Below are 57,671 nucleotides of genomic sequence, written 5' to 3' on the forward strand. Positions count from 1 at the left end.
CAGAGCGCCGGCCACACCTAGCGTGTAATAGAAACGATTATCCTGCCCCATGAAGAAAAGAATCTCGGTGTTCTGGTCGTGCAACGCCGCGTTTGCGTCCAGACCGGCGCGGGCGCATTGCTCGCGAATTCCGGTGTCGAAGCACCAGAGGCCCTCAAACCATGTAAGCAGCGTTTGGCCGATCAGAGAGTCAGGCTGTTTTACTTCCACGCCGTGCCTGAAATGGCGGGTCATCGGCAAGCCGCGCACCTCCCGGAGTAGCCAAGCGCGCGCCTTGGCCCGTATCGGCTCGGGCCATACGCTTTCTCCAATGGCTTCGTGCAGTGAGTGAGCGAGACGTGGCATGTCGAACACGGCCTGCGTGATGGGTCTTAGCACAAGATTGCAGCCGCAGGTGACGTGCCGGGCGTCACGGATTGTGTCGTGCTGAAGAGCCAGCCCGCAGTTCTCACACAGGTTGCTGTCGCAAGGCGATGAGCAAGCCGGGCAACGGCCAGTTGCGAGCGAGTCCGCAGCGAACTCATCGCAATGTTCGCAATACAGTTGGACGCCCTGCCGTACGTCGACGTAGCCGGCCGCCTGCAGCTCGCGGAATATCGCTAGAGCATTTCCCTTGTGAATCGCGCTGGACGTGCGCACGAACACATCGGGCGTAATTTGCACCGCGCGCAAACACTCTAAGATCTTGTGAACGTATCCTTCTGCGACCTCGCTAAAGGATCGGCCGAGCTTTCGTGCCGTTTCGAGCGTATATGTGCCGTGCTCGTCTGAGCCCGTGATGTAGTAGGCCCGATGGCCGGCCATGCGTTGAAAGCGGACGAAAATATCAGCGGGCAAATACACGCCGCCGATGTGACCCAGATGTAGCTTGCCGTTAGGGCAAGGCGGCGCGGGACAGATAAAATAAGTGCGCACGTCAATCCCACCAGATCGAGATAAACTTGAGAGCGCTATCTTGGCTGATATTGCGGATAGTATGCCTCTGATGTGGCGCCATGTAACACAAGCTCGTTTCGCTAACATTACGGACCTGACCGTCGACTTCGAATTCTCCACGACCAGAGATCAGCAGCCACAGTTCGTGCTCCTGATGATCGTGCGGGTCGACCGCATCGCCTGGAGCGAGCTCCGCGACTGATGCGCCAAATGCTGGGCTGAGACCCTCCGGGAGATGCTCCAAGAGGCGCCAGACCAGAGCGCCGTATTCGGTTCGCATCAGAGAATGATCGGGCCGCGTCGTGTACATGTTGGTCTTCCTCAGACGTGGCTATCAGTTGCGATAGAATATGCCATTGGGACGCTTTAGGTTCTCAAGATCTGCCACAGCTTCTTCTGGTGGGTTGTACGCACGCTTCATGCGGTTGTATTCGGTGCGTGTTGGCCCCTCAGTGGATGCGCGCTGGAACACCAAGTGAATCGCACGACGCGACCGATCGCTCTTGTTTGGCAAGGAGTAATGGGGCGCATAATCGTCAAAAATGAAAACATCCCCAGCTTTCAATCGCACCGGCTCCCATGCGAAGGCCTCGGCGATCTCCGGGTGAATCACGCCACCCGCATCCATCGGAAACATTCCTTCCTTATGGCGAGCTGGCGTGAAGAAGAGCCCACCGTTGCCCGGGCCGGAGTCGTCCACGGCGATGGATGCAATTGCGTGCACCATGCGTTCGGGTATCTTGTGCGGGACATGATAGATGTCCTGATGAGGGCGGTACCCGCCGCTGTCCGGATACTTGAAGATCAGAAGTTCCTTCAACATCCGTGTCTTCTCATTCAAGAGTGTCTCGACCGCTATACGAATGCGGCCATCGGCCAGGAGCGCGTCCCGTAGAGGGGCATGGTAGTCTAAGAAGTTCTCGGCCTTGGAAATAATTTTTCTGCTGTCACTCGTCTTCTCGAACCACAACATCCACTTGTCGGAGCTTACATCCCAACGTGCAACTTCCTCAACGTAACGAGAAATCTTGTCGCGCTTGGCTGGATCGAAGAACTTCTCCAATCGAAGGTATCCATCCTTATTCCATTTCGATTGTTGCGCCTCGGTCAGCATGTGTGAGCTCCTTCCTAAAATGAGACGGATCAGATGTGCTTTGGCCGAGGCGGGTTGCTAGCACCGCATTAAGAGCGGTCGCGCTCAATAGGCTAAGCAACATCACGTCAGGGCCGAATCCACGGACCAACTGCCCTCCGACCATAGGAAAGCCGAAGAGCCCGAGAAAGTATGCGAGGGTAAATATCTGCGATGTAGTGGGCACGGAGACGCCGTGCTCACCGGCGAGATTGACGGCTATCGTATTCAAGGTTGAATAACTTAACCCATAGCCGGCGGCAAAGAGGACAGAGGCCGCAATATAGAGTGATGTGCTGCCACCGTTGAAAAGGAACAGCACCAGAGACGCAGCGGTCAGTAGGATGAGCGTGAGTGCCAGTCGGCGTAACGGCAGGCTGCCCATGAGGTGAGCGACAGAGAAGCGTAGTATCACGCTCGTAGCAGTGAAAAAGAGAAAGAACAGATCGGAATTCAGGTGACGTGAGGCGGAATACGCGCTCTGATATGTGGACAGCCCCGCGAACACGCAGCCTGAAATCGCAATCATGGCGATGGGGAGTGCTGTGCACTTCTGAAGGAGTGTCGTAGTCGCGGCCAGAGTAATTGCGATATCTGGCATAGCCAGTGCCGATAGCCTCGACGTCGCGCGTCTTGTAAGGTCTACGCAGGCGGCGGCGATCACGCACGCAATCGCAAGCACCGCATAAATCGTGGCCAGCGAACCAGTGTATTTTGCGAGCAAGTGACCAAGTGGAGCTGCCAGGCCGAGCCCAGCCATTTGTGATCCGGATAAGACCGTCAAATACTGAATACGTGCTGAGGGCCGTAGATGGCGGATGATCTGCAGCGGTGCCAAAATGAAGAACACTGACCAGGCAGCGCCCACCAGCAAGCCTCCACCGTACGCAGCTCGCGTATCGAGGGCAGCGCCGGCAAAGGCAAGCATGGCTAACGCCATAAACAAGGATGCGACAGTCAACGTGGGCAATAGGCCTATCCGCTTTGCCAGCCACCCTGCCAAGCAACAGGAAACGAGAGTGGTAGCCATGCCGCTGGAAATGATAAGACCAGCGGCTTGACCATCCGTTTCGAGCGCATGCATGTAGTCCGGCAATAGAAAGCTAGTGCCGTAAGCTGCTGCAATGACAATGGAGGCAATCAAAAATGGTACAAAGGCGCGGTAGTCGAGCGTGCCTGAAAGCTGATCGGCGGGGTTGGCCGTTCCATCCGCAATCCGGCCCCGCAGCGGTGAGGTCGAGCCGCCGTTCATGTGCCACCCGATACCTGTCGGGTCGATCGCATCGCCACCACACCGGCGTCTCGTTCAGACGCGTCCGAAGTTGCGTAAACCTGAATCATCTGCCTACCGGATGTATTCAAATAAAACGGTCGGCCGAGGAGGCTATTGATAATTTGGCTGTTACGGTACGCGACCAAAGATAGATTGGCGCTCTGCAATCCGTGCTGCACGCGGCTTTGATTTTGTAGATATATTGGTCCTGGCACGGGCCGACCGAAGCGGACTGCATAGTCCGGGCCAAGTACTGGCAGGCCATCTTCCATACATGCTCCCTCGAGCAGGGCCTCCAAGAAGGGCGGCGTACGCGGCTGGAAACCAGTAGCAAGCACTATACGATCGACTAGAATGCAGCTATTTCGCTGCGTTGCGATCTCATCTAGATCTACTCGCCAACCCATTTTGTGGGAGGTGATGCCTTTCACGACTACGCTGGGCAACACACGAAAACGGTCGGTCAGCGTGCCATCCACGCTGCGTTCGTACAGCATTTCATATAAGCGGTTGCACAAGTCGACGGAAATGCCATCGCTCGTAAGCATCTCGCCCTCGACTATATCGCGGCGTTGCTGAAGCGGTAGAGCGTGAAAGCGACGGCTATACGCGGGCGTATAAGCTTCATTCACGAAGCTGTTGTCGTCGATGGCAAAAAAGTTCGAACGCGACGTTGACCACGTGATCTGGGTGGATACAGAACGAGTAAGAATGTCCTCGGTAATCTCAGCGCCACTCTGACCGCCTCCCACAACGAGCACATGCTCGGCTGCTTGCGGTAGCGGCCGCTCGAGATAGTCAGCTGCATGGTAGAGAGTTCCACATAGCAAAGATCTGGCACAGGCGGGGATTTTGGGCTCTACGCCAACACCAACAACAACAGCGCGCGCTAAGTATGTGGTTGTATTCGTGCTGATGCGGTAGCCGTCCCTAAAGGGAATAACATCATTGACGACCTCGGAAAAGCGCAGCGTCTTGAGTCGCCCTGCGACCCACCGGTAGTACTCAATAAACTCCTGCCGCGATGTTGAAGCATTGCGCTTGTTGACAAAGCTGTAGAGCCGACCATGCAGCGCCAAATAGTTGAGGAATGAATATGGACTAGTAGGATCGACCAGGGTCACGCAATCCTTAAGCGGCGACACCTGTAGGCGGCTGTTCGGCAGCGCAAGGCCCGGATGCCAGACAAGTGCGTCTCGCTTCTCCAGGAAAAGTGCGCGGAGCGGAGTAGGTTCAATAAGCGCTGCAAGACTAAGGTTAAATGGGCCGATCCCAATTCCGATGACATCCAGCATTTCCACAGAAGCCTCCTTGAACTCGTGTAAGTTCTTGTCGTTGGCGCTCGCGTAAATTCTGTCCGGGTCTGGGTACGTCGATTGATTACTGAAGCACGTTTGTGTGACTTGGGATGGGGCAGCGGCTTGGCCTGTAGCGCGGCAGTGGTCCGTCTGCTCAATAGCAACCGCCGTGCCACCCACAAAATCTCGACTGCGCCTTGTTGGACGAGAAGAACATGCCCACCTACGGCATTTCGTGCGGAATCGCCCCGGCAGCTCTTGTCGGATTTACGACATTGCGGCGGCAATCGGACATACACATGCGGAATTCGGAGCGCGCGGATCCATGGCTGAAAACCAACACCGTGAGTGCTCGTCTACGCCGACGTCGTCTTGATGAACCTTCAGTATGCACCTGCGTTGCTCCAAAAAGGCGAGACGCCGGCGGCCGCCCCGCAAGAGATGCTTCGCATTTTTGAGACCATTACCTCCGAGCATGATGTCGGGTTGTTCCGCCGTTTCGAAATTATGCGCTACCGGCATGTCAAGCGCGGTATCCCGATTCGGACGTGACAGTTGTCGAGGATCGAGTGTTGGGCCCATATGCCTTCTCGATCTGGTCCAGCGACTGAGCGATCAGGAAACTCTTGATGCCGTAGCCGGCCATGAACGCCAGCGCGGACTGGAAGAAATCGAGCCGCCGAGCGCCGGGAATTCGTCAAGCATCAGGAGAAAGCGGCGTCGGCCGGCCTTGGCCTGCAGATCTTCCGTCAAGCGGCGGCCGAGCTGATTGAGAATCAGACGGATGAGTGGCTTGGTGCGGTTGATGTCCGAGGGCGGCACGACAAGGTAAAGCGTGGTTGGCCGATCCCCGCCGACGATGTCGATAATCCGCCAGTCGCGGCGCCGTGTCACCTCCGTCACGACGGGGTCTCGGTGGAGGCCCAGGAACGACATCGCGATACTCAGGACGCCCAGCGTTCGTTACCGCATTTGTTCAGCAGCTGGCGGGCAGCGGAAGCGACGACGGGATGGACGCCGCCTTCGCTGAGATGCGCCGTTCGCATCATCGCGGCGAACGTCGTCTCGATCGGCCGCTTCGGATCGGACAGGAAGGCTGCGACGCCGGCGTGGGTTTTGTTTCCTCGGGATAGAGGACGTGGAGGATGGCACCAACCAGGAGGGCGTGGCTGGTCTTCTCCCAGTAGTTCGGCTCCTCCAGGCTACCCTCCTGGTCGACCAGGATGTCGGCGATGTTCTGGACGTCGCGCACCTCCCACTCGCCGCGGCGGACCTCGAGCAACGGGTTATAGGCCGACGATTTTGCATTGGTCGGATCGAAGAGAAGGACGCGACCGCGCTGGCTACGGAAGCCAGCGGTGAGCTGTCAGTTCTCGTCCTTGACGAACGATCGCCGAGCCCGGCCAGGTCGGGAGCGAAGGGATAACGAGGCCGACACCCTTGCCCGATCTCGTGGGAACGAAGAACAGGACATACTCCCGCCCATCATGGCGAAGATATCTAACGATGCACGCGATTGCGGATCCCCAGCGCGAGCTTTTCTACGTCAAATTTCTGCGATGAAGTAGGGCAGCATGATGGGCAGCGCTTCCGCGCGCCGGTAACGCCCTATGTTCGATCGGGATATCTCCTCCAGGTCGTGACGAGCTCTTCGTCGGGCGGCATCGGCGACGCCGGTGATGATATCGGCGAGCAGATCCGGATCTTGCGGAGCGAAGTGCGTGCCCCCTTCCGCGACAAGCAACGCGAGCCAGCCCCATTGCATCTTTAAGCAAGCCACGCAGGACAAGGTGCGCCCGGAAGGCGACGGCCTCGCGGACCCCGACGGCTTTACCTGCCTCTGCGCCAGTTTCTTCATCTGGGCGAGCGGCTTCACGCGGGATGGCGATGTCATCGGCGTGCACATGTTAACCTTTGCGAATGACGGCGCCTCGCGCATGTCGGCGCGCGAACTTCAAAGGCAGACAGACATGGACCTTCGCAAGTTCGACGGCTTCCTTGCCCGGATGGGCATGCCCTCGCCGATCCGTGCGCAGACCTGGGCGACGCCGCCCGAGGAGATGTTCGGCCTGACCCCCGCGGAGATCGCCACCATGACGCGGGAGACCGCCTTCGCTCGCATGCGGGAAGCGAATTGTCGATCCGGCGCGGCCCGTTGGCGCGCTGGGAGCCGCTCTCCCCTTCCAACGATGCCTCACGATCGCCATGCGATCAGCCAACGCTGATGACGATGATGCGCCTCGGCGCGGCGCGCTATCTTGGGAAACTCGACAGTTAGATCGGTTCCCTCGGCACATGACTGGTCGCCGTCGATGCGGCAGCAGCGGACTGAAGGACGGCTTACGCCCTACTGTCCGAGGGGTTTGGACGCTCACAATCAATATCGCGAGTAAGCTAGGTCACATTGTCCGCGTACGGAAAGAACACTACCGATCCGGCGACACTCTGTGAGTTGGGTCTTCATCGATATTTCTGCTCGGTCTCTCTTGGATAGCGCCGGATAACATTTTGGCGTTCCTGACTACGTCTGCGAAAAATCTTCGTAGATATCGAGTTCTTCATTGATTTTGCCCCGAGCTTGCGGCCGGCCTCGTCGAGGTAGAGCTGATTGATCAGGCCGCCGTTGTGGATCAGAAACTCACGCGAAGCCTTCATTTCAACGTCGGTCGCGACAAGATCGGGCTTGAGCTGGATCGAAAGCACTTCCGCCGTCTTCGCCAGATACTCGGATGGATTACCGAACATCAGATCCTGGCACCGCAGGGCGATATAGGCTTCTTCTCCAAATAGCGGTACAGCGCCAAGGCGTCTTCTTCGACGACGCCAATGTGGCCGCGGAGAAGCACTTGCTCGAAAACCATTTCCACAACCAGCTCAGGGCCAGGCTACTTGGCTGCGAGGCGATCACCCAGCTCGTGCGCAGACCGCCATTGCCCCGCGCGAATACCTCAACAGCAAGGGCGAGCTTTCCCGCAAGATGCAGGATGACGCACCGTCGCGTGGAATCTCACGACTGGTGTCTATTACAAAGCGGGCGAGAAGCCGTGGTCTCTTGCCGACATCCGGGATGGCGTCTGCTACACAGGCCTCGTCTTCAAGCGTACAAACAACCCGGTCGAAGCGAAGGAGGCGTGCTGTGGCGCGCAGATGTTCCCTCATACCGGCGAAGGCATCGAACGCCGCGGCTGCGAAGACCGCCCCCGTCAATGGCCCGAACCTCGGCCGGCGTTCTCCGGACGCTGCCGTTCTATCGACGTTTTGCGGCGAGGAACGGGCAGCTCTTAGGGGACCTCTTATCGCTTCGGTGTCAGTGACCGTGCATTCGAACAGATTCCTATTCATCGGGCAGCGGACGCAAGAGCAAACGCTCAGCGAAATACAACGCTTTCGCCGCGGTCAACTACCACTGCTAGCAATTGATCGAACTAGGGATTTGTTCAATATTCGATGAAGCGGATGCTGCGGTAACCTTTTCGAAGTCGCGTGAGTTCAAACGGGAGCCACTCGCTACCCATAGATGATGACGGATCCAGCTAGCGGTCGCCGCTCGCGCTGGTCTGCCTGGTCGAGCGGATAGTGTGGCCTAGGGGCTACGCAAGATGGGACCATGACTGCAATGATCTTGTCGGACAATGTCATTCCTCGCGCCGATGTCATTAAACGCGCAGTGCGCATCGGCGCAGAAATCCGAAATGTCAAACTGTCAGGCGATTTACCGGAGCAGACGATTGCCTCGATCAATGGGCTGCTTTTGGAGCACAAGGTCATCTTCTTTCGCGGCCAGCTCCACCTCGATGATGCGGAGCAGGAGAGCTTTGCCATTCGTTTCGGAGAGTTGACACCTCATCCAACGCTCGGTGCGATCAAGGGAACAGCGTCGATCATCGAGCTTGATTCCACCCGTGCAGGTAGCCGGGCGGATCTCTGGCACACTGATGGAACCTTCGTCGATGCCTACCCTAAGATCGCCGTGCTGCGAGGCATTGTGATGCCACCTTTCGGTGGCGATACGGTCTGGTCAAACACCGCCTCGGCCTACCTCGACCTAGCGCCGCCGCTCCAAGGGCTTGCAGACAGGCTATGGGCCGTTCACAGTAATGCCTTTGACTACGCAATACTTGCCCGCGTCAGCGAGCTCGACAAGAAGCACTTGGACGAAGTCTTCACTAAAACAATCTATCGGACTGAGCATCCCGTTGTGCGCGTGCACCCGGAGACTGGCGAACGCACGCTCGTGCTCGGCGCTCTGGTGCAAAACTTCGTTGGCCTGCCGAAATACGATGGCCAGAAGCTGTTCGATTTGTTTCAGTCTCATATCACTGCGCTCGAAAACACTGTGCGTTGGAGTTGGAGGGATGGTGATGTAGCGATCTGGGACAATCGCGCTACACAACATTATGCAGTGAATGACTACGGCGACCAACATCGCCTCGTTCATCGCGCAACCGTCGCCGGTGAGGTGCCAGTCAGCATCGATGGTCGGAGTAGCGTAACGCGCATAACGGGCGACCACCAAGCTGTCTAGATAAGCGACAACATTGACTACGACACGCACAATGGAAACTCTGCGGTTGTGCGCTCAATCGCTCTCTGCAATATTCGGCAGCTAGGTTCCCGTCGCAGTCAAAATATGAACCCGATGCGGCGCCTCTCAACTTGAAAAGCAACAACTGTTCTTCACAGGCCGCAAGAGGTTCAGCAGCTGCTCGTAGCGGTACAATAATCATTAGAGCGGCCGGGGAGTGTTCTCGTCGGCAGATGCTGAGTCTCGATCGGCGCCACATGGCCGGGGGCCTTTCCAGGAATGCTCCGCTCGTACGTTTTTGAGCAATCCCATACGATCTGTCCTTTCTTGGGGTAATGGCCGCGACATTATAGCTGGTTAGCACCGCGCTTTATCGTGCCTTACAACGCTAAGGAAGTTGGGATGCAATATGGATCTGCCTGCACCAGCATGCGTGAGGGATCTACCATCTCGCCATCCGCAACAGTTTACTCTTACACCGATCGGTTCCTCCTCATGAACGCGGCTGGCGCACTTTCCCGCGCATCCTCAAAGCCGCAGCCCAAGGTCTCAGCGCCCAGTGACCACCCATCGTCTCGGAAGAGTTCTGGCGCAGACGCGCCTGCTTCCCTCGGCTCGGTCGGAGGAACGTCTAGCTGGTTATTGCCCGTTACGACCGTATCTGAGAGAGGCGGCTCAATTTATCGAAGATGAGGTCATCCACCTCTACAAGCACCACAGTGGCCGCCTCGCGTCTTATGGCGGTCCGCAAATGGCGTGCAGTGTTAAGCGTGAATTGCGGTTCCTCGATCAATAAGACTGACTTGTTGACCACAACGTCGGACCCGGTAGTGCTCTTGTCGGGAGGTGCCTCCTCGCTCGCCTCGCCGGCGGTGGGCCGCCACGTCCGATAACCATGATAGCGCCGAAAATCATGGTAATAGCCGGGGTCGTAGCGATAGCCATATCCCCTGAACGCGCTCACATGTTTCTGTGGTGCTTTGTGGATATGCGGCTTCGCCGGCTGCGAAGCAGGACCCTGGTGGGCGCAACCGGCCGCAAGCGCGCAGAAGAGGACAACGAGTATCGCCTGAACCTGCCGGAAAGCGGGGCCGAGCCGATGCAGCCCGTTGGAAGCGCAGGCCGGTAAGGAAAGCATGACCATCGATCGGCACCTGCGTCGCAAGGATCTGGGAAACGTTGACAGTGGCGCCGAGCCATCCGCGGTATCTGTCGACGGCAGGTCCGCTCGTGAGCTTGTAGGTGAAGCGAGCCTGCGCGCCGGTATCGTTGACCGCACAAGCGATATTGCTGGCGCCGTTTCCGGTCTCGACGTGCCACGTGCACCCTGCAATGCGATAGCCGGGCTCTGCAGGGAACGTCTCGGCATAGTCTGCAGTATGCTCTGCAAAGACGACGGGGTGGTCGTCCTTGGTTTTATCCACCGTATAGGAGCGCTCGATCTGCTTCGGTTCGTCAAGCTGTGATACCGGCACGTTCACGATAAGGCGGCGGTCTTCGGGCAGTATCGTGTGGATCGCTCCGGCAAGAATTTCGGGGATCTTCACCCCAGCGTTGGCTTGGGTCTGCACATGCGTGGAGTTCAGCTTGCTCCAGTTCTCAAAGAAGATCGTCGTGTCAACCCATTTCGTCCAGCAGACAGAGGGTTGTGGTAGGGCTGCGATCATGCTGTAGAGCGGGCTTGCGGTGATCACGGTCGCTGGAATGATGAAGTTGACACCGGAAACCTGCGCCTCGTTCCACTTGACGATGCCGCCACGCCGAACTCGTTGAATGCAGGTCCGCCGCTGTTGCCGACATTCATGATTGTGTCGGTCTGCCGTCGGCCGTTCGGGCTCGTCTGGCTGCTGATCAGACCGCTCGAAATGCTCAGATCCAGATCGAGAGGATAACCTAGCAAATAGAGCTGTGTCCCCATCGGGGCCTGCTGGTTGTCGTTGATCACAGGCATCGGGCAACGAGAGGCGCCACGGCTATTGCCGGCGGACTGCGACAGCTCCAGAAGAGCCAGGTCCCTGGCATCGTCGCGATGAACCGCAGTGACCTTGATGGGATTCGCATTGCGCGACCCGAGGCGGGCATTGACGTCGAAGCTCTTGTAGTTCTCCTCGCGTCCGATCACATGGCTGTTGGTCAGCACGAGGCTGTCGCCGATGAGCAGCCCGGAGCCGCCGCCGACTTCCTGCTTGTCGTTGTACATCACGCCAACGTACTGGACGTGAACCGTCCTGACATTGTAGCGCGCAGCAATCTGCACCGCCGCGCGATCGGCCAGCGCGGGCGCGCCCGTGGATAGTAAGAGACCGAGTGTCGGGAGGGATAGAATTTCCTGACGGCGGCGATATCGAGTGGGCTGAGTTGTCCTTTCCGTTCCATGCTGGATTACAATAGTTCATTATTGAATCGAGATCGTATTGGGTGACCTTATAATCGCCGACCGAGCCGGAAGCTTTTTCGTTACGGCACGCCTCCGGCGCATCGTCGCGGTTCTGTTCATGCGTAAAACCGAGGGCATGTCCGAATTCGTGGACAGCGACAACGCGAATGCAGAACTCGCGCCGATCTCGGAGCCTTTGCTCCAATGATTGAAGCTGAAATTGAGAGTCATGCCTGACGGCTTGCGGTCGAGATACTCCACCCTCCTGTACACTGGCACCAAAACCAACCTTTGGACCCCCAGTATGGGTTGCTGGCAGTGCGTGGACGCGGGCAGACCGGGATCAGACGCACAGCCGACAAGCTTCAGGCGGAATTGGTTGAGGCGGAGATCCCCCAAGCGCTTCCGTCAATGCTGGCCAGATCCTGGCTCAGGGATCAGCGGCGCGCCGCCAACGGAAATTGGCCCTTCTGGCTTAGAGGGCTGGACCGCTCTTTTCGCCAGCTTCGAAGCTGATTGGGCTGCAGGCGGAGAAGAGACTGCGATCCGAGCAACAACGGGCGAGCGATGTAATCGCAGAACTCAATCGCAATATCGGTGCGCAGCAAGCCGATTTGAAGCGGATGACGGACCAAATCGAACCTCCAGCAGAGCTTCCCTAACCTCAGGTGACAAGCCATGCATCGGCGCGGGCCCAAGCACTTGCGACCTCGCCAAAATTGTCTCCATGTTAGTCCAAACATAGGCTGCCGCGGCACACAAACCAAAGAAGACCAAGAGGACGAGAATCCAAGACGAGCGCCGGGAGGATTTGTGCAAAATGCGCGGTAACTCCGAGGCGTTCGCCTCAGCAACCACATCCATCATTCTCAGCTGCCATTCCCAAATTTTGATGCCTCTCGTTCACGCAATAATGGGCATCAGTCAAGAGCTGCGGGCGAGGTACGATACTGAGCGCAAGCTCGCCGGAAGTCCCGCTATCGCTGTCGGCAATCGCCTTTCGCGTTTTTAGATCGGACTTTCGACCGAGCAGCTTACCGACCGATCATGGCTCGGGTCCGGCTGCTTAGGCCGACAGGCTAGCGGATGCAGGGCCGTGAAGCTGAAGCGGCGTCGAGATCCAGCATGAACTCGCCCATATGCGCCGCAATCCTTTGCTAAACGGGGGATAAGAGCAGGCAACGTCACCTCAGATTGTACCAGGCTCGACATCCGAATTACGATTTTGGCGAACACCTTTGGGGCATCCATTCGCGTTCGTATGGACGCGGCGACACTAGATCGAACACTCGTCCTCGAAACCTGTCTCTTTGAGAGGCGCAAACTCCGTTTTGCCAAGCTTTGGGCTGTCCATGATCAGGCCGGTTCGACGCTTGACAGCCCGACAGCCTTGCAGGAACGAGCGAGGAATAGAATCAAAGGGCCTCCCCAGCTCGACAAGGACGGTCTACATTTGCGTCCCAATCTGCCGGATCCGCATCAGCATTTGTTTTGAGGTTCTTGTTTTAAAGTGGAGCGCGGGGTCCGGCAGGTGCCGCTAAGATTTGCGGCTTTGGTGCTACCGCGTTTGGTTGGAGAAAGTGAGTTTTCAGGTCTCGATACTTAGGATTCTCGCCGGCCAACCGGAGGGCCGGGCGAGCCTTGCCGTCCTCAAGGATTACCTGGCGGTGTTCTACACCAGCGGTCCGGAGTGGACGGATCGTACGAAGCGATTGGCGGCGCAGACGCCGGATCTCAATATTTTCGGACAAGGGCTGGTTACGCGGGAACCCGGACAATGGATCATAACGGACAAAGGGCGGGCCTTTCTTGCTCTTCTGGAACAGAAGAGCGTACCTGACTCTCAGGAGCGAACGCTCGAAGGCATGGTTGAGAAACCCCTTGCAAGTAGGCTTCCCGCGCTTGCGCCGGGCCGACAAGACCACAGTGCCAGTCGCCGGCACCTCCGCCGGAAGCCGCTGAGGGCGCGCGATGGGCGTTCCAGCTAGCCCCTCCCTAAGCTCACGCCCGGCGACGATGTTGCTCCATATCGTGCCGGAGCAACATTGCATACCCCGCGCACCGGCTTGATGCCCTTCGCAAACCATACTTAGATCGCTGTTGTTTGAGATGGAGACATTGTAGTGGCAACCGGTATTGTGAAGTGGTTCAGCGCGACAAAGGGTTATGGATTTATCAAGCCCGATGATGGCGAAGCCGACGTATTCGTGCACATCAGGTCAGTCGAGAAGGCCGGATACACCTCCCTTGCTGAGGGGGCCCGGATCAGCTTCGAGCGCAAGACCGGCAGCTCCGGCAAAGTGTCCGCAGACAATCTGCGTATAGGATAGCCTTCTTTCGCGACGAGGGGAGACATGGTTCTCTAAGGACCAAGCCACCACGATTCGAGACGGATGGTAATCGACGCAAGCAATTGAGATATCGTCACTAAATCAACGTAGAAATATTTCTGTGCTAGCATTTGTGCTAAATCAGCGACTTAGACCTGCCTGAATGTGATAGATGTCACACTTTGAGGCAGCATTCTTGACGAGGCCCCAGCCGGGACGGATGGTCTGCTATCGCCTCGCTACCGAGCTCATCTGCCGGAGCTATACCCTCTCCCATACCCTTAAAGGCAAATCCTAGCCCCGGAGAGCCTGCACTGCTTGCCATAGCTCGGTAACGGCCGGATCTTCTAAACCCACATCGTGCAGGCCTTCAAAATTCCTCCTCACATAATCCAGTGCACTGCCACTAGTGCCTCGGGCCTTGAGGATCATCTCTGCCTTCTTGGCAGTGCTTATCGTCGAACCGAGCGGGTTTACTCCCTCATAGATGTATACCTTGGCGTCTACCGAGCGCCCGTCGGCCAACAGCACCTGCAGATCTGTCGGATCACACGCTTCTCTTTTTCGCAGAGCACGTAAGAGGACCGGTATTTGGTCATTGTCCGGAAACTCAAAAGTGGCTCCCTCACAGCTGGCCCCATCAAACGGCTCCAGATTCAGCGTGATGCCAGGGTTCTCTTTGGCCCCCCAGTTAACCACTGACTTCTTATTGAAGGTTCGACGATAGCCACGAAGCGTTGCGCGCTGAGACCCCACGCAGCCGAACTCGGACTGCCATCCATCAAAGGTGAGAGACCCGAAGCCAAAGACCCAGACCACGATCACGCCTCCATCTGGGCCAAGGTTTGCTCGAACAGCATACTCACCAGTCTAGTCCCGATAGGGCGTGCAAAGGTCGGAGGCTAGCTGATCAGACACGCCTGTAACCCGCTTCTGGATAAACTCCGGAGTGAAATCCTGAAACCTATCGCTATTCGCTCGCAGCTTAATGATCGCCTCAGGGTCAATCTTCAGAAGTTCCTCCACATAGCCCAACACCTTCACATAAGAAGGGGCGTTCACGTGCCTTGGCCCAACCAGGTTTGCAAACAGGGTGGCAATTCCCTCCTCAATGTTAAGGGCGGCGCCACCCCCGTTCGGGGTAAGGAGGTGCACTATTTCCTGAGACAGTTCGAAACGCGCTTGCTCTTCATTCGACTGACAAGTGTCGCTCAGATGAATCACCACGCATCTGCTTTCCTGCGAGTACTGCGGAAACCAAACACCAGGGCGAGGGCCTCCCACCTCAATTCCAAGGATCGTCCAGCTCCGATCACGCGTGCCGAATTGCCTCTCTGCCTGATTCAACCAATCCCCCAGTAAAGTTGTGAGGGTGTATGTCCAGCGCTTAGACTCCTCCTGCCAAGTCCTAACGAATCCAACCGTCGGCGACGTAAGCATCTATTCAGCCTCCCTTTTAGGGAACCCTACGCTAAAGCTCCGCAGCGGCCAACAGAGATACCCCTCAATCTGCGCACGCACTTGGGACGAAAGGCCGGACTTTACCCACTCGCTCAAACCGAAGCCCCACTCGTAACTCCCGATGCCTTCCTCTTCGCTTTCGCCCTTAGGATGGGAACAGGCGACACGATGGTTATCGTTTTCGATGCCCTAGTCATTGCGACATAGAGATCATTTATTTCCAATCTTTCAGGCGCAACGATGACTGCATGATCAAACTGAAGGCCTTTAACAAGGAGGGTGCTTCCGACAGATCGACTGGCCAAACGACGTCCGGCGTGCCTTGCCGTATTTTGCACCTGCCATGCTGCGCTATCCAAATCAGGCTGCTCACCATCAATCACAAGCTTTATCGAGCGTCGTGCAGATGACATGAGCTCCCTTCTGAAAGGAACATTTGCCGTCTTGCACAGTGCTTCCAACAATCTGATAACGGGATCCAGGCCATCCGAGTTTATTACCTCAAGTGCAGCGGCCTCTGCCACCGATAAAGGTTTGGCGCCCCTCCAGCCGGTCGACAATCTATCAACACGATCCATGAATGGCTTCTTGCCCACCCCCGTCATACAATCGACCGCAAATTGCATGATGGATTCGAGTCGGGCTTTACCAGTTTCGGTCTTGAGCTGCAGAATAAACTCAGCAAGCCGCTTACAGCCCACCGGCTCAATCGAGCTACACTTTATCTTACTAGCTAATGCGGCCCGGACGATCTCGCTTGCTTTGTCACTGATGACAATGAGTGTCTCGTCCTTACCCAGCTTTGGTTTCAAACCAGCATAAACATTTGCTTTCCGGAGATCTGCCTTGCTCCGGGAGTTAGGCTTTACCAACTCAATGTATCCATTGGGAGCTGTAGATAAGTCGATAGTGCCGCCTGTCTTCAACGGATCTCTAATGGCCATTAGCCAACGACCGAGCTCAATATTCCCTACTCGTTTCCATCGCCACGGCTCAGCCAGTTCTTCAATTCTTGGAAAGGCGCTGACAACATCAACATCCCAATCGACGGCTGGGTCATGTCTGAAACCGAAAATTGACTGCAGGTAGTCCCCAAATACACAAGTCGGCAGATACCGAGAGACCACTTTGACCAAAGAGTGCTGGCTAATCGTACAATCCTGGTACTCATCGATCAGAACGCCAGCATATGAAGCCTTTAAAATGCTACTGATCGCACCTCTCTCGATAAGTCTCTGCGCCGCGGCGTAGACCTTCGACCATTCTTCTTCTTTGGGCTCAAAAGCTGATAAGCCAGATCTCTGTGGGAACGCTAAAGACAGACGAAGCGACCAACCAGCAATCGTGTCGAGGTCATAGTTCTGTGAATTCACCTTTTTTTCAGCGAGACGTTTCCGAAGAGCGTCAACACCAGCGAGTGTATGGGTGAGCACAAGATAACGGCCCGCAGCGGCGGCTAAAACGTCAGTAATGCATTCTGTCTTCCCGCATCCGGCAGGAGCGACAACGCTTCCTGCTCGGCAGCTCAATATTTTCTGGATCAGAACCTCGCCAGTCACTGATCGGCCCAAGTACGAATTTTCCCAATGATTTGGGGAAATCGCCTGTCATCGTGTTTAGGTTGGGCCCTACCAACTGCTCCCCGACCCACTCACTGGCAGCAATATCCTTGAATACACCTCTTTCGCGCGGATCAGGCTTGCCATCCTTGTCCAGCTTATCACGGACTTTAGCCAGCCCGCCTAGAACCTCTCGGACTTTTGCATCGTCTAATAGTTGCTCGAGCTCTCCAACGCTCTTGATCTTTCGCTCCGGTAACCTCCGATTAAATCGGTCGATGAACGATTGCTCTTCGGCCTCAAAGCTGATCATTGATTTCAGCAGCTTCTTTACTGCTGGCGTTGGCAAATCCCTGAATAAATGATCCTCGGTGGCATGCTTGTCCTTCCATCGAAAGATCGAGACGCCGGCAGTCTTCAGCTCCGCAAGAATGGTCTTGTCATCTGGCTCCCGGTCAGTATCGAGCAGAAGCCCCACCCTGTAGCCAAGCGAACGAAAATATCCTGCTACCATGGGCGCCCGATCGACGCCCCCCCCTGAAACAGCGACAATACCGAGCGTCGCAAACGGAGACTTTCCCGTGTCGGACCAGTAGTGGTCGAGACCGCGCATAAGACCTACTTCAGTCTTTCCTTCGCAAACGAGCACAGTTGGCACCAGAAAAGCTTCCGGTGTGGTCCTAGATACCGCCTGGCAATCCAGGCTCTTGAATTGCGGTTCGGCTGATAGAGCCGTTACATCCCCTGTTATCTTGTCTCTCCTAACCACATGAAGCTGGCTAACAGCTAAGTCGCAGAGAACAACAGGAGAGTGCGTGGTAAGAAAAACCTGAGCCTTTATGCTTCCATCTTTCTTTGGCGCCTTCAGTTGGCGAAGCACGCGCGCAATGCGATGCGGCTCTAGGCCGTGTTCCACTTCATCAATAAGCGCTATAGAAGCATTTACTCGTGCCTGATCTTGGAGCGCGGCAACGAAGAGCCGCGACGAACCCAATCCGAGTTGCCGTAAGGGAAGATTTTTTTCGTGTAGGGATATCCCCCGGCCAGAAAGCCCGACAGCTTGAATATCCAGCATCGCTTGCAGGTCGTCTGTTACAGCTACGCCCAATGCCTGAGCCGCACACTTGGCTTGCTTGATCACCTCGGCGAAGAGCGCTTTTGATTCCTTGGAGAACTCCGCACGCGCGATACGTCCAGCTTCAGCTAAGAGCGCACGAGACCCCTTTGCGTCCTCAGTTATCTTGTTGAGAACGGAAAGCCGTCCCCAACCTAAATGGTGGTCCGCGTAGGGTCCCAATCGAGAAGGCATAACTTCTTGGCGATCGTTGTAGCTCAACGATGGAAGTCTTTTACCTTCCTTTTCTAAGCGCCGATTGAAGATGCCCCATTCAGCCTCAAGGGTTTGGTCAACAGTCAATCGCACCGAAAGGGCGGGCTGAAAGCCCCTTGCCTCGTCAGGCTCATCCTCAAGCGTTTGTGTCTCGCCATGCCAACCGCGAGTATAGTTTCCGTAGCGGTCGTTCCGCAGAAATTCGGAGGGAATATCCGCCAATGTGACGGTTATTGATATCGGGTTTTTCTTTGGATCCACGTCATAAAAGTCAGCATCATCGAACATCACACCGTTCCTGGATGCGAAGACCAGTTCGATGGCATCCAAGATTGTCGTCTTGCCAGAATCCCCGCTTCCGATAAGGCAATTGATTCCTGGCCTTGGCTGCCAGTCCAATCGCTTTATGCCCCGGAAATTGTCAATCTCGACTCGTACGATTCGCAAATCAGTTGTCTCCCCGTGTGAAACAACCTTAACACGGGGAGCCATCTCGGCCTAGGTGAACCCGAAGAAATGGATTTCTTCCGATCGCCTGACCTTGCTTTCCGGTATGCGCTCACGGCCATCGGAATCAATCAGACCACCCTTGACCTCGATTTCCCCACTCTCAGGGGCGCAGCGCCATCGGGGTCCTTTACACCACATTCCCATGATCCCCCTCCCCTCGTTTTCGATCCACCTTTGCACAACAAGCTCTGGCTGGCTGGAAATGAGAACTTCCTCCCCTACCCATACCTTTGATGATGGTGCGTCCAAGGAAATCCCAACATCCGCCAAACCCATTTCACTTGCGAACTTACTCCTACGTTCAAACCCAGGAGGGTTGGCCTCGGCGAATCGCATCAAATTCGGTCTAAGTAGGCGGATGACCTGTTTAGTCGCTTCGAAGCCGAGCTCGGGCTCCTGCCAATACCGGCCTCTCAGGCCATCAGATGAATTGTAGAACAGATCAAAGGTCTGCGGGTATACCGAGACACGGAAGCATACCTGTCGAGCGGAGCGCTCCGGATGATTTCTCGGGTTCGCCGTATGGTATGGCTCCAACCAAGTTCTCAAGACTGTGGCTTCAGACGCTATAGATCTTGCAATTGCTTCAAAGGCAAGATCACCATCTAAATACTCCCGACGTTCAGCTGAGAAGTTCGAAGTATCCCACCCTCGCGAATGCCGATTATTGATCGCCTCGTTCATGCAACGTGAGCCCCATCTGGAAAGCGAAGAAACAGATCAAGCTTATCTATGTCGTGCACACTGGCGACATGATGAAGGAACGTGACATTGGCTGCATGCGAAGCTGAGATGAGGTCCGACAAGAGTTTTGCGTTCTCCAGGCTCGTCCCGGCCAGAGCCTCTCGATCCGCAGCGACGTCCTCATGACCCGTGTTCGTAAAGTAGGTGTGCATCTTTCCTAAGACGCCCACAATAACGTCTGAGATCTGAAGCCCTAGCTCGGCTTTGGAATCCGCAAATCGGAAGTTCGCAACCGGTTTCCCCTGGCTGGTCAGAGGTGTTTCCAGCAGGCGGTCGTGGATGACCTTCTCCATGTCGAAGATGTGGGTCGAATTCTTGAAGATCGCGATACGTCCCTGGTAAAAGGTACTGAACTCATCGATGAGCAGGTTCGGGTAATAACCTTCAATGAACTCCAGACTCTCCAGCGCCCGTCCGGCCTGCAGTACACCTTTCAACATCATTGCATTGAAATGCGGGAGGACATCACTGTTACGTTCGAGAATCTCAATGAGCCTGTCGAGGAAGGGTCTCCGCCCCTCGGGTGATAACCCCGGATAGCCGAAATCGTGAAATAGCTGGATGGTTGCGGCCAGTTCGCAGCGCAGCACTGCGACGAGGTCGCTTTTCAGCAAGACGTGGTATTGCAAGAGCATCGGATTGCCAAGTTCAGGCACGATCGAATCGATGATATCTGCAACTGACCAGTAGAATGGATCCAGCTCGTGATAGTGGATCATCAACCCGTTATCGATAAGCCATCGAAGGAATGTGGTCAGCTTTCGGGAGCGAAGAACGTCAAGAAAGTTACCCTTGGCGACATGCTCCAGTTTGATTTCCGGAGCCGTCTTCTGGATACGCATCGCTTCTCGAAGCGATTGAATCTCAATCGGTCGCGGTGCTCCTTCATGCACAATGCCGCCGAGGACGAATACCTTCAGCTCAGCAACGTTCAAACGTCCATCGTCAATATACAACTTGCGGATATTGTTGGTCTCATCGTGATAAAACGTATAGACGCCGTCGGCCTTGGTCAAACCATGTAGCTGGATTTCAGCATCCCGAAGTTCGTCAATATCCATCCATTCCCACTCTTAGGCCGCAGCTCGCGAGGATGCGCGACGAACGGGCTTATGACGGATAACGACGTCCACACGATAATTAAGCCGATCTAGGCATCGAACAATCCTGTCGATCGAGAACTTCCCTACGCGGCCGGTCACTAGGGCAGATACATCAGGCTGTTTAAGGCCTAGCAGTTCGGCAGCCTTTGTCTGAGTCAACTTGCGACGTTTGATGATCGCACGAAGCTCACGAATAAGTTTGGCTTTGAGGAGTTCTTCCTCAGGATTGGCAAAGCCAAGGTCAGCGAAAATATTATCGCTGCCTGCGGTTGCTTTAATTGCCTTACTCATTTCTTGCCTCCTTTTCCGTAGTTCTCTTGGTAATGAGCCTCGGCTGCCTTCAACCGGGCCTGAATTACCAAGATGTCGTGCTTCGGAGTCTCAATCCCCTTCTTCGACTTCTTTTGGAAGGCATGAAGGACATAGATAACGCCAGCGAAGCGTACGGTGTAGACGGCACGGAACGTATCGCCATCTTCATCGTCGATGACCTCCAGTACACTCCGGCCACCAAAGCCCTTTAAGGCCTTGGCACGAGGATGCTCGTCGCCGTTTTGTGCATCATTGATCGCAAACCCCATGACGCGGCGAACCTCGTCCGGGAAAGCTCGTAGATCGTCCTTTGACGATCCGATCCAAACTACGGGCTTCTGTGTGGTCATTCGCCCTTCTCTTATAGCACTACTGCTATAATTTTGCAAGGGTTTCCTGACGGGCCTATAAATGGCGAATTTCCGCCACTGCCCGTCGACGACCTCTCCGATCCTGTCCATCAACGTCGCTAGGCGTACTTTTGATGGCCTCGATCTTGGGTTGAAGCTATGGTGATCGCCACTGGGGAGGGGGCAATATCCTCATAAATCGAACCGGAACGAATGGTCTAGCTGTGGCGACTGATTGATCGGGGCGCTTTGGGCGCGTCAAAGTGATCAGCGAGGACCGGTCCTCTTTGCTGAAGCCAGCCAGCCAGCAAGCAATATTTTGAGGCTGGAGCTCCTGAGATCAGATGCCACCCAAGCTGCCTGCATTGGCAACACGCTCCCGGAAGGCGCCGCGCGTCAGTCAGGATCTACTCAGGCGCTTTACATGGTAGATCAGATCAATCGACGTATGTCTTGCGATCTTCGGTCCTACCACGCGAATGCGCTTGGCATTACTGGTCCGCAAATGATGATCTTGATGGCTCTGACGGAGCTGGAAGAAGATGGTGTTCCCGTCAATGCTGTCGCGAAGCTGATGAGAGTCGAGTCGGGTTTCATCACCAAGCAATCGAGGGAGCTTGAGGTAAGCAGTTCGTGCGCCGGAAATCCGACATGAATGATGCCAGGTACGTCCTTTTGTCGCTCACGGGCATCGCTCGCAAGATCCTTACGAGCAGCAGAAAGAGGTTGAGCAGTTCGTCTTTGATTATGTCAGCATTCAGGAGTTCGCCAAACTGGCCGCCTGTTTGAATGGACTCAGGTCTCGGTTGGAGAAGGCTCGGCTGCACGCCGCGCTGAACTCTGAGACAGATTGAGACAGTACTGGGAAGAGCGCGGGCCTTCTGCTATCTTCCGAGAGATCTGAGCCAGAAGATCCGTTTCGAATAGTGTCGCCCCGCCCCAGGAGCGGATATCGCCGTCCAGATGCAAGGATGGCACCGGGCGCAGTCGAACGAACGGACCAATCAGCCGATTCAGCGGCTGGGGTCGAGCGAACCGCGACACGAGTCTGAACGGTCCGTCCGTCATCCAACGCTGCTTGGCTGACCTGACGACGTTCGCCTCAGCGCAATTGCCTTCCCTGTCGCTCGAAGGCGTACATCGGATTGATACCGCAATAAGCGTAGGTGCCGGATGCGGTAGCCATGCACTGACTGTAGGTCGAGAACTGGCAGTTGCCCGGATATCCCCAGGCTCGGCCCTGCAGGCAATAAACGTCTTGGCGAGCCGGTGGGGTGTACGAATGAACCCGTGAAGCAGCGGTCAAATCTGATCCAAAGCTGACGAGGATAGGAAGTGCTAGGATTCCGGTAGCGAGAAGGTAAGGCATGAGATCTCTTGCCTCCTTAATTCGCTGAAGGATAGAGCATCCGTATTAGAGGTTTGATCTTAGTCAATTGCCGGTGTCGGGTCCAGTTGGACCATCGTCAGCGAGACAATCACCCGTGGCAGAGCCTCGACGGGGGCTCTTGAGCAGACGTTGGATATCAGGGTGGGCTTAAGAGGGCCGGAGCCGATTATCCGCACCCGTCCTTGGTCTTGGACACACTCGCTCGCGATCCGAAGCCGCCTTTCAAAGATACTCCGCAGTGAAACGCATCTTTCAAGCGCGACTTGTCGCCTTCGCGCAGCAGAACACTCGTATGGCACTCAATCCATGATCGCTTCGTTCGCTCCGACGCGCGTTGCGGGGCCCCCCTCGACCGGAGGACAACACATTGCGTCACCTCAACTGCTGCGCGCGCACTGCGTCACAATGACACGACTTCTCCTCTTCATGGCCGCTTGTTACAATGACATCCATAGATTGCGCCGGATCAATTCGCGAGGCTCCCCTTCGTATATTCTGGTTCAGGAGTGTCGGACCATGTTCGTGAGCATCACCACAGACCATAGATCCCTAATCAATTCGCTCAGTGAGCTCGGCATATCGAGCGGCTCGAATCCGATCGTCAGCTTGAGTGAATTCACTTACAAGAAAGGTAAAACCATCTACATCGAGAGTGAGCCAGCCGAGTACGTCTACCAGGTCAGGAAAGGCGCGGTACGGACCTGCAAATTACTCTCCGATGGGCGGCGCCAGATTGGCGCATTTCATTTGCCGGGTGATATTTTTGGACTCGAGAACGGCGGAGTCCACCGATTTACGGCGGAAGCGATCATCCAAACCGCTGTTCGCCTGATCAGGCGGCAACACCTTGAGACGGTCGCCGAGAATGACGCGGTTGTCTGGCGCACCTTGCTCAGCTTGACGACGAATAACTTGCAACACGCCGAAGACCATATGCTGCTGCTCGGACGTAAAACTGCTCTGGAGCGCGTTGCCGCGTTCCTGCACGAGATGGATGAACGACTCACGGCTGCTGACGTGATCTCGCTCCCAATGTCTCGGCGCGACATCGCCGATTACCTTGGTTTGACCGTCGAAACCGTTTCGCGTGCAGTGTCGCAATTGCACACTGATGGTGTCCTCGATTTCATCGGCAATACCCAACGCGAGATCGTGATTCTGGACCGGCAGCGGCTCGCGAGCCTTGACCTGCAAAGCTAACATGCGGACGGCGTGAAAAGCTTCGGTCGCGGTTAGGATCGCCCGCAGCAACTACCGCACTTTCAGGAAAATTGATCTCACCTCCGAGGCGCAACCAATCAGCTATCGAGTGCTATTCCCCGAACGCTGCGATGTACCTTCGGGCGGTGCCGGTAAACACCGCCGGATCATACAGGCCCTTGAGCCAACGCCGGTGACGACGGCAAACCATTGCAATAGACTCGACCGCCGTTTCGATCTCGAATGGAATGCATTCGGGTTTCACGCGCGCCGCAACGTCTCAAAGGCGAAATCACCCAGAAGGTCGGCACGCCTGTTCATTTGTACAGCATAAACGCCGGTACGTTTTCGTGTCCGAAGCTCATTCGAAACAACACGACGAACGTCTAAGCATGCGCTTTTGGCCGGACGGGCCGTGCCCAATTAATCCTCCATCAAGGCCACTTCCGGGAAAATACGGGGGCTTGCCTTCGATTTACAATTTGCAACTTGCCCGATCGCTCCGGCTTCGCTTGAATGTCCTCATGCGGGGCTGGACTGTGATCGTGCTTCTGGGCCTTACAGCCATAGGAGCTTATTCCGTCGGCCGTCAGGACGGGCGACCCTCTACTTCTGCGCCTGCAATGGTAGCGCAGCTAACCGGCCCCCCAGCAAGTCCGCTCGCGCTAACGGCGGTGCCGGGCAGCCCTTCGCAGCCGCAAGCTTCCAAGACTGCTCCGCCCGGCCCGCGTGGCGCCACCGCAATACCCAAGACACCGCAAGATCCCGCCCCACAGCAAACCGACACAAAACGCAAGATCGAAGTTGCGCTGACCGCCGCGGCCATCGCCGCGATCCTGATTAAGGCCAGCCGGGATCAATATCACGCAACTGGCAGACCCTGCGCCTGCCCGGATGACACGATGCGCAATGGCCGGGCATGCGGCAGCAGAAGCGCCTATTCGCGGCCGGGCGGCGCGGCACCGCTGTGCTACTGGGTGATGTTACGACAGCAATGATAGACGAGTATCGAAAAAAATAACTCGATAGTTGTTGTGGGGCGGGGCTGGTTCAGTTCAGCGATTTCTTCACTGGGGGGTTGCGCTCCTCGCCTTAGCCGTTGCGGCGACGACACTAGCAGGATGCATCACAACATCCATACAAAAGGTATGCAGGCCGGGACCTTCCCTCCGAACCGGTCAATCGGATAGCCGCTTACGTCGCGGGCCCCCGCTCTAGTTTCTAGCATTCAGGCGACTATCTCAGAGGAAGGAAGAAAGCCGGCGTCGTTGCTGAAGATGGGTTGGTGTTGTTTCCACCAATGCGGACGTACACCATGCAGAAATTCGTCAGGGGCTTGCGACCAACAACATTGATGGCGTGCTAGTCCTGAACGTCGGTGACACTGCGGTCCAGCAGCAGTATGCTGGACCGATCTTGAGTGGCCCGTATTCAGGTCCCTCCACCACGAACGGGACTATCAACACATTCGGGCACGTGTCGTCGTCAGCGTCGCTGAATGGAACATCGTCGGGTACGATTACCCGCAACATCTACTCCCGGTCTGTCTTGTGGGATGGATATTTGGGGCTAGTCTAGAAACGAAACTTCGAACCTGAGCCTTCGGAGAAATTCTTTGAGCCTATTCAAGAGTGCCGATTAGGGCCGTTGAAATAGCATGAGCGAGAACTTGGCGGTTTTCTGGGTTGCTCACCATTGTCGCGTGGTTGCCTGGAACAGGTACCGCATGAATGGCCCCCGCATCGACGACCAGGTCCCAGCCAAGCTTTGGCAGGTTTGCATCGCGACCAGATTGCTTGTCAGGCGGTACCCAACGACTAAGAGGCTCACTGGCATAAAACTGGTATATTTCAATTGGGAGCGACGGAATGCGATACGATTGTAGCGCCCGTTGAAATGCCGCGGCCCTTTGATACATCGAGACGTCACTGTGAAGATCGTGATCTGGAGCTAACGCTCCTGTTTGCTGCGCCTTTTCGAGCAACTCAGAGATGGAACATTGTTCCGTGTCGCGTTCTAAAACCTCGCGATATTCATCGCGCAAGGTTCCACAACGATCCAAAACAAACTCTCGCGCCAAATTCTTCAGTGATGCGTTCGAAGAAGCCCCAGGTAGACTGACATCGATGAAGGCCATGAACGACACAACTTCATCACTACTCAGTAATCGCTCGGCAATTGCATAAGCCAGGATTGCACCTGATGAGTATCCAGCAAAGCGGTATGGGCCACGTGGCTGGATCTGTTTAATCGCAACAATCACCTCCGCGGCCATCGCCTCAAAAGTCGGTGGACGAACGTCATCGAAAGGTGGCCATGGCAGAGCGTAGACTGAGCAGTCTGCATCCATTTCCGCCGCCAAACCGAGGACATACGAACAATCTCCAAAGCCTGACGGGACAAAGAAGAGCGGTGGTTGCGATCCGTTCGGTCGAACGGAAATCACCGCCGAGTTACTGGGCTGCACTTGCAAACAAATCTGCGATGCGAGTTCCTTCAGAACAGGTGCGCGGAAGAGGTCGGTGGCGCTAAAACTCAACCCAAGATTTGATGCTCGACCGAGCATCTGCACGGCCAAGAGCGAGTAGCCGCCCAGTTCGAAGAAGTGGTCGTTGCGCCCGATGCGCTCGACACCAAGGAGCTCGGCCCAGATCTGCGCCAGCGCCGTCTCGACCTCACCTTGCGGTAACTGGTAGGCCGCCAGCGCATAGGCCTGATCGGACGGCGCCGGCAGTGCGTTCCGATCGAGCTTGCCGTTCACCGTCAGCGGAAGCGCGGCCAGCCGCACGAACGCACTCGGCACCATGTAGTCCGGCAGTCGCGCACTTAAGTGCGCGCGCAAGGCGCCCGCAAGCGCGCCTCCACCGCCCTCATCCGAGCCGGCCTCGGGCGCGCAGACCACATAGGCGATCAGATGCTTGTGGCCGCCGCCGTTCTGGCGCGCCAGCACCACCGCCTCGCGCACCCAGGCGTGCTCGCAAAGCCGCGCGACGATCTCACCCGGCTCGATGCGGTAGCCGCGAATCTTCACCTGATCGTCGTTGCGGCCCAGGAACTCAAGATTGCCGTCCGGCAGATAACGGGCAAGGTCGCCGGTCCGGTACAGCCGATCGCCCTCGACAAAGGGACTGGCGATGAACCGCTCGGCGGTCAGCTCAGGGCGGTTGAGGTAGCCCCGCGCCACCCCCGCCCCGCCAATGTAAAGCTCGCCCACCGCACCGAACGGCACGGGCGCGCCATGGCCATCCAGCAGGTACACCCGCGTGTTGGCAATTGGGCGCCCGATCGGGACCACCGACCCATTGAAATCAGCCGGGCAAGTCCAGATCGTCGCGCAGACTGTTGCCTCGGTCGGGCCATAAGCATTGACCATTGATGCTGGGGCCAGACTTCGGATGAGTTCAGGCTTAGGCAGCTCTCCGGCAAGAATGAGAACTTGCGCAGCCAAACGTTCCGGATCCTTGCTCGTCTGAAGCAACGCTGGGGGTAGTGTCGCGTGGGTGATGGCTTCGCTTCGGAGATAATCCGATAGCTTGTTCCTCGCTTGACGGATCTCTTCCGCAGGCAAGTGCAAAGCCGCTCCGGAGCCAAACGCCATAAGAAGCTCCCAAGCGCTTGCATCAAAAGCGATGGAGGCGAACTGCACGACTCGGCTGTTGGAAGAAGCGCCAAAGAGGCCGACCTGAGCCGACAGCAGATTGACCAACCCCCGATGCTGGACCATGACCCCCTTTGGGGTTCCGGTTGAGCCTGAGGTGTAGATCACATAAGCGAGATGGCCGGATGTGAGGCCAAGCGTGTGCCGGTCTGGGTTCGAAGCCGGCCGTTCGGCCCAGGCGGGCGTGGCCGTCTCCAGATCAATGACCGTCACCTCGGTCAGCACTTCGGGGCCGAGTGCTGCGCGACCGACGACGTCGCATAGCAGCAGCCGCGGCGCGGCATCGTTGACAACCTGACGCAGCCGCTCGCTGGGATAGGCTGGGTCCAGCGGCAGATAGGCACCGCCCGCCTTCAGGATCGCCAAGATGCCAACCATCATCATCAGGCTGCGTTCGAGGCAGATTGCCACCGGCTGGTCCGGCTTGACCCCAAGCTCGATCAGAAGATGCGCCAGCCGGTTGGCCCGCGCGTTGAGCTCGCCATAGCTCAGCCGCTCGTTTTCGCAGACCAGCGCCACCGCCTCCGGCGCCTTTTGCACCTGCGCCTCGAACAGCTCATGGACGCACTGCTCTGTTGGATAGGCCTCTTCCGTCCGGTTCAGATCCTCCAGCAGATAGGTGCGCTCCTCAGCCGGCAAGATGTCGAGCTCGCGTACCGGCGTATCCGGGGCATGCTCCAGCGCCTCTGCCAGCTGCTCGAGCGACCGCTGCATGTAGCCGCAGATCCGATCCGCCGAGATTGGCTCCGCCACCTGCACAGTGAGGCCCAGCGCCTCGCCAAAATCCTCAACCGACAGGGTCAGCGGATAGTTAGTGCGTTCCTCCCCGCCCAGCCATTCCATACCCGACAAGACATCATCCGTCCCGGAGCCGGGCACAGCCGGCGCCTTGTTGTGACGATAGTTCAACAGCGTGCTGAACAGCGGCGCCGACGCCGCAATAGCGCTGCAGCGCTGCGCCAGCGCCAGCGAGGCATGCTCATGTGTCAGCAGCTCGGCCAGCCGGGCGTGCGTGGTCCGCACGCTCGCCTCGACGGCGGTCCCATCAAGATCAAGCCGCAGCGGCAGGGTGTTGATGAACAGTCCCATGGCGCGGTCGGCGCCGGCGCTGCCCTGCAGGCGGCCCAGCAGCACCGTGCCGAACACCACCTGCTCGCGGCCGCTGCTGCGCGCCACCACCTGCCCCCACGCCAGATGGCACAGGCTCGCCAGACTCACGCCCAGCCGCCGCGCCTGTTCCGCCAGCCGCGCATGGAGCGCTGGCGGCAGCATCCGATACGCCTCACGAACCCCGCCGCCGTCGCCGCGCACCTCGCTCAAGTTGAAGGGCGTGGTCGGCTCGTCGATGCCGGCCAGCAGCTCCCGGAAGAACGCTTCATCCGCCTTGGCATCACCGCGTAGATGCGCCTGCGCCACCAGATTGCGGAATGGCTGCGGCGCCGTCAGCTCATGCTCGCGCCCCTCCAGCTTGGCCCGGACTTCAGCATGCATCACGTCCCGGGTTGCGTGATCCCCGATCAGATGATGCTGCAGCTCCAGCAACAGCCAGCGCGCGCTGCCGGGCTCGCGCGCAATCACAAACCGCAGCAGTGGCGCCCGGCCGAGCTCGATGCGGTGCCGGCGCGGATCAAACCGGTTCCTGAGCTGCTCAGCGCCAGCGCCATCAGCGCCATCCAGCTGGACCTCGATCACCTCCAGTCGCGCCTTCCGCCACACCACCTGGACCGGCCGCGACAACCCCTCCCAGACAAACGAGGTACGCAGGATGTCATGCCGATCTACCACCCGCTGGATCGCGGCAAGATAGCGCGCGAGCAGCCCACGCTCGGCAAACGCCATCTGCGACATCAGGAGGTATGGATCGCCCTTTGCCGCTAGCAAATGATGGAACAGGATGCCGTCCTGCAGCGGCGACAGACCGTAAATGTCCTGGATGTTGCAAACCCCGCCGGGTACCGTGGCGATGATCCGGTCGATCTCGTCCTGCGCGAGCTCGATCAGCGGCAACATCTCCGGCGTTATCGCCACGCTCCGCTCGGTGATCAGGTTGGCCGGGACTGCCACCTCGTGATGGCGGCCCAGGCGTGCGGCCAGATCCGCGAGCACTGGCTTGACGAACAAGGTGCGCACCTCGATGCGCAGTGACCGCCGCCGCAGATGCTCCATCATCTGCACCGCCAAGAGCGAGTGCCCTCCCAGTTCGAAGAAGTTGTCGTGCCGTCCGACCCGCTCCAGCCCCAGCAGCTCGGCCCAGATCTGCGCCAGCACCGTCTCCATCTCGCCCTGAGGCGGCGCGTAGGTCCGCCGCGCATATGCCTCGTCGCCCGGGGCCGGTAGCGCTTTTCGATCGAGCTTGCCGTTCAGCGTCAGCGGAAGCGCCGCCAGCCGCACGAACGCACTCGGGACCATGTAGTCCGGCAGCCCCGCACTCACATGCGCCCGCAAACCGCCGGCAAGATCAGATTCCTCAGCTCCGGCGGCAACGACATACGCAACGAGCCGCTGCTCGCCGCCACCATCCTCGCGCGCCACCACCACCGCCTCGCGCACGGAGGCATGCTCGCAAAGCCGCGCCGCAATCTCGCCCGGTTCGATGCGGAAGCCGCGAATCTTTACCTGGTCGTCGTTGCGCCCTAAAAACTCCAGATTGCCGTCCGGCAGGTAGCGCGCCAGGTCGCCGGTCCGGTACAGCCGGTCGCCCTCGACAAAGGGACTGGGGATGAACCGCTCCGCGGTCAGCTCAGGGCGGTTCAGGTAGCCCCGCGCCACCCCCGCCCCGCCAATGCAGAGCTCGCCCACCGCACCGAACGGCACAGGCGCGCCATGACCATCCAGCAAGTAGACCCGCGTGTTGGCAATAGGGCGGCCAATCGGGACGATGGCCTCATCAAACTCAGCCGGGCAGCTCCAGGATGTCACGTCGATCGCGGCTTCAGTCGGACCGTAAAGATTGTGCAGGGCCGTCCAGGGCAATACGCGCCGAACCCTATACACACTGGCGGCAGGGAGCGCCTCGCCGCTGCATAAAACCTGCCGCAGCGATGTGCAGCGGTCAACACTCTTCGCATCCAAAAAGCTGACCAGCATGGATGGCACGAAGTGAACCGTCGTGATGCGCTGGCTGACGATCAAGTCGACCAACGTATCGGGATCTCTGTGCGCACCGGGCGGCGCCAGTACCAGCGTTGCCCCTTCAAGCAAAGTCCAAAAGAACTCCCAGGCCGAGACATCGAAGCTAAATGGCGTCTTCTGCAACACGACGTCTGTTGGTTTCAGACCATAGGCGTCCTGCATCCAGATCAGGCGATTAACGATAGCCCGATGCTCATTCTGTGCCCCTTTTGGCCTGCCGGTGGATCCCGAGGTGTAGATCACATAGGCGAGATTGCGGGAGGTCAGGCTGAGCGCGCGCCGATCAGGATCCGCTTCCGGCAGGCTGGCCCAGGCCGGCGCCGCAGCATCGAGCTCCACCACGCTCACCTTGGCCGGCACATCCGCGCCGAAGGCGGCACGGCCGGCCACATCGGCCAGCAGCAGCGGCGGCGCCGCATCGTCGAGCACCTGATGCAGCCGCGCCGACGGATAGGCCGGATCCAGCGGCATATACGACCCGCCGGCCTTGAGGATCGCCAAAAGCCCCACCACCATCATCGGACTGCGCTCGACGCAGATCGCAACCGGCTGGTCCGGCCTGACCCCGAGGGCGATCAAGTGATGCGCCAGGCGATTGGCCCGCGCATTGAGCTCGGCGTAGCTCAGCCGCTCATCTTCGCAGACCACCGCCACCGCATCCGGCGCCTTGTGCACCTGCACTTCAAACAGCTCGTGGATGCACCGCTCCGCAGGATACGGCGCCGCCGTCCGGTTCAGCTCCTCCAGCAGATACGTGCGCTCGGCAGTCGAGAGCAGCTCAATCCGGTGGACCTCTTGCTGCGCATCGGCTGCCATCGCCCGCAGCAGCGCCAGCAGATAACCACGCTGCCGCTCGATCGTCGCCTGATCAAACAGCGCCGTGGCATAACCCAGCGTTCCGGCGATCTCCTCGCCATGCTCGCCAAGGCTCAGCTCCAGATCGAACTTGGCCTGATCAATCTCCTCCCCGGCAGCTTCGACACTCAGCCCCGGCAGGTCCAATGGCCCAACCGCATTGTTCTCCCAGGCCAGCATCACCTGGAACAACGGTGTGTGATCAAGAGCCCGGGGCGGCTGCACGATCTCCACCACCTGCTCGAACGGCAGGTCCTGATGCTCCTGCGCAGCCAGCACCGTGCGCCGCGTCCGCTCCAGAAGCTCCGACACGCGCGGCTTGCCCGACAGGTCCAGCCGAAGCGCCAGAGTGTTGACGAAGAAGCCGATCAGCTCTTCGATCTCGCGGTGCCCCCGATTGGCGCTCGGCACGCCAATCACAAGATCGTCCTGCCCGGACAGACGCGACAGCACCGCCGCCCAGGCCGCCAGCACCGTCATGAACAACGTCGAGCCATGCTGCAGGCTCAGCCGCTTCAGCTCCCGCGTCAAATCCGCATCGACGGTGATCGGGACCGCGGCCGCGGCAAACGACTGCTGGGCAGGCCGCGCATGGTCCGTCGGCAAGACAAGACGGGCTGTGCCCGCCAGCGCGCTGCGCCAATACTGCGCCTGCTGCTGCAACCGTTCCCCCGACAGCCATTGGCGTTGCCAGGCGGCGTAATCCGGATATTGGATCGCAAGCGGCGGCAGAGGATCGTCCTGCCCGGCCTGGAATGCCCGGTAGAGCTGGCTAAGTTCACGCAGCAGCACGCCCATCGACCAACCGTCCGAGACGATGTGATGCTGGGTCAGCAGGAAGACGTGTTCCTCGTCGGCGGTGCGGATCAGCCGACCGCGGATCAGCGGACCGCGCGCAAGATCGAATGGCGTGCGCCCCTCTTCATGGCACAGATCCAAAAATGCCGCTTCCGCATCCGATCTCTCCCGCAGATCATGCTCAACTATTGGCAGACCCGCGTCCGGCGGCAAAACCTCAACCCGGGGCTTGCCCTGGGTCGCGACAAACACACTGCGCAGCGCCTCATGACGTGCAAACAGACGGTTAAGGCTGCGCTGCCAGGCGCTGCGGTCGAGCATCCCGCGCAATCGCAAGGCCAGCGGAATGTGATAGTTGGTGCTGCCTTCGTTCAGCTGAGCCAAAAACCATAGCCGCTGCTGCGCAAACGACAGCACAAGCGGCTCATGCCGCGACACGGCTGCAATCGACGGCAGCTCTTGCGGACCCGAGCAGCTCAACAGCTCGACGATGCTTGCCGCCAGGTCACTCAACACTGGCCTTGCGAACAGCGTCGACAGTGGCAGTTCGACCCCGACAGCCTGTGACAGCCGGCTCGACATCTGCACGGCCAAGAGCGAGTGGCCGCCCAGTTCGAAGAAGTGGTCGTTGCGCCCGATGCGCTCGACACCAAGGAGCTCGGCCCAGATCTGCGCCAGCGCCGTCTCGACCGCACCTTGCGGCGACTGGTAGGCCGCCAGCGCATAGGCCTGATCGGCCGGCGCCGGCAGCGCGTTCCGATCGAGCTTGCCGTTCACCGTCAGCGGAAGCGCGGCCAGCCGCACGAACGCACTCGGGACCATGTAGTCCGGCAGTCGCGCACTTAAGTGCGCGCGCAAGGCGCCCGCAAGCCCGCCTCCACCGCCCTCATCCGAGCCGGCTTCGGGCGCGCAGACCACATAGGCGATCAGATGCTTGTCACCGGCGTCGTTCTCGCGCGCCAGCACCACCGCCTCGCGCACCCAGGCGTGCTCGCAGAGCCGCGCGACGATCTCACCCGGCTCGATGCGGTAGCCGCGAATCTTCACCTGATCGTCGTTACGGCCCAGGAACTCAAGATTGCCGTCCGGCAGATAACGGGCAAGGTCGCCGGTCCGGTACAGCCGATCGCCCTCGACAAAGGGACTGGCGATGAACCGCTCCGCGGTCAGCTCAGGGCGGTTCAGGTAGCCCCGTGCCACCCCCGCCCCGCCAATGTAAAGCTCGCCGACCGCACCGAACGGCACGGGCGCGCCATGGCCATCCAGCAGGTACACCCGCGTGTTGACGATTGGACGCCCGACGTGAGGCATCTGGGGCCAACATGACGGATCAGCTGCAAGGTGGTGCTCGGAAATGACGCTGATTTCCGTGGACCCATATTGATTGATCAATCTCGCGTTCGGATGTGCTTCGAAGAACGTCCTAAGCAGTGGAGTGGCCTGCAATCGCTCGCCGGCTGTATAAAGCTCTCTTAAAGAGGGCAGCTGCACGCGCTGCGCGCTCCAGACTTCCGCAAAATGATTCAATGCCACGAACGGGAGGAAAAGCCGCTCTATCGCCTCCCGCTCTATAAATTCCAGCAGGTCGGAGAAGTGCCTCCGGGTCTCTTCCCGCACGAGCACAAGCACTCCGCCGTCCTTCCAACAGATGAACAATTCCTGACAGGACACATCGAAGTTCAGGGTCGCGAATTGAAGTGTGCGCAGTTTTGACGTGCCAATCCCCGCAAGCGAATTCACAAGCGCGCCATGGGACATTTCCACGCCCTTGGGGATTCCGGTTGAGCCGGAGGTATAGATGACATAGGCGAGATGGCGCGATGAAAGGCCAAGCGCGCCCGGGTCCGGGTTCGAAGGCGGCCGCTCGCCCCAAGTCGGGTCGCCGTCTCCAGATCGACCACCGTCACATCGGCCACGGCTTCGGCGCCCAATGCGGTTCGACCGGCGACATCGCAAAGCAGCAGTTTCGGTTCTGCATCGCCAACAATCTGCCGCAGCCGCGCCGACGGATAAGCCGGATCTAGCGGCAGATACGCGCCGCCCGCTTTCAGGATCGCCAAGAGACCAACTACCATCGCCAGGCTGCGTTCGAGGCAGATCGCCACCGGCTGGTCCGGCTTGACCCCGAGCTCGATCAAATGATGCGCCAGCCGGTTGGCCCGCGCATTGAGCTCGCCATAGCTCAGTCTCTCCTTCTCATAGACCACCGCCACCGCTTCCGGTGCCTTTTGCACCTGCGCCTCGAACAGCTCATGGATACATAGCTCAAACGGATAAGGCGCCGCCGTCCGATTCAAATCCTCAAGTAGATACGTGCGTTCGTCGGCGGCCAGAATGTCTATTCGGCCGACAGGCTGCCCAGCATCGGCCATCACGCCGCGTAACAAAGTTTGCAAATGCTGCGTCATGCGGTCGATCTGCTTCGGTGCTAATCGAGCGGCATCAAAATGCCAGCGGAAGCTCCCATCCAGAGCGCAAACCTCAAAGGTCAGCAAATCGCCGCACAAGGCATGCCCAGCTTTGTGGTTCGTCGTCAGAGCATCAGCGGCGTGACAGCTCTCTGTCGTGATTGCAATGCCAATCGGCCAAGGCTGGCGCGCCCGTAGCGCCACCACTCCTCGCAATGTCGGGCAGCGCGCTATAAGATCTCGGGCAAAGCTAGCGTGCGCCCTCAGCTGAGCGACTTCGGCCGCTACGGTTTTGCGTACTTCTTCAAAATCATGAGCAAGCTCAATGCGAACATCCATCGGCACGACGGAGGCCATCACGAGTTTGGAGCCGGTTTGCAATCGGTCCCATGCAGGCTTCCATCCCAGTTGAAACTCTTGTTGCCCCGTGATCCGAGCGAGATAGATCAGCCAAGCTGCTACCAAATATTCCGAGCGATCTTGTGGGGAAATAGCCAAACCGCTTGGGCTAAACCATGAACTCGACTGCCATCGGGACGGCGCCGCAGCCACGGACGATGACACGAAAGGCGGATGCAATCTGCTAAACTGCTCGAGCCGCCGTCGCCAAAACTCCTCCCCACGCGCCCGCAGTTCATCCGCGGCAGATATGCTCTGCACCTGATCATCGCTCAAGATCGGACGGCGTCTTCCTTGATTCACGCAAATCGCTCACATCGGTTCGGATCTGTTTTCGGGCTTTGGCTGGCCTGCATTGATGTGACGAAACCCTTCGCCAAAGCGGATCACTCAATCTTCCGCCAACGTTCCGCACCACCAAATATGGTGGCGGCGGTATCGCAGCTGCTACTCAAGCGCGTCAGCGTTTCTGGTAAGCGTTCTCATCGAACGACTTCTCCTCTATGGCGCCCTTTAGACGATTACGCATGTATCGGGCCAAAGGTGAAATCGAGTGCAATCAATGCGATAGCCACAGCGGTGCTGTGTCAGCTGTCCAACAGCGTCGCCAGACATCGTACAACTGAGCGCGCTATCAATCGCACAAGACCCCGCCCGCCGGGTATTCCGGACAAGAAAAAAAGGGACCTGGAATGCCAAAGTAAATTTGTCAGCTCAACCTAACCGCATCGCGTGGGCATTTCGTAAAAAGTCCGCGCGTGCGGTACGAGCCAGTGCTGGATCGCTCGAGTAAATGTTTCTCGCAATTAGCGGCAGTTCATATTGGATTGGCGTTTCTTCGCATCGCTCAATATGTGGAGCCTGCCGGGTCGTCCAGCTTGTGGCGCTCGGTTCCGGTGAGGGGCGGGTTGAAGATGCTAACGAGGATCATGTCCTTGTCCGGTCCCCCGCGCAGGAGATGCTTGTCATGCTTGTCAAGCACATACATGTCGCCCCGGCGAATAGGAAAGACATTGCCGTCCATGTCCTCGACCTCGCCCTCTCCACCGATGCAGAAGCAGGCTTCGAGATGATTCCGGTATTGCAGAAGAGAAACGGTGTTAGCGCGCACGATGGTGTGGCAGATGCTAAAACCCATGCCGTCCTTATCCGTCAGAAGGCGGTGGCTCGTACCATTGCCCCCAATCGACGAAGTGATCGGTTGCTTCAATGTCGTGCAGACTACGCACAATCATGGTGTTGCCCGATTCTGATTGATCCAAAAGCTGGAGGCCGTTGTTCTGCTCCGGAACGGCGCCTTCCCTGTCGCGCGGCCGACTGCGGTCTCCGTCGAAACAACCGACCGTCGGCCGCGGAGAACCTGGGCAGTAGTCCTACGGGATCGGCTACACGCAAAAGGCCTGCCATTTGCCCGACGGCGACTAGTAAAAATATCGGTACGAGGGTATTTCGCAGCCGATCGGCGCGTACCAACTTGATGTACCACGTCTCGGGCGGTACCGCCGCTTGCCTGTGTATTCACCAGAATGCTGCTGGAGATACTGCCGCCGACATAAACTGTCTCCACTCGCAGATTTGGCAAGTCGTTTCCTTCCTTGCTGTGCCTCTCGCCGCGAATACGGTTCCGCAGCGTTTCAGCCAGCAGAGCAAATCTCATGCCGTGGTCGCAGACCGATGAACGATGAAGTTGTGGCTGTCTCAGCTGGCTAGTGAGAACGATTTGGCTAGGCGTGTAGCCAATCTAACAAACTGCCGAGATATGGCCGAGTACAAACAAGTCCTGAGCGAGAACCGGTCGAACAGTGGTGCTTTTTAATCCGCTGGTGAAGAGGTCCCGGATTGAAGTCAGTGATGCTGCTCGAAAGTGTTTGGCGATCGGACTCGACAAAGCCCGCCGCGATCAGAACCCGCAAATTAGGTACAGCCCGCGGTACAGAGCGGTTTTTGAGGATGCGCAGCTGGGAGGGTCAGCCGTGGGGTCCCACCGCGCCTCGGATCAGGCCGCCCGGAACGCGCGCGTCGTTCGCGGCTCCGCGACTAGTTTGCCGGCATGTCCGCCCCTTCCGGAGGCCAAACGCGAGCGGGAAGGTCTCGGCTGAAAGGAACTCCAGCGCGGTCTGCTCTTCGGTGAGGCGTTTTTCGATGAACTGACGTTCGACATCCGACAGGTTCGACTTCAGCAGGCGACGATAGCGGTGGATGTTTGTGCGGTGAGCACGAATGCGGGCCAAATATTCATCGAGCATCCTGGACGCTCCTGAGGTCGTCGCAATCTCTACGAAGAGATATTCAGGCGAGCATGTCGTCGATCAACGCGCCACCCGCCATCGCATCTCGGAAGCCGTTCGGCGGGCAGATAAGGACAATGGCAGTTCGTGACAACACTCCTTCCGCTAGCGTAGCATTTCCATCGCCACGACCCGCAGCGTTCTTGGCTCACCATACGCCGTCTTTCTGCTCGGCTAGTCGCTCAAACAGAGCTGGGCGCTTGGAAGGCGCAAGGAATAGTCGGTCACGCTCCCGGCGCCGGACGCTTGTCGCTAACAAGCTCGCCCGTCAGTATTCTCTTCCGAGGAGCTGAACATCGTTTGCCGATGTGCTATACGCATCTTCGTTGAGAACAGCTTTGTTTGAGAGTTTCGATGTCTCTTTCGATTGGACTGATTGTCGACGGCTATGTGAAACTAAACAACCGCAGCGCGCTGGAGAACCTTCTGGCGCATCGGCGGGAGTTGCTGCAGCAGTTGAACTGCGTTACCGGCATTGATCCGAAGCCAGCGATCGCTCAGGTCAGTCAAGACATCACAGTGATCGAAAGGGCACTTGCGGCGCTCACACAGGAGTAAACAGCAACGGCGCACCGGCTCGCGTGAGTTGACGGCGCTCCGGCGCCGAACACTGACTTCGCCCCCGTTTCCGGACGAAGGTTATTGGAGCGTCGCCTCACCGGCATCGTGGCGCGCAAGGGTGCGTGCGCCAAGGCTTGGATGCGGCGTCTGCTGTGCGAGCTGCTCTCTCGTTTCAAGGATCGGCCGGGCACCGAGCAGCGCGCCAACCGATTCACATCAGATAACGCCGCGTCTTGGGTGACGTTAGGCCACCATCGATTTGCGACCACGATACACTCTGCGAGCTGGATCTTCAGCACTGTGACTTGGAAATTCACCTCAATGACAAGCCATGTCCTAGATCTATCGCCACATCGTTGGTGCTCTGGAAAGAGCTTCCTGACCGATCTGTTTAAGCAGATCGGGGCGCGTCTCACCTCTGGTGGCGGCCTCCAGGATTCTGGAGGCAACGTAGGCGCGGACGCCGGCGTCATACGGTGGGACGCTCACGCAAACCTCATCCAGGATCGTGCGCAGAAGCGTGATCGTGCCAACGTCCAGCATTGAGAGATCTCCCTCATACCATCGGGGAAGATAATGGGCATTTGCTGGACCGCAACTCAAGTACATCGGATCGCATGAGCCTCCGCGACTGCCGGTCGGCCGATTTCCAGCGCGGTGCAATGTCCAGCACCTCTGCGATCGCTGATCCATTGCGGCAGCTCGCTTGATCGGCCTGCGTTTGTCTTCTCGTCGGCCGTCTGGGCCTAGCAGACAAGCTTGCTAGAGCTCAGAGGCCAATGTGAGCTCCCTGCGATCATGCTCTGCGATGATGTACAGCATGCTCGGCCATCTATTGCGCGCCGGACTGACTGGGCGGCTGCCGCAGGCCAATGCTCGCACGGTGCTAGCTCGTTGCCGAGCCTCATCAGGTTCAATTGCGGCCAGAGGATTTGCCGTTTATCGCGCCTGCTGCGCTTCGGCATACCTGCCCCGATGGAGTTGGTAGAAATAGCTTGCCACTGCTCCGATGTCGTTTCACAAGACGGCACCTATCGGCTCCAAACCCGAGCGCCTGGCATCCTACACTGTAGAGGGACATCGCGACCAATTCTTGCGGTGAAGCATATCTTTGCGTCAAAAACCAGCGCCCGCCCGACGTCTGGCGACGAAATCGGGCCAGGATCCGGCGCCCGCGCTTCACTGCCCCCTTGACTCGCCCCTGGCCGCTCTTAGGGAGCTTCGGCTTTTTGCAGCTTGACGAGGTCGTCTGCGCCATCGTGAAGTAATTTCATGGTCATGGGCGCGTGGTTGTTGATCCATAATCGCACGTATTGGCAGCACACGATTTTGAGCGAATCTCCTTTGGCGATGCCCGCTTGCAGGCGGATGATCTCGGCAGCGTGGAGCGGCCCCGCCTCGCTCCACCCCGTCAGCGGCAGAGCCAATCTCCAACCGACATCATGAGCTCGAGCGTGGGGGAGTTGTTCAGCACGCAAAGGGCAGTTCCGGATCGTCTTCGAGAGTTCTTCCAGGATGTTGAGGATTTCAGGGCCAGCCCATCCGGTTCGACTGCTCCTGAGCGCAATCACTTGCGGATCTCGCTACCATGGCGACCAGGACAGGACTACATTGTCGATCAACCGCGTGGAGCCGACGTACGCTGCGACACAGAGCACCGCCGGATAGCGCAGAGGGCTGTCAGCAATCCTTAGAGTCCCAGGGTCGACAAGCTCAAGGTACTGTAGTCGATCGACCCTTTCCAAATGCCTTCTTGCAAGCGCAATCAGCGTTGCGGCGTCGCGTTCCCCTGAGGCAAACTCATGCGCTGCGGCGAACAAGCCACGGCTGATCGCCAAGCTCCGATCACGTTCTTCCGGGCAGAGATAACGGTTGCGACTGCTCATTGCCAGCCCATCTGGCTCCCGCACGGTTGGCACAGTGACAATCTCGATCGGAAGATTCAGATCAACCGTCATGCGGCGTATTACCGCGCATTGCTGAAAATCCTTCTGTCCAAAGTACGCGACGTCCGGCTGCACCATGTTGAATAGCTTGCAGACGACGGTCGCTACACCACGAAAATGTCCAGGCCTGAAAGCTCCGCAGAGCGGCTTTGCGAGTTCGCCCGACTCGACAAAGCTCTCAAATTGAGCCGGATAGATCTCCTCTGCACTTGGCGCGAAGATGATGGAGACCCCGGCACTGCCGCATAACGCTTCATCGCGCGCGAAGTCGCGGGGGTACCTGCTGAGATCCTCATTTGGGCCGAACTGAGTGGGGTTGACGAAGATGCTAACGACAGTGACGTCGCAGTGTTCCCGGCTGGCCGAGATCAAGGCCAGGTGGCCGTCGTGCAAGTATCCCATCGTCGGAACGAATCCGATGCGCTTTTCGGCATTGCGAACGTCTGCAAGGGCGCGACGCAGCTCAGCCACCTTCGTAATTACTTTCATTTCTTACCTTGAGGTTGAACTGGAGGGCACCCAGTTGGCGACGGCATGCCGAAGCTGATCAGGAAGCCGATAGCACTCCTCTGAGCCCGGGAACGCCCCTTTGCGGATATCGGCAGCCCAGCGCGACAGCGCCTCCTGGAACAACTGGAATCCATTTGTATAGGCACGAACGAATTTGGGGCGATGGCCTTCGGTTAGCCCCAAGACATCATGAAACACGAGCACTTGGCCCGAGCAATCGGCTCCTGCTCCGATCCCGATGGTGGGTATCGTGAGAGATTCGGTCGCTCGCGCCGCGAGCTCGGCAGGAATGCCCTCCAGGACAAGCGCGAAGCAACCGGCTTCCTGCAGACGGTGCGCGTCATCGAGCAACCGCAAGGCGGTATCTGTTGTCCTTCCCTGCACTTTGAATCCACCCATGACGTTGACGCTCTGCGGGGTCAGACCGAGATGTCCCATCACAGGAATGTCGCAATCGACCAAGGCGCGTACCATCTCGATGCGTTTGGCACCACCCTCGAGTTTCACAGCATCGGCGCCACGCTGTAAAAAACCTCCTGCATTGCGAATCGTATCCTCAGAACCGACATGAAAGCTGAGAAAGGGCATGTCGGCCACAAGCAAGGCATGAGGCCTCGTGCGCGCAACAGCCTCCAGGTGATGATTCATCATGGCCACGCTGACGGGCAGCGTGTTGTCGAATCCCAGGCAGACGTTTCCAACGCTATCGCCGACCAGGATGATATCGACAATGGGATCCGCGATGCGCGCCGCAACCGCATCGTAGGCGGTGGTCATCACGACACGCCGTCCTTTATCCTTCCACTGCTGCAGTGCCGGAATCGTGACACGCTCTAGAGGCTGCTCTGAACTGTGGCTCATATTGAATCCGCTCCGCACACACCGTCGGCGCTTCCTAGAGAACGCGGGAGAAACCTGTCAATGGCATGGAGGATGGAGATCCCAGTTGTCTAGAACTGGGGAACAGCGCAAAAACAGTCCAATGGTCGCGCAACCATGAGACAAGACCTTCCTCACCCATTTCACCACCCGATGGCTCGTCTTCACGTGCAGTTTCAGCGGCTATGCCAGCCGCGCCCTCAATCGAGGAGCGGCGCTCGCGACGAGCCACCATCTGCACGCGTTTCTGGGCTGATTGCAGTCTCTCCAAACGGTGACGGCGACCGAACCGAGCGCAGATGCGCGCAGTGGGGACTTCGTCTTTAGGGCACATCTCCGTGTCTGCCCGCTAGGGGGACTCGTGAGACTCCTGCTTCGGCGCCTGCGCACCGAGCAAAGCAAACGGATGGCAGGCCAGGAACGTCCAAAGGTGACAGGCCGCCGTAAGCGCAGCGAGAGTCGCGGTCGAGTAGATGTCGTCGCGAACGCGCTCAGACCGCGCCAGCCTGCTGGCCCTGTAGGCCGTGAAGTCGATTATTTTTGCCGATGTTTCTGTCACTTGATTTCCACGTGCTCTAGAGGGCCACTCGAATTCTCTGACCAGGGCCGTACCGGCACAACTCAGTCCATTCCTAAGCCGCTCGAAGCCAACGAAGCCATTTCTGATCGGCCTCCCGCCGCGCCTTGAAGCGGTTGACGCATCTCTTCGAGCAAAGAGCCGTTCGCCAGCAGTAATGGCGGATCAGCCCAAACTTTCCGCCGCATATCGCGCAGCAAGTGGCTGAATGGTCGAGGGAATTACGGAAGCCAATGTGCATTCTCGCCTCCTGTCAGACATTTACCTAGGAAGCCCCGCTGCCCTCTGACCACAGCACCACGCGCGCACCGAAGGTGCGGCCCGCCCGGCGGTCCGTCTTCCTGGTTGTTGCAGCCATCAAGAGCCTTGACTCTGATGTGCGGCTGCCTCGCGAAGCAGTACTTTCCGCAGATAGCCTCGCCGAGAATTTGGTCAAGATAATTGATTTCTCTATCGTGATTTACGCAATTCGCTCGACATTTCGGTCAAATGCTGCGCCTTGCATGACTAGCCCGCAGAATTACTGCGGCAGTTGGATCGGGAGCGCTTAAGTTGGGGCTGCATCCTCGTTGCACTATCAAAAGCAGCAATACGGGCACTTTCCCTTCCAAGATCCTGTCACTGCAGACGATCGCACAGTCTCGTGCATCTCACATCAGCAAGTCAGCAGCGTCGCGGATGGCAGTATAGATTTCATCAAGATCGGCCGCCGTAACGCAGTAAGGCGGCATCACGTAGATCGTGTTACCGAGTGGGCGTAACAGCAGATCCCGCGCTTGGAAGAAAGCCAAAAGCCTCGGACCGATGTCCGCCAGATAGCCAGCATCGCGCGTGTTGAGTTCAACCGCTGTGACTGTTCCTGTGCGCCGCACGTTTGCGAACCGTGAATCGAGGCGGAACGGCGCGAGTGCCTGTTCTTGCATCCTCGCCAAGGATGCCAGCCGCCAGCGATACTCCTGATCCTGCCATAGGTCCAGATTAGCCTTGGCGGCGGCACAGGCCACTGGATTGGCCGTATATGAGCTCGAATGAAAAAACGTACGCGTGCGATCTTCAGAATAATGCGCATCGAAAATATCGGCACGACACAGTGTGACGGCGAGCGGCAGCGCCCCAGCCGTGAGGCCTTTCGAATAGCAAGCAATATCGGGCGTGACATCGGCCTGCTCACACGCAAACAAGGTACCCGTCCGGCCCCAGCCTGTCATGACCTCGTCCGCAATGAACAGGACGTCAAAGGCTTCGCAAATCCGCTTCATCTCTCTTAGCACCGAGGGCGAATACATCAGCATTCCACCGGCACCCAATATCAGGGGCTCCACGATAAAGGCTGCGGGATGTTCGTTTCGACACGCGTTTTCAAGCGCATCGAGAGCTCTTTGCTCACAATCTCTTGCCGGGAACGGAATCGAGGTCACCTCGAACATCAGCGCCCCGTAGGCCGCATTGAAGATGCCTCGGCTACCTACCGACATCGCCCCGATCGTGTCGCCATGGTACGAGTGCTGCATCACCACAATTTTGGTTCGCTCTCTTCCGGTATTGCGCCAGTAGCCGAGCGCCATTTTCAGCGCGACTTCGACGCTGGTGGACCCGCTATCGGAGAAGAACACATGTTCGAGCGCTGGGGAGGTGACCTTCAATAGTTCCGTCGCAACCTGCTCAGCCGGGTCGTGAGTGTATCCGGCGAAGATGACCTGGTTGAGCTTGCCTGCCTGTTCTCGGATCGCGTTCACGATGCATGGATGGCAATGGCCGTGGGTCACGACCCACCAGGAGGAGATTGCATCGATAAGGCGTCGGCCATCTTCGGTGTAGAGATAGGCCCCTTCTCCCCGGACCACCTTCGTCATGTCCCGCTGTAGAGCATGCTGCGTGAACGGATGCCAGATCGGCGACCTCTTAGCTGTCTTCATAGGTTCAGGAAATCGCTGCTAACAAAGGAGTCTTTGAAAGCGGCCTGCAGCCTATCGTTTGTGAGGGGAACAAGCCACGGGAGCCGTCCCAACCAACGCACTCTCCCGATCTCGCAAACCGCGCTTTCAGTTTCGGCGTTTCTTTCGCCAATGAACGCAATCCCAAGGATTCGAATCTGACGCTTCCGCAGAGCCTCTATGGAGAGCAGGGAGTGATTGATTGTGCCCAGTCCCGTCCTTGCGCAAAGCACGACGGGAAGCTGCCAGCGCTCGAAGATGTCGATGTAAAGCGTGCGCGCTGTCAGCGGCACCATGAGTCCGCCGGCGCCTTCGATCACGAGTCGCCGCTCGCCGCTGTCCGGCAGTCCAAGCGTCTCTGTATCTATGCGAACGCCGTCGATCTCCGCTGAGTGATGGGGCGACGCGGGCGTCCGAAGTCGATAGAGCTCCGGGACAATCCGATCGGACGAGAGGCCACCGAGGCGGCGGATGCACTCGGAGTCGATCTCTTGTTCGAGTCCAGCCTGGACCGGCTTCCAGTAATTCGCGCCGAGAAGCCCGGCGAGCCCTGCGGAGAATACCGTTTTGCCGACCCCGGTGTCCGTACCAGTCACGACGATCCGTTTATTCATCGAAACGAGCCCCTCGTCACCTCAACCAGCGCATCGAGCATCGCGCGCACGTCCGCTTCGCCAACATTGAGTGTCAACGAAATTCGCAAGCGGGCGGTGCCTGCAGGGACGGTTGGCGGCCGAATTCCGCGGATATCGAAGCCGCGCGCCTGCAGAGCAGAGGCAAGTCGCATTGCATGAGCATTGTCACCTACGATGTAGGGCACGATCTGAGAGGTCGATGGTGTGCGCAAACCAAGCGAGGTGATCTGCCGATGCGCGAACGCAACGAGTTTGGCCAGCCGTTGCTGCCGCTCCGGCTCTTTCTGCAGGGTGAGGAGTGCCTCTCGAACGGCAACGGCCATCAATGGTGATGGGGCGGTGGCAAAAATAAACGGACGGCAGCGGTTGACCATGAAATCGCGCAAGATGCCGGAGGCCGTAACAAGTGCACCCGCCGCACCGAGCGCTTTGCCGCAGGTATGAACGACGATGAGATTTTCGCGCTTGTCATAAGGGGCCGTGAGCCCTCGTCCTTGATGCCCGTAAGCGCCTGTGGCATGTGCCTCGTCCACGATCAGAAACGCGTCTTGGCGATCGGCGATTGCCACTAGCTCTTCGAGTGGAGCGAAGTCGCCATCCATACTGTAGAGACTTTCGGCCACAATCCACACGCGGCCGGCTCCACCTTTGTTTCGCCAGGCGCGAATTGCGTCTTCGACTGACTGGGGATCATTGTGCGCGTGAATTCGACACTCTGCGCGACCGGCCCGCGCCCCCTCGTGAATACTGGCGTGCACGAGCGAATCGAGAACGAGCAGATCGCCGCGCTGCGGGAGCGTTGTCAGGAGGGCAAAATTTGCGATGTAGCCGCCTCCAAAGAAAAGCGCTGCCTCCGCGCCAAAGAACTGAGCCGCTTCTGTTTCGAGCCGTTCATGCTCCTCGCAATTGCCGCGCAGAAGCCGCGACCCGCCGGCTCCAACCGGAGTGCCCGCCTCGAGCGCGGCGACCATCGCCTTTTTGATGCGCGAGGCGTTCCCGAGCGCCAGATAGTCGTTCGATGCGAAATCGATCCCCACGCGCGGCTTGAGGCAGCGCAGCCGTTTATCTTCGTTCAAGGCATTCAACGCTGCGACGTAGGGACTAAGTCTTGCTGTCTGGATCGACCGCATTCATCACTCCGAGGATCGCATCAAATCACGCAAAAGATGCGTTGGCCGTTTAAGAAGGAAGGATGGCCCGTTAGGTTCAACTTGCCAGGATGCGATTATCTCGGTCCACACGCACAACGCGTGGCTTGAACTTCTTTGCTTCGGCCTCATCGAATGAGGCATATGCAACGATAATGATCTTGTCTCCGGGCATCACCAGTCGGGCAGCCGCACCGTTCAGGCTCATCGTACCAGACATCGGCGGCGCCTCGATCACGTAGGTGGCAAAGCGCGTCCCTGTTTCTACATTGTAGATTTCGACGCGCTCGTTGATCACCATTCCTGCTGCCTCCAGGAGCGTACGATCTATCGAGATCGAGCCTTCATAGTGCAGATCAGCTTCGGTCACTGAGGCGCGATGGATTTTGCCCTTCATCAAAGTTATCTGCATTTCTCACCTAGGCTGGTGTAGGGGCAACATATTGGGCGCGCTGCTTCCGTCAGGCGAGCCCGGACGTGATGCCGAGCCGGGCCAGCAGATCCGCGTCGCGATCAACTTTCGGGTTATTGGTGGTCAAGAGCACGTCGCCGACGAAGATTGAATTTGCGCCGGCCAAGAAGCAAAGCGCCTGCAATTCATCGGTCATGTATTGCCGCCCGGCGGACAAGCGAACCACACTCCTCGGCATCATGACCCGCGCGGTCGCCAGCAGCCGGACCAGCGCGATCGGATCGGGAGGCTCCGCGGTGTCTTCCACCGGTACGCCCTCAATCTTGTTCCACAGGTTGATCGGCACGCTTTCGGGATAGTTGGGAAGATTGGCGAGCAACACGAGCATACCTAGGCGGTCCTCGACGCGCTCGCCCATGCCGATAATCCCGCCGCAGCAGATCTTGATGCCGGCATCGCGCACATGCGCCAGCGTATCGATGCGGTCCTGGAGGCTGCGGGTGGTGATGATCTTGCTGTAAAACTCGGGCGATGTGTCGACGTTGTGATTGTAGAAGTCAAGGCCGGCCTCGGCGAGGCGCGCGGCATGCTTCGGTGTCAGCGTGCCGAGCGTGACACACGTTTCCATGCCGAGACCTTTGACCGCGTTGACCATGTCGCAGACGGAATCAAGATCGCGATCTTTTGGCGTGCGCCAGGCCGCGGCCATGCAGAAGCGCGTAGCGCCGGCATCCTTCGCGCGCTGTGCGGTCGCAACCACATCGGCGCAACGCATCAGACGGGTCGCTTTCAGGCCGGTCGCGTAATGCGCGCTTTGCGAGCAGTAGCCGCAGTCCTCCGGACAGCCGCCGGTCTTGATGCTGAGCAGGCTCGCAGTTTCGACGTGGTTTGGATCGAAGTTCTTGCGATGAGCGCGCTGCGCCTGAAGCATCAGGTCGGCAAAAGGAAGGTCGTAGAGCGCCTTAGCCTCTTCGACGTTCCAATGATTACGAACCTGCGCCCCGTTGCTAGCTTTCTTTCGTTGGACTTGCACAGCAGCATCCATAACCCAATCTCGCTCAGTTGTAGATAATCGCGTGAATTATCTATAGTCATCGCCCTCGAAGAGATGCTAATCGAGCTGCCTCGCAAATGCACCGATTATTGCGGTAGATAATCTATGATCACTGCTGACAACATGACGATGGTCGCGCGCATCGCGGACTCAATCGCTGAGCGCATTATCAGCGGCGCCTTAGCGCCAGGCGCACCACTCCGTCAGGATCACGTTGCACGAGAATTCAATTCCAGCCACGTCCCCGTGCGCGAGGCCTTTCGGCACCTGCAGGCACAACATCTTGTTGTCGCTGTGCCGCGTCGCGGTGTTCGGGTTGCCCCGCTCGATACCCGTTCAGTGAAGGAGATCGCCGAAATGCGCGCCGCGCTCGAGGTGGTGGCATTGCGCCATTCGGGGCCAAGACTGACAACAGCTCATTTGGCTCAAATCGAGCTCGCCCTAATCGAAGGAGACAATGCAAAGACGATCGAGGAGTTTGAGATGGCCAACCGCGCCTTTCACCAAGCCTTGGTCGCGCCGTGCGGAATGCCGCGTCTGCTCGCGAGCCTCGATGGATTGCAGCTTGCCAATTCTCGATTGGTGTTCGCGATGGCGCGATCGGTGGGCTGGCGACCGCGCTCCAATCAAGATCACCGCCTGATTCTGCAAGCCCTGCGAACGCGCAACGTCGATCACGCCTGTAACCTGCTCACGCGGCACATTCAAACCATTGAGCGACTTGCCCTTCCGGCGTCCTGAGCAAATCTGGCAAGCTCCATTGCAGATCGCCGACGGTTGCAAGCGACGATCATGCGGCAAGCGACTAGCCTCATTGCAACCGAATCTATTCCCAGATAGTTATGGCACCCGCTAGCGACATCTCCACGGACGGCCATGATTCGTCACATCGTTTTCTTCAGCGCCAAGGACGAGGCGCATATCCACCAGATCATCGAAGGTCTTTCGCTTCTCAGCACGATACCGCATGCGCGCCGGCTTGAGGTTGCCCGTAACCGCAAGACCGATCAGCTCGGCAACGATATCGACATCGTGGTCTATGGTGAGTTCGACAGCGAGACAGAGCTCGCAGCGTACAAAGCGCACGATCTCTACCAGGAATCGATTAAACGGGTCCGACCGCTCCGCGAGCTGCGGTTCGCGGCCGACTACGATGTATCAACAGATACCCCTTTCGCCTCCACGGCAGGATGATCCTGGTGCTGTCGCAGCAAAAAGTCCGCCGCCGGCGTAACTTGGCAATGGGCCTCATGTTTCGGCCCAGCACAGATAAGAGTCATTCTCATCGGTGGGGCAACAGATGGAACGGCACTTTCACGACGTCAGCCGCCTGTGACCGATAACCCGATGTACGTTCGCGAGTTGCAGTGGGTTGAACCTGTCACAGCGATGCGACGTCTTGGGCATCGATCGCATCTCACGTTTCTCGATAGCGCAGCAAGGCACGAGCTGCTTGGGCGCTACTCATATCTAACGTGCGACCCCTTCAGCACCTACAGGGTCGCGAACGGCCAAGCCAGTTGGAACGGACTGACTCTCGAGGCCGATCCATGGAAGGTCCTTCGCACGCTACTCGCGAAGTACCCGCAAGAGCATCGTCCCGATCTCCCGCCATTCCAGGGAGGAGCGGCAGGCTACCTTGCCTACGACATGAACAGGACATTGGAGCGATTGTCTGCCCCGCCAATTGCCGGTCTGGGTTTGCCCCAATCCATCCTGCATTTCTATGACGTGGTCATCAGCTTCGACCACCGGGATAACAAATGCTGGATCGTCTCGACCGGATGGCCGGAGCAGGATCGCGTGCGACGGAGCGAACGAGCGCTTCGTCGAGCCGACGAGTTTGCAGCATTGCTTGCCGGTCCAAACGCGCCACAGAAGGGTTGTCCCAGCAAAGCGGGCGCGTGGCGCTCGAACTTCAGCCGCGACGGCTACATTGCGGCGGTACAACGCGTGATCGACTTGATTCTCGCGGGTGACGTGTTCCAGACAAATATTGCGCAGCGTTTCAGCACCCGCCTGTCGACCTCGTTTGATCCGCTCGCCTTCTATTGCCAGCTACGATCATTGAATCCGGCGCCTTTTGCGGCCCTGCTGCGATGGGGAAAGCTGACCATCGCATCAAGTTCGCCGGAACGATTCCTGAAACTTGAGGGGCGACAAGTCGAGACACGCCCCATCAAGGGCACGATAGCGCGTTCGCCTGATCCCAAGGAAGACCACCGCCGTGCGGCTGCTCTCCTCGCTTCCGAAAAGGATCAGGCCGAGAACACGATGATTGTCGACCTTTTGCGTAACGATCTGTCACGCGTTTGCACTGCGCATTCGGTCGGGGTTCCGGCCCTATGCAATCTCGAGTCCTATGCCTCGGTGCACCATCTCGTGTCGATCGTTACGGGGAAACTTGCCGGAGACGAAGACGCCGTTAGCCTGCTCCGCGCTTGCTTTCCCGGCGGCTCCATTACGGGAGCGCCAAAGCCGCGGTCGATGGAAATTATTACAGAAATCGAGCGCATAGCGCGAGAGGTCTATTGTGGGGCGATCGGCTTCATCGGCTTCAACGGGCACATGGACACCAGTATTGCGATCCGCACTGTCACGATCGACGGCGACCTGGCTGTGTTTCATGCGGGCAGCGGTATAACGGCCCTGTCGAAGCCCGAGGCCGAATACGAGGAAACGCTCACCAAGGCAGAGCGAATCTTTGATGCATTTGGTACTGAACCAGCTGGTGCATTTTGATTGTCATCGTCGATAATTACGATTCCTTCGTGTTCAATATTGCCCGCTATTTCCACAAGCTCAGTGAAGCAACGGAAGTGATCCGAAACGACGCTATCAGCATCAGCGAGCTCGTTGGTCTCAACCCGCGCGCGGTGGTCATATCGCCCGGCCCCTGCACCCCAACTGAGGCAGGAATATCGACAGCAGTGGTTCGCGAACTTTCAGGACGCGTACCAATTCTCGGCATCTGCCTTGGACATCAGTGTATTGCAAGCGTTTTCGGAGGACGGGTGGCGCGTGCGCGTCGGCCCATGCACGGTCGGCGCTCATACGTTGCGCATGACGGCCGAGGGTTATTCAAGGGACTGCCAACCCCGCTTGACGTCGGACGCTACCATTCTCTTATCGTCGCGCTTGATCAGTCATGTGCGCAGAACCTCGTAGTGACAGCGCGTTCGGAGGAAGGCGAGATCATGGCCCTCACGCACGGCTATTATCCCACCTATGGGGTCCAGTTCCATCCCGAGTCGATACTTACCTCACAGGGGCACGTCCTGCTTAAGAACTTCTTGCGACTCGCACAGGATTTCCGAAACCGCGCGGAGCAATGAGAGGCTCGGCCTGCCAATCAAGATGGTGGACCGTCGGTTTTCGACGTGGTTGGAAGGCGAAGCCTCATATGGCAGGCATTTTGTGGTAATCCGCGCTGTTCCGTGCTTGGCTCTGCAGTCAGCGGCCCGCCTCCGACGGAAACCAGCCCCTGCGGTTTCGAGGGCCGGACGTCTCTCTTGGCCGGCTTGGATGTGGTGCGCGCGGGGGGCAAAGAAGCAGCAGGAGCAGGAGAAGCAACAGGCGCCGGATTCTGCAGCCCCTCGATTCTTTGGGTCAGGGTTGCGATCTGATCCGAGATCCGCCTTAGCTCGGCTTGCTGCGCATCGACGTTGCGATTGAGCTCGGCAATTTCATCGGCTGTCTTCTGCTGCCCTGATTGGATCCATAAAAGGACGTCCCTATGCTCAGGTGACAAGCAAAGCGCGCGAGGCACGACTTCGTGCGCCGGCGGCGCCTCGCAAACGTTTCGATATTCGTCAAAAAATAGGCTCCTCCGGCGCCCGGTTCGCCGCGCTTGTTAGAATCTCTTGTATTTTCTCGGCAACATTTGTTCTTTCTGGAAAGGGAATCAAGTCCTTCACTCATTCACTAAACACATTACTTTGGTCCGCTATTTGACTACGCGTTCTTGTCATTTCGCGATAAACCTTCCTTCTCTTTTTGTATCTTTCAACAATATTGCTCTGCTCCGCCGTCTTTAGCCCTCACTGAAGTACGCGCGGTAGTCTCGATGCGCGGCGAATTCGCATGGTCCTGAGCGCAGAAGGGACAGATCTCAGTCTCTTCGCCCTCGATGCGATGCATACCATCGCCCACCCAGCGTTCGTCTGCCTCGCCGATCGCAGCGAAATGTCGTTGCACTTGTGCAACGGCGAGAGCTTCCAGGTCCGGAAGATTTCGGCCCAAGAGAGTGTTGATTTCGACGACATCGAAATGTCGGCAGGCCCATCTCGTGAAAGTCGTGGTGACGTCGCAAAGCATCAGACGATTGCGCGGCAGAGAGCGCGCGCTGCCTCCGCAACCGCATCGGCAATATTTGGTGATTTCCTTGAGGGCACAGAAGTCGTCGACGCTCAGCCTGCCTCGCGCTGGTGCCGGAATGGCGCCCTCGCGAGCGCGGAGCTCACGATTAATGTTCCTCATGTCCCAAGCTGGCCTACATCCAGTCCTTCCGACGCACTACAAATCACAAAATTTACTTGCTGACCCAACCAGTCGCCTTGACCGGCAAAATGTAACAACGACTGGTGTTGCGCTGCTCTCCGTTCAGGAGCCGTGATGGCGGCCATCGGCTCGACACTCTTGCGATCGCAAGGCATCATCAGACCGGCGGAGTAATCGCGAAGCGGTTTGGCTCGGCCTCCGTCCCCGATCACGCTCGTAAAACCCTCAACATACGCCGAAAACCTCGACGCGACGTCCCCCATTTTACCCGACCCATCTCAGCCTCTCCGCACGCCGAATAGATGAGTCTTCTCAAAAATAGGAATCTTCTCGGTAAAAGCCGCGACACTCTGATTAAGTAAGACTACGCAGTAGTGAGCAGGCAGTGGAAGCCGCGCAATGTCGAGGGGCGGCGCTCGGCCGAATGCCTCAGGCGCGCCGTGAACTTTGTCATCGACCGGGTCTTTGCCATTGGCAACTAGGCCCAAGAGCAGCTTGGCCTCCTTGCGAGCAAGCTCTGGTGTCCAAGGGCACCGTGAGGACCGATGGTGACGAAGCGGTGGCAACCGAACGCTGGGTACTTGAGAACGTATGTCGCTTTGTCGCGTTGACGTTTACGGCGGGAAACGGCACGCCTTGATCATCCGTATGGAGCGATCCCGGATACGGTTGATGACGAAGTCTAAAGCCATGTCTAAAGCCTGGACGTATACGCGTCGTACGATGCTGTTGGGCAGTAGCTTCTTGGGTAGCGCGTTTTTCGGGGGCGTTACGCTGCCTACACCCAATCGGCCGCAGCGCAAGGTTGCCATGGTGTTGAAGGCGGTCGACTCTCCCTTCGTCGTTGGGTGCACACAAGACGGCATTACCTCCTTGCGTTATCGTAACGATGCGTATGACACGGATTATGTTCTGCCTGGAGCCGTGCTGGGGACGGCTCACGCTAGAGTTCGGCGTGCCGGATCCGAGTGGCATACGCTTCGAACCGGCGTTGATGCAACGAAGCCGATGCATAGCGCGGCCCTTGAACTAGCAGCCCGCGATGCCGGCGTCCTTCTCACGACCCGCCTCGCAGTCGACGAGGCTGGATTGACGTGGGAGATCATGCTGCGGAACGACGGCATGGCGAGCGTGGAGGTTGGCGACCTCTATTTTCCCATGCCGATGAACACCGAATTTCCGGCAGGGCAACCGGCATCGGTGGCTGTTTTGAAGCACAGCTTCGTCTCGGGGCATGGATCGCACATCTTCTGGATTCGCGGCAACAGCACCGGCCCCTTCCTCATGCTCTTACCGGAAGCGGACACGTCACTGGAATATTGGGATGTCCACAAGGATTCGGCCGAAGCCAGTGGGACGTGGTGCGCCTACATCTTGGGCGGAGCGGCCGCCGGCGAGGCAGTGGCGGCGGGGACTCGCTGGCGACAGCCGACGCATTCCCTGTCCCTGTCGCCGGCCGAGCAACGGCGTTACCGTCTCCGCTTCCAATGGGTTGCCAATTACGAGGCGGCGCGCAGGGCTATCGCGGACGCCGGTCTGGTGGACGTGGAAGTGATGCCGGGCATGACGGTTCCCAATGACCTGCATGTCGACATCGCGCTCGCGTCCTCCATTCCGGTGGAGCGAATCGAAGCGGAATTTACCGGCGACACGGTGGTGCAACGGTTGCCGGATCGGGCTGGCAGGCGCCTGTGGCGGGTTCGCTTTTCGCGATTGGGCGAGAACCGGCTGACCCTGCACCAGCCGGGTGCGCGCCAGACATTTCTTGAATTCTCCGCTACCGAGCCCGTCGAGACGATGATGAAGAAGCGCGCAACCTTCATCGTGAAGCGGCAGCATCGTGACCCGTCCAAATGGTACGACGGTTTGTTTGGCGAGTGGAATATGGAGACGCAGGTCCTGCTTGGCCCGGACAATTACGACCGGATCAAGGGTTGGCGCATCTACGAGGTGACGTGTGATGATCCCGGGCTGAGCAAGCCCGCTTACCTCGCGACCAAGAATGCCGAGCATCCTGATGTGGCGGAAGTGGCGGCGCTGGATCGGTATATAGACACGTTCGTCTGGGGCGGGCTGCAACGTACCACACAGGAGGCATACGCCTACGGCCTCTACGGCATACCCGATTGGAAGCAGAACAGGGAAAGCAGCGATCCCGGCCCGAAGGGTCGCCTGCATATCTGGCGGCCTTATGACTATCCGCACATCTTCGCGATGTATTTGGCCATGCACCGCATCGCGCGTGACCATCCCGCGATACCCACCCGCCAGAGCGCACGAGATTATTTGGTACGCGCCTACGGTACGGCGCTGGCCATGTTCACGGTGCCGATGCGCGTGGTGATGTGGTCTGCCTACCGCACCGGCTTCTACAACGAATGTGTGATCCCCGAACTGGTTTCGGCGCTCACGACGGCGGGCTTGACGCGCGAGGCGGCGACGTTGGAGGCGCACTGGGCGCGTAAGGTGCGCGCCTTCGTCGATCCGAAGGCGGACCTGTTCAAGTCTGAATATCCGTTCGATTCCACAGCCTTCGAATCAACGCAGGCACTGGCGCGCTCGGCCCTTGACGACCCTGTCGCCATGGGGGTTTCGAAGGCGGCGGCGCGTGCCTTCTCGGAGCGTCAGATCGCTGCAAATCTGTTCTGCCGTGGCTGGCTGGAACCTGCTTATTACTATCTGGGCAGCGATTATCGCCACACTGCGGGCGACGCCTATACGCTGACTTACATGGCGCAGATGGGTGGCTGGGCGCTGCTTGATCATGCGCTGAACGATGCAGACGACCCGCATCCGCTCCTTCGTCTCGGCTATGCCTCACAACTCAGCGCGTGGGCTTTGCTGAACAGCGGCCCTGCGTCGGCGGGTCATGGCTATTGGTATCCGGGCGAGGAGAATGACGGCGCGGCCGGTGGCGGCTTCGAGCCGGCGCCGAGCGGCACCACATGGCTCGGTCAGCCGCATCACCGTGGAACGTGGTATTACTCGTGCGAGATCGACCTGGGATTTTGTGGGGCGGTCCGCGCTGCTGCGACGATCGTTGCCGACGATCCCATCTTTGGGCAGGTTTGTCACGGTGGCATCATGGAGACGTTCGCTCACACCCTGCGTATCTGGCCACGTGATGGCGTGCGGCGACGGCTCAACGTGCGGCTCCAGTCTCTTCGATTGGACTTGGTGCTGCTCGACGCGCGATTCCGGGCGGATCGACCGATCATTCTGAATTTGGGGGCGGGGTGGATCAGCCTTACGCCTGAGCCCTTTGCCCCATCTGGATCGGGAGTGTCGTTCGAATTGCGGTACGATGACGGGAGAAAGCGCAAGGAAGTCATCGACATCACGGACAGCCAGCTCGTCGTCCGCTTGCCTGCGGCGCGCTTACCGCGGGTTCAGGTTCGCTAGACTCTAGTGTTGCCGATTATGGGGTGCGATCGGCACTTATGGCCTGCTGTTCCACGCGGCTTCCGAGCCGATGACGATCATCCCGGCAAATCCCGAGCATCTCGGCGCACGTATCCGCATCACCGCCGTGCTGCATACCTCGGGTTCAGCGCCCGTGGACGCTTTTCTCGCCGGAGGAGGCGCCGGATCTCCACGACCTGACCGGCGCTGCGTTAGCCCAACTATACGCGCTCTACGAGACGACGGCCGCGCAAGGCGATCTCCGCGTCAGCAAACAGGTCCGCGCGGTTCACTGGAATCACAGAACTTAAACTGAAAGTCGCTGACGAAGGATACCTCGCCAATATCGGTCCCGGTCGGCTTACGCGTTCGCGTGCCGCTTCTGGCGTTCTTAAACGATCGAAATTTACTGCTGCGCCCGCTTGGGGAATACGATCTACGTCGTGCCCCCGTCTTGCGTCACAGCGGCAGACCTCGACGAAATCTACACCGCAATAAATGATACAGCCGATGAGCTGGTATAGAGGGGCCGCAATCTATCCCCGAAAACACGCCAGTGCCGATACTCTGTGGAGTGACGCAGAACGTGTAATCGCCGGAGAGACCTGTGAGAGCCTCGATCCCAACCCGCAGGAGCAAGGATATCGTCTGAAGACTAGAGCGGCGTCAAATGAAGAGTGCTCTCGATGAGAGCGCTCGGGAGCACAGATCGATCTCAAATATCTTCGAAGCGACGAGCCCGTTCCGCACTGTCTTTCCACCTGTTGAGGCAGCAAGGCTTCCGGTAGCCAAAGTGAGACCGGCGCATCGTGCGCTTCGGCCCATGACACCGCGCTAGCCAAGTATTGGTGGGGCAGTGGCCGCGCGGCTGTCGGTATTGAGACAAATGTCAGCAGCTTGACGATACACGCCGCGACGAAGTGCCCGCAAAGCCTGCGAATTCACTTCGGCACGCGACTTGCTCTCTTTGCGGCATCATCACCAATCGCAGCGCGATGGTCTTCGGGACGGACTCGGCGCGTGTCGCTGTTAGCGTCTGCTCCGCCCCGACGGTTTGCTGCGGCGATAGCTTATGGACGCTCGGTTATGGACCGAGAAACTGCAGGGGACGTGTTGAATGCGACCTGGAGTTCTTCTTTTGGGAGCCACGACAATTGCGCTCGTCGCAAATGGTGCGGCGAATGCGGCAGACCTTGAGCCGGAAGTGAAACTGCCCGCGGCGGTGTGGAACTGGTCCGGAGGCTATATTGGTGGACACGTCGGCGGCGGGTACGGCCGAACCTCCTTCAGCAATCCCTACGGTCCGTCAATCTATGGCGGCATAGTCGATACGCCGACGTTCCTCGCAGGTGGCCAGATCGGCTACAATTGGCAGAAGAACGGCTGGGTGTTTGGCGTCGAACTCGATGTCAGCGGTGCTGTCTCAGACGGCACAAATACCTGCCTCGCGTCGTCCGGCTTTGTCGTGAGTGCAAACTGCAAGGCAGGTCCGAACATCTTTGCCACAGCGACCGGTCGTGTCGGTTACACGTTTGGCGCGTCGGGTGGCACGCTGGCCTATCTCAAGGGAGGTGCAGCTTGGCAAAACAATCAGGGCGACGTCATCAATAACCATGAAGGCGGACTCGTGCCACAGGAGAAAACCCATTTCGACTACGGTCGCATCGGTGGCATCATCGGGCTGGGCGTCGAGCAGGCGCTTACGCCCGCATGGTCGGTCGCAGCTGAGTATGACTATCTGAATTTCGGTGGCCCGAGTGTCGCGACACCTCCGACGGTGCAGGGTCCGCCGTTCGCAATTGTTCCGGCGAACACAACGAGCCCGTCCAGCAACTATCACATCGGAAAGATTGGATTGAATTACCATTTTGGCGCCGACCCGTGGACGGCGCAATGGTCCTATGTGCCGCAGTACGCGAAGGCTCCAGTCGGCGCGCCGCCGATTGCTTATTCAGATGGTTGGTCGTTCGAAGGCGGATCGCGGCTCTGGCTCAGCCGCGGACGATTCCAATGGGACCACAGTGTAGCGCCCTACTTGCCTCTAGACCCCAGCGTCCTTGTATCGAGGCTCACCTATCATGGCCTTGACGGACTTTCGGGAGAGCTATTTGGCCGTGTCGACAGCCCATCGGGAGTGTTCCTGAAGGGCAACATTGGCCTCGGGCGCTTCGATAAAGGAAACATAAACAATGAAGATTGGCTCGCCGATCGGGAACTCTCCTATATCAACAACGCATCACGGCAACGAAACGGACGGTTCACCTATTTTACCGCAGACTTAGGTTACGATTTCCTGCGCGGCGCCAACTACAAGGTCGGCGGATTTATCGGCTGGACCTACTACGAACAGAGTTCCGACTCCATCGGTTGAACGCAGATTGTCCACCCCGCTACACTTGTCCGGCGAACCCAGACACTATCATCGGCAGCCAGAATACTCAGTGGAATGCACCTCGTGTCGGCCTAAGCGCCGAAACCATGCTCTCTGAGCGCTGGCGCTTAAACACCGATGTCGCCTACCTGTCCTGGACCGATTTCAAAGGGCGTGACCACCATCTCTTGCGCGACGAGACCACCTTCGATGAACAGCGGGGCAACGGTGGCGGCGGCGTCCAGGTTGAAGGCGTGCTGTCCTACTTCTTCACCAAGAACTTCAGCGTCGGCGTCGGCGGGCGCTACTGGTCCATGTGGACCAAAAAGCGGGGCGACTCTTTGTGCAGCAGCAGCGGCTGCGTCGGTGATCCG

45 protein-coding genes and 5 pseudogenes (2 of these 50 only partly in view) are annotated in these 57,671 nt (G+C 58.3%); 15 read left to right on the plus strand and 35 right to left on the minus strand.

Annotated features, from left to right (window positions below; all coding sequences use genetic code 11):
* The 5 genes in view from BJ6T_RS37190 to BJ6T_RS37210 are tightly spaced (at most 24 nt apart) and all read right to left on the minus strand, a layout consistent with a single transcriptional unit that may run on beyond the window.
* Positions 1 to 915 carry the 5' portion of a class I tRNA ligase family protein gene (locus BJ6T_RS37190; protein ID WP_014497736.1) on the minus strand. Its footprint begins 663 nt before the window's first position, so the window shows 915 of its 1,578 coding nt (coding positions 1-915); the start codon lies at positions 913 to 915; the stop codon falls past the left edge of the window.
* Between the two features lies 1 nt (position 916).
* Positions 917 to 1,246: a cupin domain-containing protein gene (locus BJ6T_RS44195; protein ID WP_011084928.1), complete on the minus strand. Its 330-nt coding sequence runs from the start codon at positions 1,244 to 1,246 to the stop codon at positions 917 to 919.
* Between the two features lie 24 nt (positions 1,247 to 1,270).
* Positions 1,271 to 2,050 carry a phytanoyl-CoA dioxygenase family protein gene (locus BJ6T_RS37200; protein ID WP_011084927.1) on the minus strand — a complete coding sequence of 260 codons (780 nt, stop codon included), beginning with the start codon at positions 2,048 to 2,050 and terminating at the stop codon, positions 1,271 to 1,273.
* Positions 2,016 to 3,320 (minus strand): MFS transporter, encoded by a 1,305-nt coding sequence (locus tag BJ6T_RS37205; protein ID WP_014497737.1) that lies wholly within the window; start codon positions 3,318 to 3,320, stop codon positions 2,016 to 2,018. The genes BJ6T_RS37200 and BJ6T_RS37205 overlap by 35 nt, the downstream gene beginning before the upstream one ends.
* Positions 3,317 to 4,636 carry a lysine N(6)-hydroxylase/L-ornithine N(5)-oxygenase family protein gene (locus BJ6T_RS37210; protein ID WP_197905464.1) on the minus strand — a complete coding sequence of 440 codons (1,320 nt, stop codon included), beginning with the start codon at positions 4,634 to 4,636 and terminating at the stop codon, positions 3,317 to 3,319. The genes BJ6T_RS37205 and BJ6T_RS37210 overlap by 4 nt, the downstream gene beginning before the upstream one ends.
* A gap of 351 nt (positions 4,637 to 4,987) precedes the next feature.
* Between BJ6T_RS37210 and BJ6T_RS47715 the strand changes: the two genes are divergently transcribed.
* Positions 4,988 to 5,191 (plus strand): hypothetical protein, encoded by a 204-nt coding sequence (locus tag BJ6T_RS47715; protein WP_014497739.1) that lies wholly within the window; start codon positions 4,988 to 4,990, stop codon positions 5,189 to 5,191.
* Here BJ6T_RS47715 and BJ6T_RS44200 read toward each other — a convergent pair.
* Together BJ6T_RS44200 and BJ6T_RS47720 are read right to left on the minus strand one after the other, a co-directional pair.
* Positions 5,179 to 6,138: pseudogene (locus tag BJ6T_RS44200) on the minus strand (type IV secretory system conjugative DNA transfer family protein); the annotation flags it as partial. The gene BJ6T_RS47715 and the pseudogene BJ6T_RS44200 overlap by 13 nt on opposite strands.
* Positions 6,139 to 6,185: 47 nt before the next feature.
* Positions 6,186 to 6,404 (minus strand): hypothetical protein, encoded by a 219-nt coding sequence (locus tag BJ6T_RS47720; protein WP_162130951.1) that lies wholly within the window; start codon positions 6,402 to 6,404, stop codon positions 6,186 to 6,188.
* A 25-nt stretch (positions 6,405 to 6,429) separates the two neighbouring features.
* Here BJ6T_RS47720 and BJ6T_RS37230 point away from each other — a divergent pair, with 25 nt between their 5' ends.
* Positions 6,430 to 6,864, plus strand: coding sequence for a hypothetical protein (locus BJ6T_RS37230; RefSeq protein WP_223153694.1), 435 nt, complete (start codon positions 6,430 to 6,432; stop codon positions 6,862 to 6,864).
* A 235-nt stretch (positions 6,865 to 7,099) separates the two neighbouring features.
* Here BJ6T_RS37230 and BJ6T_RS37235 read toward each other — a convergent pair whose 3' ends face one another.
* Positions 7,100 to 7,384, minus strand: coding sequence for a hypothetical protein (locus BJ6T_RS37235; RefSeq protein ID WP_011084921.1), 285 nt, complete (start codon positions 7,382 to 7,384; stop codon positions 7,100 to 7,102).
* Between the two features lie 862 nt (positions 7,385 to 8,246).
* On the opposite strand from BJ6T_RS37235, the gene BJ6T_RS37240 reads away from it, so the two are divergent.
* Positions 8,247 to 9,164: a TauD/TfdA dioxygenase family protein gene (locus tag BJ6T_RS37240; RefSeq protein ID WP_011084919.1), complete on the plus strand. Its 918-nt coding sequence runs from the start codon at positions 8,247 to 8,249 to the stop codon at positions 9,162 to 9,164.
* Between the two features lie 911 nt (positions 9,165 to 10,075).
* On the opposite strand, the gene BJ6T_RS44210 is transcribed toward BJ6T_RS37240, so the two are convergent.
* The 3 genes and pseudogenes from BJ6T_RS44210 to BJ6T_RS49755 form a co-directional block, all read right to left on the minus strand.
* The gene (locus BJ6T_RS44210; protein ID WP_011084918.1) at positions 10,076 to 10,858 is read right to left on the minus strand and encodes a hypothetical protein; all 783 of its coding nucleotides are present in this window, start codon (positions 10,856 to 10,858) and stop codon (positions 10,076 to 10,078) included.
* Positions 10,855 to 11,364, minus strand: coding sequence for a S1 family peptidase (locus BJ6T_RS37255; RefSeq protein WP_225895009.1), 510 nt, complete (start codon positions 11,362 to 11,364; stop codon positions 10,855 to 10,857). The genes BJ6T_RS44210 and BJ6T_RS37255 overlap by 4 nt, the downstream gene beginning before the upstream one ends.
* A 235-nt stretch (positions 11,365 to 11,599) precedes the next feature.
* Positions 11,600 to 11,746: pseudogene (locus BJ6T_RS49755) on the minus strand (M12 family metallopeptidase); the annotation flags it as partial.
* Between the two features lie 1,918 nt (positions 11,747 to 13,664).
* Here BJ6T_RS49755 and BJ6T_RS37265 point away from each other — a divergent pair.
* Entirely contained in the window at positions 13,665 to 13,871 is a 207-nt protein-coding gene (locus BJ6T_RS37265) for a cold-shock protein (RefSeq protein ID WP_011084914.1), read from the plus strand.
* A gap of 294 nt (positions 13,872 to 14,165) precedes the next feature.
* Here the strand turns inward: BJ6T_RS37265 and BJ6T_RS37270 are convergent, their stop codons facing one another.
* The 8 genes from BJ6T_RS37270 to BJ6T_RS37300 all read right to left on the minus strand — a co-directional run bounded on the left by BJ6T_RS37270 (position 14,166) and on the right by BJ6T_RS37300 (position 21,240).
* Positions 14,166 to 14,696, minus strand: coding sequence for a gamma-glutamylcyclotransferase (locus BJ6T_RS37270; RefSeq protein ID WP_014497747.1), 531 nt, complete (start codon positions 14,694 to 14,696; stop codon positions 14,166 to 14,168).
* A 45-nt stretch (positions 14,697 to 14,741) separates the two neighbouring features.
* The gene (locus BJ6T_RS48765) at positions 14,742 to 15,098 is read right to left on the minus strand and encodes a hypothetical protein (RefSeq protein ID WP_223153695.1); all 357 of its coding nucleotides are present in this window, start codon (positions 15,096 to 15,098) and stop codon (positions 14,742 to 14,744) included.
* Between the two features lie 326 nt (positions 15,099 to 15,424).
* Positions 15,425 to 16,891 carry a UvrD-helicase domain-containing protein gene (locus BJ6T_RS37280; RefSeq protein WP_043900305.1) on the minus strand — a complete coding sequence of 489 codons (1,467 nt, stop codon included), beginning with the start codon at positions 16,889 to 16,891 and terminating at the stop codon, positions 15,425 to 15,427.
* On the minus strand, positions 16,797 to 18,713 hold the full coding sequence (locus BJ6T_RS37285; RefSeq protein ID WP_014497749.1) for an ATP-dependent nuclease: 1,917 nt from the start codon (positions 18,711 to 18,713) through the stop codon (positions 16,797 to 16,799). The genes BJ6T_RS37280 and BJ6T_RS37285 overlap by 95 nt, the downstream gene beginning before the upstream one ends.
* Positions 18,714 to 18,719: 6 nt before the next feature.
* Positions 18,720 to 19,415, minus strand: coding sequence for a hypothetical protein (locus BJ6T_RS46330; RefSeq protein ID WP_141379388.1), 696 nt, complete (start codon positions 19,413 to 19,415; stop codon positions 18,720 to 18,722).
* Positions 19,412 to 20,536 carry a DUF3800 domain-containing protein gene (locus BJ6T_RS37295; RefSeq protein WP_014497751.1) on the minus strand — a complete coding sequence of 375 codons (1,125 nt, stop codon included), beginning with the start codon at positions 20,534 to 20,536 and terminating at the stop codon, positions 19,412 to 19,414. The genes BJ6T_RS46330 and BJ6T_RS37295 overlap by 4 nt, the downstream gene beginning before the upstream one ends.
* A gap of 12 nt (positions 20,537 to 20,548) precedes the next feature.
* Positions 20,549 to 20,869, minus strand: coding sequence for a helix-turn-helix domain-containing protein (locus BJ6T_RS44220; protein ID WP_011084909.1), 321 nt, complete (start codon positions 20,867 to 20,869; stop codon positions 20,549 to 20,551).
* Entirely contained in the window at positions 20,866 to 21,240 is a 375-nt protein-coding gene (locus tag BJ6T_RS37300) for a type II toxin-antitoxin system RelE/ParE family toxin (RefSeq protein ID WP_014497752.1), read from the minus strand. Before BJ6T_RS37300 ends, BJ6T_RS44220 begins: the two co-directional genes overlap by 4 nt.
* A gap of 235 nt (positions 21,241 to 21,475) precedes the next feature.
* On the opposite strand from BJ6T_RS37300, the gene BJ6T_RS48770 reads away from it, so the two are divergent.
* Positions 21,476 to 21,895, plus strand: a complete 420-nt coding sequence (locus tag BJ6T_RS48770) for a winged helix DNA-binding protein (protein ID WP_223153697.1) — start codon at positions 21,476 to 21,478, stop codon at positions 21,893 to 21,895.
* A gap of 447 nt (positions 21,896 to 22,342) precedes the next feature.
* Here the strand turns inward: BJ6T_RS48770 and BJ6T_RS44230 are convergent, their stop codons facing one another.
* Entirely contained in the window at positions 22,343 to 22,609 is a 267-nt protein-coding gene (locus BJ6T_RS44230) for a DUF3551 domain-containing protein (RefSeq protein ID WP_018648598.1), read from the minus strand.
* Between the two features lie 537 nt (positions 22,610 to 23,146).
* On the opposite strand from BJ6T_RS44230, the gene BJ6T_RS37310 reads away from it, so the two are divergent.
* Entirely contained in the window at positions 23,147 to 23,830 is a 684-nt protein-coding gene (locus BJ6T_RS37310) for a helix-turn-helix domain-containing protein (RefSeq protein WP_014497754.1), read from the plus strand.
* Positions 23,831 to 25,451: 1,621 nt separating this feature from the next.
* Here BJ6T_RS37310 and BJ6T_RS37315 read toward each other — a convergent pair.
* From BJ6T_RS37315 to BJ6T_RS37325, 4 genes and pseudogenes are all read right to left on the minus strand, one after another.
* Positions 25,452 to 34,073 carry a non-ribosomal peptide synthetase gene (locus tag BJ6T_RS37315; protein WP_259266107.1) on the minus strand — a complete coding sequence of 2,874 codons (8,622 nt, stop codon included), beginning with the start codon at positions 34,071 to 34,073 and terminating at the stop codon, positions 25,452 to 25,454.
* Positions 34,010 to 35,356 (minus strand): AMP-binding protein, encoded by a 1,347-nt coding sequence (locus tag BJ6T_RS49295; protein WP_170219821.1) that lies wholly within the window; start codon positions 35,354 to 35,356, stop codon positions 34,010 to 34,012. Before BJ6T_RS49295 ends, BJ6T_RS37315 begins: the two co-directional genes overlap by 64 nt.
* 571 nt (positions 35,357 to 35,927) lie before the next feature.
* Positions 35,928 to 36,315: pseudogene (locus BJ6T_RS37320) on the minus strand (ectoine synthase).
* A 732-nt stretch (positions 36,316 to 37,047) separates the two neighbouring features.
* Positions 37,048 to 37,326 (minus strand): hypothetical protein, encoded by a 279-nt coding sequence (locus tag BJ6T_RS37325; protein WP_014497759.1) that lies wholly within the window; start codon positions 37,324 to 37,326, stop codon positions 37,048 to 37,050.
* Between the two features lie 396 nt (positions 37,327 to 37,722).
* Between BJ6T_RS37325 and BJ6T_RS37330 the strand changes: the two genes are divergently transcribed.
* On the plus strand, positions 37,723 to 37,926 hold the full coding sequence (locus BJ6T_RS37330; protein WP_014497760.1) for a hypothetical protein: 204 nt from the start codon (positions 37,723 to 37,725) through the stop codon (positions 37,924 to 37,926).
* 345 nt (positions 37,927 to 38,271) lie between these two features.
* Here the strand turns inward: BJ6T_RS37330 and BJ6T_RS47725 are convergent, their stop codons facing one another.
* The 9 genes from BJ6T_RS47725 to bioB all read right to left on the minus strand — a co-directional run bounded on the left by BJ6T_RS47725 (position 38,272) and on the right by bioB (position 47,015).
* Entirely contained in the window at positions 38,272 to 38,472 is a 201-nt protein-coding gene (locus BJ6T_RS47725; RefSeq protein WP_014497761.1) for a hypothetical protein, read from the minus strand.
* A gap of 668 nt (positions 38,473 to 39,140) precedes the next feature.
* Positions 39,141 to 39,500, minus strand: coding sequence for a hypothetical protein (locus tag BJ6T_RS37340; protein WP_011084898.1), 360 nt, complete (start codon positions 39,498 to 39,500; stop codon positions 39,141 to 39,143).
* Positions 39,501 to 39,512: 12 nt separating this feature from the next.
* Complete coding sequence (gene panC, locus BJ6T_RS37345) at positions 39,513 to 40,364, minus strand: pantoate--beta-alanine ligase (RefSeq protein ID WP_014497762.1); 852 nt, start codon at positions 40,362 to 40,364, stop codon at positions 39,513 to 39,515.
* 3 nt (positions 40,365 to 40,367) lie between these two features.
* Positions 40,368 to 41,246, minus strand: a complete 879-nt coding sequence (gene panB, locus BJ6T_RS37350) for a 3-methyl-2-oxobutanoate hydroxymethyltransferase (protein WP_028153345.1) — start codon at positions 41,244 to 41,246, stop codon at positions 40,368 to 40,370.
* A 1,245-nt stretch (positions 41,247 to 42,491) separates the two neighbouring features.
* Positions 42,492 to 43,757, minus strand: a complete 1,266-nt coding sequence (locus BJ6T_RS37360; RefSeq protein ID WP_011084894.1) for an adenosylmethionine--8-amino-7-oxononanoate transaminase — start codon at positions 43,755 to 43,757, stop codon at positions 42,492 to 42,494.
* Entirely contained in the window at positions 43,754 to 44,389 is a 636-nt protein-coding gene (bioD, locus tag BJ6T_RS37365) for a dethiobiotin synthase (RefSeq protein ID WP_011084893.1), read from the minus strand. Before bioD ends, BJ6T_RS37360 begins: the two co-directional genes overlap by 4 nt.
* Positions 44,386 to 45,540 carry an 8-amino-7-oxononanoate synthase gene (locus tag BJ6T_RS37370; RefSeq protein ID WP_011084892.1) on the minus strand — a complete coding sequence of 385 codons (1,155 nt, stop codon included), beginning with the start codon at positions 45,538 to 45,540 and terminating at the stop codon, positions 44,386 to 44,388. The genes bioD and BJ6T_RS37370 overlap by 4 nt, the downstream gene beginning before the upstream one ends.
* Before the next feature lie 76 nt (positions 45,541 to 45,616).
* Positions 45,617 to 45,970, minus strand: a complete 354-nt coding sequence (panD, locus tag BJ6T_RS37375) for an aspartate 1-decarboxylase (protein WP_028144145.1) — start codon at positions 45,968 to 45,970, stop codon at positions 45,617 to 45,619.
* A 49-nt stretch (positions 45,971 to 46,019) separates the two neighbouring features.
* On the minus strand, positions 46,020 to 47,015 hold the full coding sequence (gene bioB, locus BJ6T_RS37380; protein ID WP_011084890.1) for a biotin synthase BioB: 996 nt from the start codon (positions 47,013 to 47,015) through the stop codon (positions 46,020 to 46,022).
* 114 nt (positions 47,016 to 47,129) lie between these two features.
* On the opposite strand from bioB, the gene BJ6T_RS37385 reads away from it, so the two are divergent.
* The 4 genes from BJ6T_RS37385 to BJ6T_RS37400 all read left to right on the plus strand — a co-directional run bounded on the left by BJ6T_RS37385 (position 47,130) and on the right by BJ6T_RS37400 (position 50,359).
* Entirely contained in the window at positions 47,130 to 47,765 is a 636-nt protein-coding gene (locus tag BJ6T_RS37385; RefSeq protein WP_011084889.1) for a GntR family transcriptional regulator, read from the plus strand.
* Between the two features lie 135 nt (positions 47,766 to 47,900).
* Positions 47,901 to 48,218, plus strand: coding sequence for a Dabb family protein (locus BJ6T_RS37390; protein ID WP_011084888.1), 318 nt, complete (start codon positions 47,901 to 47,903; stop codon positions 48,216 to 48,218).
* 153 nt (positions 48,219 to 48,371) lie between these two features.
* The gene (gene pabB / locus BJ6T_RS37395; RefSeq protein ID WP_028144144.1) at positions 48,372 to 49,766 is read left to right on the plus strand and encodes an aminodeoxychorismate synthase component I; all 1,395 of its coding nucleotides are present in this window, start codon (positions 48,372 to 48,374) and stop codon (positions 49,764 to 49,766) included.
* Entirely contained in the window at positions 49,763 to 50,359 is a 597-nt protein-coding gene (locus tag BJ6T_RS37400; RefSeq protein WP_014497769.1) for an anthranilate synthase component II, read from the plus strand. The genes pabB and BJ6T_RS37400 overlap by 4 nt, the downstream gene beginning before the upstream one ends.
* Before the next feature lie 670 nt (positions 50,360 to 51,029).
* On the opposite strand, the gene BJ6T_RS44255 is transcribed toward BJ6T_RS37400, so the two are convergent.
* Both BJ6T_RS44255 and BJ6T_RS49470 read right to left on the minus strand, forming a co-directional pair.
* Complete coding sequence (locus BJ6T_RS44255; protein WP_011084884.1) at positions 51,030 to 51,503, minus strand: hypothetical protein; 474 nt, start codon at positions 51,501 to 51,503, stop codon at positions 51,030 to 51,032.
* 53 nt (positions 51,504 to 51,556) lie between these two features.
* Positions 51,557 to 51,787, minus strand: a pseudogene (locus tag BJ6T_RS49470) (transposase); the annotation flags it as partial.
* Between the two features lie 460 nt (positions 51,788 to 52,247).
* On the opposite strand from BJ6T_RS49470, the gene BJ6T_RS37410 reads away from it, so the two are divergent.
* The 4 genes and pseudogenes from BJ6T_RS37410 to BJ6T_RS48785 form a co-directional block, all read left to right on the plus strand.
* Positions 52,248 to 54,926 (plus strand): DUF5695 domain-containing protein, encoded by a 2,679-nt coding sequence (locus BJ6T_RS37410; RefSeq protein ID WP_370123668.1) that lies wholly within the window; start codon positions 52,248 to 52,250, stop codon positions 54,924 to 54,926.
* 37 nt (positions 54,927 to 54,963) lie between these two features.
* Positions 54,964 to 55,107: pseudogene (locus BJ6T_RS49760) on the plus strand (IS91 family transposase); the annotation flags it as partial.
* 936 nt (positions 55,108 to 56,043) lie between these two features.
* Positions 56,044 to 57,297, plus strand: coding sequence for an outer membrane protein (locus tag BJ6T_RS37415; protein ID WP_011084880.1), 1,254 nt, complete (start codon positions 56,044 to 56,046; stop codon positions 57,295 to 57,297).
* 107 nt (positions 57,298 to 57,404) lie between these two features.
* Positions 57,405 to 57,671 carry the 5' portion of a hypothetical protein gene (locus tag BJ6T_RS48785; protein WP_014497773.1) on the plus strand. It continues 69 nt past the right edge of the window, so only the first 267 of its 336 coding nucleotides appear in the window; the start codon lies at positions 57,405 to 57,407; its stop codon lies beyond the right edge, outside the window.

This window comes from Bradyrhizobium japonicum USDA 6 (genome assembly GCF_000284375.1).
Taxonomy (GTDB): domain Bacteria; phylum Pseudomonadota; class Alphaproteobacteria; order Rhizobiales; family Xanthobacteraceae; genus Bradyrhizobium; species Bradyrhizobium japonicum.

Bases quoted from the DNA above. Each gene is read 5' to 3' on its own strand.
- panD (WP_028144145.1), bottom strand. From the start codon at position 45,970: ATGCAGATAACTTTGATGAAGGGCAAAATCCATCGCGCCTCAGTGACC.
- pabB (WP_028144144.1), top strand. From the start codon at position 48,372: ATGTACGTTCGCGAGTTGCAGTGGGTTGAACCTGTCACAGCGATGCGA.
- BJ6T_RS37410 (WP_370123668.1), top strand. From the start codon at position 52,248: ATGCTGTTGGGCAGTAGCTTCTTGGGTAGCGCGTTTTTCGGGGGCGTT.
- BJ6T_RS44195 (WP_011084928.1), bottom strand. From the start codon at position 1,246: ATGTACACGACGCGGCCCGATCATTCTCTGATGCGAACCGAATACGGC.
- BJ6T_RS44230 (WP_018648598.1), bottom strand. From the start codon at position 22,609: ATGCCTTACCTTCTCGCTACCGGAATCCTAGCACTTCCTATCCTCGTC.
- BJ6T_RS37295 (WP_014497751.1), bottom strand. From the start codon at position 20,536: ATGGATATTGACGAACTTCGGGATGCTGAAATCCAGCTACATGGTTTG.
- BJ6T_RS37310 (WP_014497754.1), top strand. From the start codon at position 23,147: ATGTTCGTGAGCATCACCACAGACCATAGATCCCTAATCAATTCGCTC.
- BJ6T_RS37285 (WP_014497749.1), bottom strand. From the start codon at position 18,713: ATGGCTCCCCGTGTTAAGGTTGTTTCACACGGGGAGACAACTGATTTG.
- BJ6T_RS47720 (WP_162130951.1), bottom strand. From the start codon at position 6,404: ATGCAATGGGGCTGGCTCGCGTTGCTTGTCGCGGAAGGGGGCACGCAC.
- BJ6T_RS47725 (WP_014497761.1), bottom strand. From the start codon at position 38,472: ATGCTGGACGTTGGCACGATCACGCTTCTGCGCACGATCCTGGATGAG.
- BJ6T_RS37200 (WP_011084927.1), bottom strand. From the start codon at position 2,050: ATGCTGACCGAGGCGCAACAATCGAAATGGAATAAGGATGGATACCTT.
- panC (WP_014497762.1), bottom strand. From the start codon at position 40,364: ATGAAAGTAATTACGAAGGTGGCTGAGCTGCGTCGCGCCCTTGCAGAC.
- BJ6T_RS37330 (WP_014497760.1), top strand. From the start codon at position 37,723: ATGTCTCTTTCGATTGGACTGATTGTCGACGGCTATGTGAAACTAAAC.
- BJ6T_RS37390 (WP_011084888.1), top strand. From the start codon at position 47,901: ATGATTCGTCACATCGTTTTCTTCAGCGCCAAGGACGAGGCGCATATC.
- bioD (WP_011084893.1), bottom strand. From the start codon at position 44,389: ATGAATAAACGGATCGTCGTGACTGGTACGGACACCGGGGTCGGCAAA.
- BJ6T_RS37210 (WP_197905464.1), bottom strand. From the start codon at position 4,636: ATGCTGGATGTCATCGGAATTGGGATCGGCCCATTTAACCTTAGTCTT.
- BJ6T_RS37205 (WP_014497737.1), bottom strand. From the start codon at position 3,320: ATGAACGGCGGCTCGACCTCACCGCTGCGGGGCCGGATTGCGGATGGA.
- BJ6T_RS37415 (WP_011084880.1), top strand. From the start codon at position 56,044: ATGCGACCTGGAGTTCTTCTTTTGGGAGCCACGACAATTGCGCTCGTC.
- bioB (WP_011084890.1), bottom strand. From the start codon at position 47,015: ATGGATGCTGCTGTGCAAGTCCAACGAAAGAAAGCTAGCAACGGGGCG.
- BJ6T_RS37255 (WP_225895009.1), bottom strand. From the start codon at position 11,364: ATGTACAACGACAAGCAGGAAGTCGGCGGCGGCTCCGGGCTGCTCATC.
- BJ6T_RS37300 (WP_014497752.1), bottom strand. From the start codon at position 21,240: ATGACCACACAGAAGCCCGTAGTTTGGATCGGATCGTCAAAGGACGAT.
- BJ6T_RS44220 (WP_011084909.1), bottom strand. From the start codon at position 20,869: ATGAGTAAGGCAATTAAAGCAACCGCAGGCAGCGATAATATTTTCGCT.
- BJ6T_RS37385 (WP_011084889.1), top strand. From the start codon at position 47,130: ATGATCACTGCTGACAACATGACGATGGTCGCGCGCATCGCGGACTCA.
- BJ6T_RS37370 (WP_011084892.1), bottom strand. From the start codon at position 45,540: ATGCGGTCGATCCAGACAGCAAGACTTAGTCCCTACGTCGCAGCGTTG.
- BJ6T_RS37240 (WP_011084919.1), top strand. From the start codon at position 8,247: ATGACTGCAATGATCTTGTCGGACAATGTCATTCCTCGCGCCGATGTC.
- BJ6T_RS37360 (WP_011084894.1), bottom strand. From the start codon at position 43,757: ATGAAGACAGCTAAGAGGTCGCCGATCTGGCATCCGTTCACGCAGCAT.
- BJ6T_RS37325 (WP_014497759.1), bottom strand. From the start codon at position 37,326: ATGCTCGATGAATATTTGGCCCGCATTCGTGCTCACCGCACAAACATC.
- BJ6T_RS46330 (WP_141379388.1), bottom strand. From the start codon at position 19,415: ATGAACGAGGCGATCAATAATCGGCATTCGCGAGGGTGGGATACTTCG.
- BJ6T_RS37235 (WP_011084921.1), bottom strand. From the start codon at position 7,384: ATGTTCGGTAATCCATCCGAGTATCTGGCGAAGACGGCGGAAGTGCTT.
- panB (WP_028153345.1), bottom strand. From the start codon at position 41,246: ATGAGCCACAGTTCAGAGCAGCCTCTAGAGCGTGTCACGATTCCGGCA.
- BJ6T_RS44255 (WP_011084884.1), bottom strand. From the start codon at position 51,503: ATGAGGAACATTAATCGTGAGCTCCGCGCTCGCGAGGGCGCCATTCCG.